Origin of the sequence: Halalkalicoccus paucihalophilus, from assembly GCF_001593955.1 — an archaeon.
GTDB classification, from domain to species: domain Archaea; phylum Halobacteriota; class Halobacteria; order Halobacteriales; family Halalkalicoccaceae; genus Halalkalicoccus; species Halalkalicoccus paucihalophilus.
Genome location: NZ_LTAZ01000002.1, coordinates 53,409 through 102,059, shown reverse-complemented (window position 1 = coordinate 102,059; position 48,651 = coordinate 53,409). Strand labels below are relative to the sequence as shown.

The window sequence follows — 48,651 nt, the reverse complement described above, 5'->3', positions numbered from 1 at the left end:
CCCCCCTTCCTCCTCGTTTTCCCCGTCCTCTTCGGACTGACCGGGGACACCGGTCTCGTCACCGACGTCGGTACAGCCGGCGACGAGCAGGAGGACGGCTACTGACCGCCGTTTCCGGCGACTCCGAGACTGAACGGTTTTTTACCCTTCGGCTACCCACGTCGGCACAATGACCGACAGCGACACCGACGACTACGAGGCGTTGGGGCTGGTCGCCGGCCTCGAGATCCACCAACAGCTCGATACCGAGACCAAACTCTTCTGTGCGTGTCCGACCGAACGGCGCGAGCCCGCCGAATCGACGCAGCGGTTCACGCGCTATCTCCACCCGACCAAGAGCGAACTCGGCGAGATCGACGAGGCCGCCCTCGAGGAGAGCCGGGTCGATCGGGAGTTCGAGTATCTGGCCTACGATACGACCTGCTTGGTCGAGGCCGACGACGAGCCCCCCCACAGACTCGACGACGAGGCCCTCGACGTCACACTTGAAATCGCACAACTGCTCGACGCCGAGCCGGTCGACCAGGCCCATGTCATGCGAAAGCTCGTCGTCGACGGCTCGAACACGTCGGGCTTCCAGCGCTCGTCGCTGATCGCGACCGACGGCGAGATCCAAACGAGCGAGGGGCCCGTGGGGATCGAGGACCTGCTCCTCGAGGAGGAAAGCGCCCAGCGGGTCGAGGAAACGAACGATGGAGTGCGCTGGAGCTTGGACCGATTGGGGATCCCGCTGGTGGAGATCGGCACCAGCCCCGACATCCACTCGCCCGAGCAGGCCCTGGAGGCCGCAGAACGCATCGGCATGTTGCTCCGCTCGACCGGCACGGTGAAACGCGGGTTGGGGACGATCCGCCAGGACGTGAACGTCTCGATCGCCGAGGGCGCCCGCGTCGAGATGAAGGGCGTCCAGAGTCTGGACGACATCGACGATTTGGTTCGGAGAGAGGTCGGCCGGCAGGTCGCGCTCCTCGAAATCGCCGAGGAACTCGACGAACGCGGGGCGAGCGTCGGCGATCCCGTGGACGCCAGCGAGGTCTTCGCCGACACCGACAGTGGCGTCATCGGCGGTGCCCTCTCAGGGGATGGCTCGGTGATGGCCGTCCCCCTCTACGACTTCGACGGGTTAGTCGGCCGGGAGATCCAGCCCGATCGGCGACTCGGCACCGAGTTCTCGGATCACGCGAAACGCCACGGCGCGGGCGGGATCTTTCACACCGACGAGCTACCGGCTTACGCCGTCACCGAGGCGGAAGTCGCGGCGCTCAGGGAGTCAGTGGGTGCAGGCGAAGACGACGCCGTGGCCATCGTAGCCGACGACACCGCGACCGCCGAACGCGCGATCGAGGCGGTCGCGGCGCGGGCTGAGACCGCCATCGAGGGCGTACCCGAGGAGACCCGCGGCGCGAACGAGGACGGGACCTCACGGTACCTCCGTCCGCTCCCGGGCGCGGCGCGGATGTACCCCGAGACGGACGTTCCTCCCGTGGAGCCGGACCCGAGCGAGGTCGAGACGCCCGAACTCCTCACGGAGAAGGTCGAGCGCTATCAGTCCGAGTACGACCTCGACGCCGGACTCGCAGAGCAGGTCGCCTACGGCCGGCGCATGCCGTTGTTCGAGCACGTCGTCAGCGAGGGGGTCGATCCGACCTTGGCGGCCGGCATACTCGAATCCACGCTGACCGAACTCAGGCGGGACGACGTGCCTGCCGAGGACCTGAGTGACGACCAGATCGTCGGGACGCTCGCGCTGGCTCGTGACGGCGACCTCCCGAAGGGGAGCGTGGGGGACCTCCTGAGCGTGCTCGCGGAGTCGCCGGCGCTCACTCCCGAGGAGGCGCTCGAACGGGAGGGTCTGGGCGGGGCCTCCGAGGACGAGGTCCGGGAGGCCGTCCGTGAGGTCGTCGAACGCAATTCGGAGCAGGTCGAGGAGGAGGGGATGGCCGCCTTCTCCGGACTCATGGGCGAGGCGATGGGTACGCTCGGCGGAAAAGCCGACGGCGAGGTCGTCAGCACCGCGCTGCGCGAGGAGATCCAGCAGCGGACCTGAGTCGTGTTATCGCTCCCGCGTTGCGCGCTCGATCGCCCGCAGAACCCCGTGTAAGGTCGTGATCTCCCGGTCGGTCGGGTGGGCGCGCCCGACCAGCCGGCGCACCAGCCGCATCGTTTTCGGGCGTTTACCCTCGGGATAGCCCACTGCTCGAAGGGTCTCCTCGAACCGCTCGTAGAACCGTTCGATCTCGGGCTCTGCGGCGCGTTCGTGTTCGACGTCGGGTAGCTGTGACTCGTCCATCGCCAGCCCCCGGAGTTCGTACAGCGCGACAGTCGCGGCCTGCCCGAGGTTGAGAACGGGATACTCCGCACTCGCGGGGATCGCGCAGATCTGGTCCAGCCGGGCGAGTTCCTCGTTGGTGAGTCCCACCCGCTCGCGCCCGAAGACAAGCGCCACGTCCGTTTCGACGCCGACCAGATCATCGGCGAGTTCGGCGGGCGTGCGAAACGGAAAGCGCACGTGCTTTCGGGCGTCCTCGTTGGTCGTCGCGGTAAAGCCCACGGTGTGGAAGTTCTCAGCGACTTCATCGAACGCCACCTCCTCCGCGCTCGGCAGAACGTCCTCGCGGGCCTGGCCGGCGAAGCCGTAGGCTTCCCCGTCCCTGTCGAGCTCGGGCGGGTCGACGAGTTTCAGATCGGCAAAGCCGAAGTTCTTCATCGCGCGGGCGATGGTGCCGACGTTGCCGGGCGTCTCGGCGTCGACGACGACGACGCTGATCACGAGGAGGGGTACTCCTGTCCGAGGTCCAGATCGCGGAGATCGATCCGCTTGCCGTCCTCGGGCTGTTCGACCGCCAGCTCCTCGGGATCGACTTCGCTCGGGTCGGGAACGTCCGCGGGGTCGGTCTCGACGTGCTCGATCCCCTCGTAGTTGCCCGGCGCGCGCCCGTCGTCGGCGAACCACTCGTGAAAGGCGTCCTTCAACTCGTCCTCGCCCATGTACTCGAGGCCCCCCTCCTCACGAAACCAGTAGAGGAAGTCCGGTTCGTGCTCCTCACAGACGAGCACCTCCGAGCGGGGTTCGCCGTAGACCGCCTCCGCGACGTTACACTCCGCGATGTCCTCGTCGCCGTGGATCAGCCAGCAGGCCTGACACGGCGAGGTGACGAGCAGTTCGAGACGCTGGAGACGAAAACGCGTCTCCTCGGGGATCTCCTCGAGGGGTTTGAACTCCCCTTCCGAATCGAACACCTCCCCTTCCTCGAATCGCCAGCCGCGAAGTCCGATGCTCACCTTGCCCATATCTGGTGTTACCCGCGCGGGCGGTAAAAACCGCGTGGATCCGCCCGCACATCCGTGACGAACCGGGCCGCCTATCCGCTCGTCGTCCCAACCCCTGTTCATGCGAACCGTCGAGGCCGCCGGGCTGGAGATCGGTGACGACCACCCGCCGCGGATCATGGGCGTGTTGAACGTCAGCGAGGAGTCGCCCTACGACCCGAGCGTCTTCGCCGACTCCGGCGAGGCGGCCGCCTACGTCGACCGCGAACTGATAGCGGAGGGCGCGGATATCGTCGACGTCGGCCTCGAATCCGCGAACAAACGCCTCGACGTGCTCTCACCCGAGGAGGAACTCGACCGTCTCGACACCGCCATCGAGACCCTCGAATCGGTCTCGGGCGAGGCGGTCTTCTCGATCGAGACCCGGTACTCCGAGGTCGCCGACGCCGCGCTCTCGCGGGGGTTCGACATGGTCAACGACGTCTGTGGCTTCGCCGACCCCTCGATGCCCGAGGTCTGTAAAGCCCACGACGCCGCGGTCGTCAAGATGGCCTCGCCGCCCGATTTGGAACGTCCCGGCGCCCTGGCATCGGTCGAGGGGATCTACGAGGCCCTCTCGATGAACGGCTTCACCGAGAAGACGATCCTCGATCCCGCCTTCGGGGGCTGGTCCGAGGAGAAAACCCTCGACGACGACCGCGAGACGTTCTCCAGGTTGCGGGAGTTTCGTGCCTACGACCGACCCTTGCTGGTGTCGATCAACCGCAAGAACTTCCTGCGGGAGATCGCCGGGCGCGAAACCGGGGAGGCGCTTCCCGTCTCGTTGGCGGCGACCGCGATGGCCGTCGAACGCGGCGCACACGTCCTGCGAACCCACGACGTACGCGAGACCCGCGACGCCGCACTCGTCGGTCGGGAGTTCGCCCGCGAGCGCGTTCGTGATCCCACCGTCGAGGAACTCGACGTGACGACCCGCAGGGAGGCTGCCCGCTACCTCGAACGGGTCGGTGGCGATCCCGTCCTCGCGGACGCGGGCGTCATCCGCTGGTTCCGCCTCGCCGAACTGGGCGACGCCTACGAACCGCTCGCCGCCGCGGTCGCCGATACCGCGGGTGTCCATCTCGCTGGCACCGACCCCACACTGCTGTTTGGGACGCGAGACGGCTTCTACTCGCTGGATCGAACGGTTCCGGTCGAAACGGGCCGTCTTCCGACAATATTCTCGAAGATACTAGATGATTTCAACTAAGAGAAAGCTTATACCGGAGGCGATAAAACGGACGGGTGGAAGCCGGAAGGGCCCCCGGGTAGGGGTACTCGGGCCACTCCGGCTCACGGAACCGATTATATCGACGCCGACTCGAAAGCGACTGCGATGAACTTCGAGACGTGGGAGCCGGTCTACGAGGCGATCCTCGCGGACTTCGGGTTCGGTCGTCGAGCGGACGAGCACGCCCGGGACGTCCTCGCCCGACTCGTGAAGCCGTTCGAGAAGTGCCGGTTGGCGGAGATCGAGGGTGCGGCCGTCGCGGTAGCGGGGGCGGGTCCCTCGCTTCCCGACGACCTCGAACTCGCCGCCGGGGCCGACTACGTGATCGCCGCCTCGACGGCCGCCGACGTTCTCAGGGAGGCCGGGATCGACGTCGACCTGATGGTCACGGATCTCGATAAGAACCCCGAAACAGTCCGACGACTCACCCGGGACGGAGTGCCAGTCGCCGTCCACGCCCACGGGGACAACCTCGCGCTGGTCGAGCGGTGGGTGCCCCGACTTGCTGACGAAAACGTCCTTCCGACGACTCAAGCCGCCCCGACGGGCCCCGTCGAGAACTTCGGTGGCTTTACCGACGGCGACCGGGGGGCCTTTCTCGTCGACGAGTTCGGCGCTTCGGAACTCCTGTTTCCGGGCTGGGACTTCGAGGATCCCTCGGTCGGGCCGACGAAAGCCCGAAAGCTCCGCTGGGCAGAGCGCCTGCTGTACTGGCTCGAAACACGGCGTGGGGAGCGCTTTGCGGTCCTCGACGGGCGACGCGACGGGATCGATCCGGTGGCGTGAGCCCGCCTAGGGAACGAGTACGACTTTCCCGGTGCTCTCGCGGTTCTCGATGTGGGCGTGGGCCTCGCTCGCGTCCTTTAGGTCGAACGTCTCGCCGACGACGACCTCCAGTTCGCCCGAGGAAAAGCCCTCCGTGAGGTCCTCGACGGCCGAAAACACCCTCTGGGGCGCCTGCTGGCTCGCCTGTCCGAGGTGGTAGCCGATCACCGAGTTGTTCCCGAAGAGGAGTTCGGGGGTCTCCACTCGTCCGGGTTCGCCGCTCGCGACGCCGTAGGCCACGATCCGGCCGAAGGGCGCGAGCGCGTCGAGGCTCTTCTCGAAGCTCTCGCCGCCGACCCCGTCGAGGACGAGGTCCAGTCCCCCGTCAGTGATTGCCCCGACTTCCGTCGCGAAGTCCGTCTCGGTGTAGTTGATGGGGTGATCACAGCCCAATTCGGCGGCCAGATCGAGTTTTTCGGAGGTACTCGCGGTGCCAAACACCTCCGCACCCGCCCTGGAGGCGAGTTGGACGGCGGCGGTCCCGACCCCACCGGCGGCGGCGTGAATCAGTACCCGCTCGCCGTCTTCGAGCCCGCCCCACTCGAACAGGCAGTTGTGTGCGGTGAGGTACTGGACCGGGAAGCCGGCGGCTTCCTCGAAGCTCATGCCATCGGGGATCGGGAACAGCGCCCCGGCGTCGGCGAGGGCGTACTCCGCGTACCCACCCTGTCCGACCAGCCCGACCACGCGGTCACCCTCCGAGAGGTCGGTACCATCGGCCTCGTCCACGACGCCCGCGGCCTCCATCCCCGGCGTGAACGGTGGCTGTGGGCCGCCCGGATACTCGCCACGGCGCTGCATGATGTCCGCGAAGTTGATCCCGGCGGCGCGCACGTCGAGCAGGACCTGTCCCGCGTCGGGATCGGGCCGGTCGATCTCGGTGGGTTCGAGTGCGTCGCTGTCGCCGAAGGACTCGATTCGAATGGCGTTCACGTCCCCGGATTGGACCGCCAGCCCCATAAAACGGGGTCAGAACTATGCGCCACGGCGTCGTCTCGCCGCCATGGCAGATCACCGTCTCGGCTTTCGGTCGTTCGACGAGGAGACCGACTCGGTAGCGCTCGAGGTCGTGGGAGAGGTTCCCGACTGGCTCTCGGGGACGCTCTACCGGAACGGTCCCGGTCGATTCGAGGTCGACGGGCGTGAACTCAGCCACTGGTTCGATGGGTTCGCACTCCTGAGACGCTTCGAGATCCGCGAGGGGGAACTGGAGTACTCGAGTCGGTTTCTCGACAGCGACGCCTACCGGGCGGCCCAACACGGTGAGCTTCGCTACGGGGAGTTCGGAACGAACCCCTCGTGGTCGGTGCTCGACCGCCTGCGAAACGCCCTCGGCGGTACCCAGACCGACAACGCCTCGATCACGGTCCGCCACCGCGACGGCGAACACCGGGCGGTGACCGAGACTGTCCGCGATGTCGCCTTCGATCCCGGGGACCTCTCCGTGCTCGGCCACCGCGAGACTCAGGTTCCCGCGACCGGCACCATCGCCCACGACCACTACGATTTCGTCCAGGAGGAGTGGGTCAGCCTCGGCACTCGACTCGGCCGGAAGCCGGGCTACGTCCTCTATCGCGACCCCGACGACGGCCCCGTAGAGCGGATCGCCCATATCGAACGCGACGAACCCGCGTACGTCCACAGCTTCGCCCTGACCGACCACTACGCCGTCCTCACCGAACACCCCTTCCGGACCTCGTCGCGCCGCCTGCTCGATAGCCGGCCGTTCGCCGAGAGCTTCCGGTGGTATCCCGAGCGCGACACCCGGTTTCTCGTCGTCGACCGGCGCGACGGCGAGGTGGTCGCCGAACCCGTAGTTCCGCCCGTTTTCACCTTCCATCACGTCGACGCCTACGAGCGCGGCGACGAGCTGTTCGTCGACCTCGTCGCCTTCGAGGACTACTCGATCGTCCCCGCGCTCGCGCTCGCGAACCTCCGTTCGCGAACGCCCGACGTCCCCGCTGGCGAACTCCGGCGGTACCGACTCGACCTCGATACCGAACGCGCCGAGGGACGGACGCTCTTTGAGGGACCGATCGAGTTCCCCACCACCAACTACGCCGAGGCGAACCTCCACCCCTACCGGTTCTGTTACGGCGTCGGCACGGACTCGGGGAGCTTCAACGATCGTCTGCACAAGGTCGACGTCGAACACGAGAGCGATCGGGAGTGGGCCGAGAAGGGGATCCACCCGGGCGAACCGCTGTTCGTCCCGCGCCCCGGCGGCGACGCGGAGGACGACGGCGTCCTGCTCTCGGTCGCACTCGACACCGACGAGGAGCGCTCCTGCGTGCTCGTCCTTGATGCGGCCGAGTTCGAGGAGATCGCACGTGCGTACCTACCCCACGCGCTCCCGTTCGACTTCCACGGCACGTTCTACGGGGAGGGCCGGAAACCGACGCCTTCGATGAGCTGAGAGCTACGGCGCGAGCGCGTCGATCGTCGTCTCGATTTCCTCCTCGCTTGCGCCCCGCGGGAAGCTTACCGCGACCGAATCCAGCCCGTCGACCGCCTCGAAGCGCTCGATCGACTCCGTCGCTTCTTCTGGCGTACCGGCCGCACAGAGTTCGTCGAGCAGCTCATCGGAGACGTGATCGAGCGCCGTCTCGCGCTCGCCGCTTCCCCACGCGGACGCGATGGCGTTAGCCTCCTCCTCGTAGCCCTGCCGTGCCAGCGATTTTCGATAATAGGTCCCCATCCCGCCGACGTAGAAGGCGGTGTGCTGACGTGCGAGTTCCCGGGCGCGCTCGCGGTCTGCGAGAGCACAACAGGTCAGCGAGAGCGTGGTCCGAACCTCGCTCGGGTCGCGATCGCCCAACTCCGCCCCGCGTTCGAGGTCCGCGAGCCGATCCCGGATTCCGTCGGGGGTGAAGACGACGGCGTGCCACCCATCGGCAAAGCGGCCCGCGAGTTCGACGGATTTCGGCCCCAGCCCGGCGGCGTCGATTTCGGGAGCGGGCTCGGGCGGCTCGCTCCGGAGTCGGAAGCCCGAGAGCTGGAATATCTCACCATCGTACTCGACCGGCTCGCCCGAGAGCACCCGCTTGACGATCTCGATGTACTCGCGGGTCCGTCGCAGCGGTCGCTCGAAGGGCTCGCCGTGCCAGCCGCCGATCACCGCCGGGCCGCTGGGTCCGATCCCGAGTCGGAATCGTCCTTCTGAGACCTCCTGGAGGGTCGCGGCGGCCTGACCCATCAGCGTCGGCGAGCGCGAGTAGACGGGGAGGATGCTCGCTCCCAGTCCCACGGAGTCGGTTCGTTCTGCGAGCACCGTCAGTACGCTCACGGCGTCACGGCCCCACGTCTCGGGCAGCCAGACGCGCTCGTAACCCGCTCGCTCCGCCCGCTGGGTGTACGAAACGAGCGATTCGATGCCCGACTGGGCGGCAACGGGGAGGTGGACGTCGCGCGCAGTCATGTGAAACTCACCGCGAGTTGTGCGTGCATACTACCGTGTGGGACGCCGATCATTAAAAAAAGGTCACTCGATCGCGACCAGTTCCTCGATGTCGGGGATGGCGACGCTCGAATTCGAGAGCTGCTCCATACGCTGGAGGTGTTTCTCGGCGGCGTAGGCGGTGAGTTTCTCCTCGCCGAGTCCGGCACCGTCCTCGCTCGCCGCCGCGGTCGCGGCCACCTCCTGGGTCAGCGGCAGGAGTTCGTTGACCGTCTCGTGGATCACGTCCATCGGGACGCCCTCCTCGATGAGCTCCTTGAGTTTCGCCATGCCGAACCCGACGTGCCTGCCCTCGTCGCCACGGATCTTCCCGAAGCCCTCGACCAGCCCGGGTACCAGCGGGAGTTCGAGGATCTCGCCGCTGTAGCCGGTCTGGACGGCGTAGTAGCCCGTCTGGGCCATGATCCCCTCGATCGTCAGATGGTAGTGACAGAACGCTCGCACGCGGTTTGCGGGCGTGTCGTCCGTAAGCAGGCGGTCCATCGCCGCCTCGTTTCGCTCGAACAGGTCGTGATATGTGTCGAAGAACCACCTGTCGTCGAGCGGTGAGGTCCGTTCGAGTCCGCGGTCGTCCTCGACGGGGTGAACCACCTCCCGCCAGTACCGGTCGAAGAAGTCCGCGTGTTTCGCCTCCTCGTAGAGTTGGGTCGTGATGAACATCTGGTCCTCGATCCGCTCCAAAACCACCGCGAGCGGCGCGAGATCCTCCGTGACGGCCGCCTCCCCCGCCCCGAACAGCGCTAGCGTCCGTCTGAGGTCGGTAAAGGTCGCCCCGTCGAGTTCGGCCAGTCGCTCGCGGTCCGTGCTCAGGTCGATCGCGTCGGGGTCCCAGTGGCGCTCGACGGCGTTCCTGTAGTATCGGTACGCCCGGCCGGACCGATCCAGGGAGTGTTCCGCAGCGACTTTTTGCTGCATAGAACTATCTAGTTGAATTTGGGTAAAAGCGTATTGCATGCAGAGTTGACTTTTTACTTGTGGCACGCTACTATCCGGTATGTCCGTCACGCTGTACCAGCTCGATGGCTGTCCGTACTGTGAGAAGGTCGCTGATCGGCTCGACGAATTGGGTGTCGAATACGAGACGACCTGGACGGAGGCGCTTCACTCGAAACGCGACGAGGTAAAGCGGGTCTCGGGACAGCGGGGCGTGCCGGTTCTGGTCGACGAGGAGTATGGGATCACGATGCCCGAATCCGAACGCATCCTCGAGTTCGCAGAGCGAAGCTACGCCTGAGTTCGACGACCCGTCTTCGGCTAGCGGAGGGTTCTCTCCGCGTTCGGTCCCGATTCCGGCGTCGGTGCGGCCTTCTGGAGGGCGGTTTCGGCGATGTTCGCGCCGTAGTCGCCGATCCGCGACAGCGAGTCGACGATCAGTCCCAGCAGCTGGGCGTCGGCGGGATCGACCGCTCTGAGCTGCTCGTCGATCGTTCTCGTCCGGGCATCCATCTCCGCGGCCCGGGCGAGCGTCGCCGTCGCGAGTTCCGTCGCCCGGTCACGGTCCTCGACGAGGAAGGCGTCCATCGCGTTCTCGACGATCCCGCGTGACTCGCTTTTGAGCGAGCCGAGCGGTTCGTGGACGTCCGCCGGCAGTTCGGTGAGGTCGGCGCTGTGGCCCGCGATCTTCACGCTGTGGTCGGCGATGCGCTCGATCTGTCTCGCACAGGTCCGGTAATCGAAGCAGGTCTCGCGACCGATATCGACCGCGGCGGCCGCACGCGGGTCGCGCAACACGGCGCGAAACAGCCGCGAAGTGACGTACCAGAGGCGATCAACGTCGTCGTCGCGGGCGGCGATCCCGTCGATTCGGTCCGAGTCCCCCTCGAGCAGCCCCTCGGTGGCGTCGTCGAGCATCGAGAAGGCGAGAAGCCGCATCTGCATGACGGTGTCGTGAAGCGACAGCTCTGAGGAATCGAGGAAGTCCTGAAGAACCATTCTCTCTTCCGTCTCGACGCTGACCTCGAACCCGACGAGCCCCGTCGTCGCCGTGCGGATCGTCCGGCGCTGACCGGTCGTGATCCGATCCGCTTCGAGGACGATCTCGTCGAAGCCGTTGATGTACAGGGTGACGAGCCGGCTTTCGAGTTCCTGTGGACTCACCTCCTCGACGGCGAGCGTGGTGCTGGCCTCGCTCGGGACGTTCGAGGGTGTCGCGACGAGGGTGTCCCCCTCGGGGTAAAAAGCCAGTTCGCTTCCGGCCTCGATTCCCGTCTCGGTCGCCCACTCTTTGGGGAGGGAGACGGTAAAGGTCGACCCGCCCGTGATCTGAACCTTGCGGACCTCCATGCGATACGGTTCGACCACCAGTACATAAGCTCTTCTAAATCTATATAGTAATCGGCAACAACGGAGAATTCGATACGATCCTGTCCGTTAGTGGACCGATAATCGGGAATAACTATCGAAAATCAGACCGCAATTCGCGGCCGGGCCGTATATGGCTACATTCGATAAACGAACACAGAAGTCATATAACTGCGTTTTTGTCAATTCCTAATTGAGGTTGTTTCGAGGAATAGAGCAAATCATATATATCTGTATAGTAAGATATAGAACTATGGTATACTATATATCTATCTTAGAAGAGTATTTGTTCGTTCTCGTGGTGGGTGGCAGTAGTGGCAATCGATCCACCGTCAGCGGGGTCACGCTGCACCCTTCCGACGGCCGTCGCTACGGCGGGGACATCGGTGCAACGAGCGGTCGTCAGCAGGATCGATCCGATAGCCCGATCATCTATGGCAACACAGGAATCCACCCATCGATCGAGTCCGAAGGTTCAGATGGAGATCGAAGCCGGACGAACCGGCCGGGCGGCCCGTCCCGACACGCCGGTCCTCGAAGCGCGGGGCCTCGAAGTTCACTACGGCGACGACCACGCGCTTCAGCCGACGACGGTCGACATCCCGCAGAAACAGGTAACGGCGATCATCGGTCCCTCGGGCTGTGGGAAATCCACGTTCCTCCGGTCGATCAACCGGATGAACGATCTGATCGACGTCGCCCGCGTCGAGGGCGAACTCCGTTTCCGGGGCAAGAACGTCTACGACGAGGACGTCGATCCCGTCGCGTTGCGCCGCCGGATCGGCATGGTCTTCCAGAAACCCAACCCCTTCCCGAAATCCATCCGCGAGAACGTCGCCTACGGCCTGAACGTTCAGGGCAAGGAGGTCACCGACGAGGCGGTCGAGACCGCGCTCAGACGGGCAGCGCTCTGGGAGGAAGTCGAGGGAAAACTCGATTCGTCGGGACTCGATCTCTCGGGGGGCCAACAACAGCGTCTGTGCATCGCCCGCGCGATCGCGCCCGACCCCGAGGTGATCCTCATGGACGAACCCGCAAGCGCCCTTGACCCGATCGCTACCTCGAAGGTCGAGGATCTCATCGACGACCTCGCCGAGGAGTACACGGTCGTGATCGTCACCCACAACATGCAGCAGGCCGCCCGGATCTCCGATAAGACCGCCGTGTTCCTCACCGGCGGCGAACTCGTCGAGTTCGGTGATACTAACGAGGTCTTTGAGAACCCCGAGCACCAGGCGGTCGAGGACTACATCACGGGGAAGTTCGGATAGATGGCTCGAACCGAGTATCAGCGCCGTCTCGAGGCGCTCCGCGAGGAGGTCCTCAGGATGGGAGAGGTGGTCCGAGAACGCCTCGACATCGCGCTCCGGGCGCTCGCGGAGCGAAACGAGGAACTCGGTCGCGAGGTGATCGAGCGCGACGCCGAGGTCAACGAGCTGTACCTCGATCTCGAACGCGAGTGTATGGACCTGATCGCGCTCCAACAGCCCGTCGCGGGCGACCTGCGATTCGTCACCGCTTCGTTCAAGATCATCACCGATCTCGAACGCATCGCGGATCTCGCGACCAACCTCGGGGAGTACGCGGGCCGCGCGAAACACGAGATCTATCCGGATATCGACGTTATCCACATCGGCGAGCGCGCCACTGAGGCCCTCGCGGAGGCGATGACGGCCTACGCCGACGAGGACGTCACAACCTGCTACGAGATCGCCCGACGAGATGACGGGATCGACGACCTCTGTGAGCGCGCGAGCGAACTCGTCATCCGCGACCTGATCGACACCGAGGGGAACAACGCAGAGACGGAACGTCTCTTCTCGGAGGTTTCGCGCCTGCTGCTCGCGGTTCGGGACCTCGAACGCGTCGGCGATCATGCAGTAAATATCGCCGCGCGCACGCTGTACATGATCGAGAGCGACGACGAACTCATCTACTGACGATCCACCGTTCGCGTGCGAGTCACGGGCTCGTTCGAGACATCAATCGGCAGATGACTGTCGATTCGGGACCGATAGTCGTTGCGTTCCACCGTCGAACGGCAAGCTATAACCCGATAAGCCACGACGGTCGACTCGAATGACCTCCCTCCTCGTCACCGGTGCGAGCGGGCTGCTCGGCCGGTATCTCCTCGATGCCGAGTGGAGCGACGATCGCGTCGTCGGGACGTACCACACGACGCCGGTCGAGGCCGACCACGAGACGGTGCATCTGGACGTTCGCGACCGAGAGCAGGTCGAACGCGTCGTCGAGCGGGTCGATCCCGACGTGGTCGTCCACAGCGCCGCCGCCACGAGCGTCGAGGCCTGCGAGGAGAAACCCGAACTGGCCCACGAGACGAACGCGCTGGGGACGAAACACGTCGTCGACGCGGCGGCGGCGGTCGGGGCTCGGGTCGTCTATCCCTCGACGGCGTACGTCTTCGGCGACGACGCACCCGTCCATATCGAGGACGACGAGCCGGCCCCGATGAACCGATACGGCCGCTCGAAACTCGACGGGGAGCGATACGTCGAGTCCGCGTCGCCGGCGGGCACGATCGTGCGTTTCTGCGTCGTGGTGAGCATCGACCGGGCCGACCGCTCGGACTTCGGGAGTTGGGTCCGCGGACAACTCGAGGCCGGCGAGCGGGTACGGCTCATCGACGATCAGCAGATCACGCCGACGGTGCTTACGGACGCGGTCGACGCGCTCGGCTATCTCATCGAACATGAGGAGACCGGCGTCTTTCATGTCACCTCGCCCGAACGAATGACGCGCTACGAACTGGGTCGGGAGATCGCTCACAGACACGGTCTCGACCCCGAGTTGGTCGAACCGATCCCGATGACGGAAATGGGGTGGGAGGCACCTCGACCGCGCCACCTCTGTTTAGGCTCCGAAAAGCTAAGGCGGTACGGATACGAAACGGCAAGAATACGGACAGAGTGATTATGAAAGGGGCGCTGATAACTGGGATCACGGGACAGGACGGATCGTATCTGGCAGAGCTACTGCTCGAGAAGGGGTACGACGTCCACGGTATCGTACGGTGGAACACGACGAACGGCTCGTGGGGTGCACACACGTCCCGCCGGATCGAGGAGATCAAGGCTCGTGCGGACCGACAGGGACAGCCCCTCGAGTTCCACTACGGCGACCTCACCGACGGGAGCAGCATCAGGCGGGTGATCCGCGAGGTCGAACCCGACGAGATCTACAACCTCGGCGCACAGAGCCACGTCGCGGTCTCGTACGACCAGCCCGACTACACCGCGGAGGTAAACGCCCTCGGGACGCTTCGCGTTCTGGAGGCGATCCGCGAGACCGGCGTCGACGCACGGTTCTATCAGGCCTCGACGAGCGAACTGTTCGGCAACGCGACCGAGACGCCACAGGACGAATCGACGCGGTTCGACCCCGAGAGCCCGTATGCCTCGGCGAAACTCTACGCTCACCACATCACGAAGAACTACCGTGATGCCTACGACATCTTCGCCTGTAACGGCATCCTCTTCAACCACGAATCGCCCCGCCGGGTCAAGGCCGCGGTGACCCGGAAGATCTCCCGCACGGTCGCACGGATCGACGCCGGCATGGAGGATCGGCTGTACCTGGGCAATCTGGATGCCCAACGCGACTGGGGGTACGCCCCCGAGTACGTCGAGGCGATGTGGATGATCCTGAACCACGAAACGCCCGAGGACCTCGTGATCGCGACCGGCGAGACCCACACCGTCCGGGAGTTCGCGACCATCGCCTTCGCGACGCTCGGCTACGACATCGAATGGGAGGGGAAGGGCGTCAAGGAGCGCGGCATCGACGCGAGTAGTGGGGAGACGCTGGTCGAGGTCACCGAGGAGTTCTTCCGCCCGACGGACGTCCACCTGCTGAAGGGCGACGCTTCGCGGGCCAAACGGGAAATCGGCTGGGAGCCCCGAACAACGTTCGAGGGACTGGTCGAGATCATGGTTGAAGCCGACAGGGAGGCCCTCGACGTGGAGCGGTCCGAGCGCCCCCCGATCGAACGATAGGATTCACGACCCGACGGTTCTATCTCGGGGTATGGACCTCCACTGGCACCGTCGGGACCTCCGCGTTACGGACAACCGCGCGCTCGCGGCCTGTGACGACGCGCTCCCGGCGTTCGTTTTCGACGAGACTGTTCTGGAACACGCTTCGCCCCCGCGGGTCGCGTTCATGCTCGATGCGCTCGAATCGCTCCGCGAGGAGTACCGCGGACGCGGCGGCGATCTGCTCGTCCAGCGGGGCGATCCTTCGAGTGCGATTCCCGATCTCGCCGCCGAGTTCGACGCCGACCGGGTAGTCTGGAACCACGACTACTCGGGGCTGGCACGCGAGCGCGACGAGGCGGTTCGGGCGGCCCTCGACGACCGGGGTATCGACCACGAGGCGTTTCACGACGCCGTCCTCCACGAACCCGGTTCGATACTAACCAACGACGGCGACCCCTACTCGGTGTTTACGTACTTCGGGAGGAAGTGGCTGGATCGCGAGAAGCCCGATACGGTTTCAGCGCCCGAGTCGGTCTCGAATCCCGGGGAGTCCGGAGAAATCCCCGCGCTCTCGGACCTGGGATTCGAGGAACCCGAAGGGTCGATTCCGGAGGCCGGAACTGCCGCGGCCGAGAACCGACTGGAGGAGTTCTGTGACGGGCCGATTCACCGGTACGAGGACGATAGGGACTTCCCCTCGAAGGGGTGTACCTCGCGGCTCTCGACCGATCTGAAGTTCGGAACCGTCGGAATTCGACGGGTTTACGAGGCGACCGAGAACGCGAAGACCGAGGCCGAAAGCGAGGAGGAAGGCGACTCCGTCGAGGAGTTCCAATCGCAACTCGCGTGGCGCGAGTTCTACACGCAGGTGCTTTACTACCACCCTAACGTCGTCACGGAGAACTACAAGACCTACGACGGAGGGATCGAGTGGCGGACCGACGAGGAGGGACTTCGGGCGTGGAAGGACGGTGAGACGGGGTATCCGATCGTCGACGCCGGAATGCGCCAACTCCGTGAGGAGTCGTACATGCACAACCGCCTCCGGATGATCGTCGCTTCTTTTCTAACGAAGGACCTGTTGACCGACTGGCGGGAGGGATACGACTGGTTTCGCGAGAGGCTCGTGGATCACGACACCGGAAACGACAACGGCGGCTGGCAGTGGGCCGCGAGTACGGGCACCGACGCCCAGCCCTATTTCAGGATTTTCAACCCGATGACTCAGGGCGAGCGCTACGACCCCGACGCCGAGTACATCCGCGAGTACGTCCCCGAACTCCGCGGAGTCGACCCGGAGACGATCCACTCGTGGGACGAACTCGACGAACAGGAGCGTCCCGACGTCGAATATCCGGCCCCGATCGTCGAGCACGCCGCCCGACGCGAGGCAGCGATCTCGACCTTCGAACGGGCACGCGGATCGTGATGTACGATAACGTGGGGCTTCTAAAGCTTTAACAGCGCGGCGGGAGATGATAGGAGTGGAGGAGATATCTATGCCAGAGAAATCAGACGCCGAACTGCCGCCGCTTCCGTACGACTACGACGCGCTCGAACCGTCGATCTCCGAGCAGGTGCTGACGTGGCACCACGACACGCACCATCAGGGCTATGTCAACGGACTGAACTCCGCCGAGGAGACGCTCGCGGAGAACCGCGAGTCCGGCGACTACAGCTCGACGGGCACCGCGCTCGGTAACGTCACCCACAACGGATCGGGCCACTACCTCCACACGCTGTTCTGGGAGAACATGAGCCCCGAGGGTGGCGACGAGCCCTCGGGTGACCTCAGAGAGCGCATCGAGGAGGACTTCGGCTCGTATGAGGGCTGGAAGGGCGAGTTCGAGAAGGCCGCCACCACCGCGAGCGGCTGGGCGCTTCTGGTCTACGACCCGGTTGCAAAGCAGCTTCGCAACCTCGCGGTCGACAAACACGACCAGGGCGCACTCTGGGGCGCACACCCCGTACTGGCGCTCGACGTCTGGGAGCACTCGTACTACTACGATTACGGCCCGGACCGTGGCGACTTCATCGACGCGTTCTTCGACGTGGTCAACTGGGACGAAGCCGAAGAACAGTACCAGAAGTCCGTCGACCACTTCGAGTAACGCCCTAGATTTCCCGTTTTTTCGCCGCCGCACCGTGAGCTTTAGTGACGGCTCCGTTCAATCTCCCCTATGCCCAAACCCAAAGACGAGTTCGACGAACTGTATCCGTGTGATTTCTACACCCCTGAGGAGCTGTTCGAAGAGGGGGAGATGTACACCGTCTACGAGATCGGTCGTCTGCTACAGGGGCTTGACCCCGAATCCGAACTCGAACCCGATACCGAAGCCGTCCTTCTGGACTGGGCCATCCCGTGGGTGGTGAACAACGGCGACGACCTCGTCGTCGGGAACCCCGTCTCGGAGGACCAGCCGGGCTACTACGGACTGAAACGCGAGGAGGACCTAACGGACGAGTAGCTCTTCGGTGTCGTTCCCGGGGCTCGGGTCGTGATTCGTGCGTCGTGCTTACTGCCCGCCGTCGGGACAGCTCGTTTCGTCCGTCGTGATCTCGAGTCGCAGCCCGCCCGACTCGCTTTCGGCGAGCACGAGGTCCCAGCCGTGGCCTTCGGCGATGTTTCGAATAATCACCAGCCCGAAACCCGTTCCCTCGTCGGTGCTGTAGCCGGGTTCGAGCGCCACCTCGTGTTCGCTCTCGGGGATGCCGGGCCCGTCGTCGTCGATCACGAACCCCCCCGAGATGGCCTCGACGGTGACTGTCACGTCCGGACCGGCGTGTTCCGCGCTGTCGTCGGCCCTCGGCCGACTGCTCGTTGAACTGTGTTCAACGCTGTTGCGAAACGCGTTCTCGAACAGCTGTGTGAGCCGGTTCCTGTCGGCGTGGACGCTCCGGTCGTCGCCGACGACGAGGGTCGACCCCCCGGTGTCGACGTTCTCCCAGGCCTCCTCGGCGACGGTCCCCAGTATGACGGGCCGGGTCTCGCCGACGGACTTTCCCTCGCGTGCGAGCACGAGCAGTCCCTCGATGATCTCCCGTATCCGCCGGTGGCTCTCGCTCACTTGCTCGAGATGCGCGTCGTCGCCGGTCTTCCTCGCGAGCGAGACCGAGCCCTCGGCGACGGTCAGCGGGTTTCGAAGGTCGTGTGAGACGACACCGATGAACTCCTCCAGTCGGGCGTTCTTCTCAGACAGCGCGCTCTCACGGGTGGCCCGATCCAGCGCGGCCGTCGTGGTCGCCGCGAGCAGTTTCGCGAAGTAGACGTCCGCGTCGTCGAAGGCATCCATACTGTCCGAGGCGATGAGCAGCACGCCGTGGTCGCCGAGCGAGAATATCATCTCGCTTCGGAGGTGCGTCTCCGGGTTGTGGGCGCTCGATTCCTCGTGGACGCCGTCGATGATCCGGTCCTCACCCGACTCGAAGACCTCCCACGCGAGGCTCTCGTCGCGTTCGAGCGTCGGAACGGTCCCGAGCGAGGCCTCGACGGTGTCGGTGTAGGCGACCGGTTCGAGTCGGTCACCGGTCGCGTCCACGAGGTGAAGCCCGGTGTGGGTCAGCCCGAGGACGCGGTCGGCCGCCGAGACGGCGACCGTCGCGACCTTCGCCTCCCCGTCGGCGGCCATCAGATCGCGGGTCGCCTCGAGTAGGCGTTCGAGCGTCCAGGCCGTACGCCCGTCCTCGGTGACAGCGTCTAGACGTCCGGGCGTCGTCGCGGCCTCGATCTGAGCGTGGAGGATCGCTGGACGATCGGCCGCGGCGGTCGGGAGAACCCGAACGCCGGCCGTCCGGGCGGCGTTCGCGGCGTCCTCGTCGTCGGTGAGGACGATCGTCGGTGGCCCCGTCTCGACGGCGATCCAGTCGGGAAGCGATCCGACACCAAGTACACAATCGACCTCGGAGGAGGGAGTCGGCTCCGCCGGGTCGACGGAAACGAGCGTCATCCGCTCGTCGAGACTCCGCTCGATCGCCTCGCGTACGTTGGCCGGTCCGCCGTATGCGACCCGGAGGGATGGACACATCGTCCTCGTAATAACTTAGAAGTTACATATCTTTTTCGAAACGAACGACGGATCGAATCGGATCGGTGGGTGTTTCCCGGTCGACGGTAATCCACCGACTATGGACGTTACGTTGCTCGAAGCCACCGAGGACCCCGAGCGGGTCATCTGTACGGCCGCACGAAACGACTACATGAGCGGGTTCGTCGGCGAGCAGTCCTTCGAGGAGATCCTGGCGAGCGTCGAGGGCGGGAGTATGGAGGAGAAGAAACGAACCCTGATCGGCCATCTCCTCTCACACGGCCACTTCGGCCCGTTCGAACACCCCCAGATCACGATCGCCGTCAAGGGGATCAGTCGGTCGTGTATGGCCCAGCTCACCCGCCACCGCCACGTCAGCTTCGACGTCCAGTCGATGCGCTACGTCGCCTTCGACGACGTGGACCCCGACGAGGTACGGGGCGGCGAGATGGTCGTCGTCCCGCCCTCCGCGAGCGACCCGAACTGGGTCGGGCGCAACCAGAAGAGCGGCGCCGTTGACGAGGAGACCGTGCGGGAGCGAGAGCGGGTGTTCACCGAGTCGGTGTCGCGATCCGTCGAGGAGTACCAGAAGCTCCTCGATCTCGGAATGGCCCCCGAGGACGCCCGGTTCGTCCTGCCCATCGGCACCGAGGTCAACCTCGTGATGTCGATGAACGCCCGGATGCTGATGCACGTCGCGGACATGCGCGCCGCCGCCGACAGTCAGTGGGAAATCAGGGAACTCACCGAGGAGGTACTGGACATCGCCGCGGAGTGGTGTCCGCTGACCTTTGCGTACTACGACGAGCACATGAAGGGCCGGAAGAACCGCCTCGCGCCATGACCGGCGAGGCCCGCGACGCCACCGGCGAGGGACCGCTCTCGGGGCTCACAGTATTGGACTGCTCGCAGGTGCTCGTCGGGCCGTTCTGTACGATGCAGCTAGGTGATCTCGGCGCGGAGGTAATCAAGGTCGAGCGCCCCGACGTAGGCGATCAAACCAGAGGATGGCACCCCCCGCGCTTCGGCGAGGAAGGCCCGAGCGCCTACTTCGCGAGCGTCAACCGGAACAAACGCTCGGTGACGCTGGATCTCGGAAGCGAAGAGGGGCAAGAGATCCTCCGAACGCTGGCCGTCGACGCGGACGTCCTCGTCGAGAACTTCCGGGTCGGCACGATGGAGCGGTGGGGCTTGGGCTACGCGGACCTCCACGAGATCAACCCCGAACTGATCTACTGTTCGCTGTCGGGCTACGGAGAATGGGGGCCCGACAGCGAGAAGCCCGCCTACGACCTCATGATCCAGGCCGAAGGCGGGATGATGAGCATCACCGGTGAGGAGGGGGGCGATCCCGTCAGAGTAGGGGTCGCCATCGCGGACATCGGCGCGGGGATGTACGCGACCCAGTCGATCCTCGCGGCGCTCTTGGCTCGGGAACTTCGCGACGCGGGCGGCCAGAAGATCGACGTGAGCCTGCTCGACGCGCAGGCGGCCTGGATGTCCTACATGGCGACGAACTACTTCGCGAGCGGCGAGATACCTGGAAAGATGGGCAGCGCCCACCCGACGATCGTCCCCTATCAGGCCTTCGAGACCCGCGACGGTTACGTCGTCGTCGCGGCGGCATCGGAAAAGCTCTGGGGTGCGTTCTGCCGGGCGATCGATCGCGAGGATCTCGTGAAGGACGACCGGTTCGCAAAAAACGCCGACAGGGTCGAGAACCGGGAGGAGCTGGTCCCGATCCTCGAAGCCGAACTCGAGGAACTGACCACCGAGGAGGCGGTCGGACTCCTGACCGATTACGACGTGCCCGCGCGGGCGGTCAACGATATGGCCGACGTCTTCAGCCATCCACAGATCGAGGCCCGCGGGATGATCGACGCGATCACGCATCCCGACGGGGATATCGAGATACCGGCAAGCCCGATGTTCCTCTCGGGGACGCCGACTTCGGTCCGACGCCATCCACCGAAACTCGGTGAACACACCGAGGGGGTCCTCCGGGAGGCGGGCTATTCCGTCGAGGAGATCGAACGGTTTTGGACCGCCGGCGTGGTCTGATCGCTTCCCCTCCACGCATACTGCGCCCGAATTCGAGCGCCTTCCGATCGGTTAGTTCAGAAAAAAGAAACTAAAATACAGAATTTACAAATAATTCATATTAGATAGTATCGTCGTACCGTACTATATTATCGATTGTCGTATCATACGTGCGATGGATAGTGGACGACTCGATCGACCGGTCTCGTAGCCTACAAACCGGATTCTTCGCGCGTATCATTCTAATACTAGTGACAACTTTTTCTAAAATCCATATTAGGATATGAAAATTTAGTTCGGTGGGTTTAATCTTCATCATCGGAGGGGCATGGGACATGGATCAGAGGACTACTACGGACGGATCGGGCGTCAGTCGCCGAGTGTTGTTACAGACGGTCGGGGCCGCGGCCCTCTCGACGGGGCTGTTTGGAACCGCGACAGCGGACGACACGGAGTACGGAACCGTCGTCGACATCGTCGAAGCAGGAGCTGACCCCACCGGAGCCGAACCGATCGACGACGTCTTCGAGGAACACGCCGCCGACGACACACTGCTTCGATTTCCCGAGGGGCGCTACCGGGCGAACGATCTCAGCCTCTACGCGCTAACGGATTTCGCGATGGTCGGGGAGGGCGACGTGACGCTGGTTCCGGGCGAGGAGTACGACGAGGCCCTCTGGCTCGGTGGGGCCGAGACCCGGAACCTCCGGATCGAGAACTTCACGATCGACGCGACCCGCGAGGGAGTCGCCCCCGAGTTCGTTGTCAGTGCCTACGACGGGCTCGTCGTTCGGGACGTCCGCAAAGACGGCTTTCACGGCGGCGACACCGCCTTCGGCTTTCGCACTCTCGACGAGGACGGCCACAGCCTGATCGAAAACCTGCGGTCAACCGACGGCGGCTCCGGAACGGGGGTCTACGTCAACACGACCGGCTCGATCACGTTTCGAGGGTGTGAGATCGAGGGCTTTGCCGACAACGGGCTGTACGCCTCCCATTCCTCGGGACCGGTCACCGTCGAGGGCGGCCGGTACGCAAACAGCAACGTCACGCAGATCCGGCTGGGGAGTGCCGGCAGCTCCGTCGAAGACTGCGAGGTCGTCGTTGATGAACAGCCGGAGGGATTCGGCAACATGCGCGGCATCCGGATCGCGGACGGCCCCGGTCCCGTGAGTATCGAGAACTGCGAGGTCAGCGTCGAGGGTAGCCAGGGAACGGGCGCCGTCGTCGGCGCGTACTCGGGTGGCTCCTTCGAGCTACGGGACACCCGTATCCACGTCGGCGAGGAGTACACCACCCGGCACTCGGACGGCTCGCGCACGAGCTACGCGGTCTACGTTGACGACGCCACCGCAGTCGACGCTGGGACGAGGACCATCGAGAACGTCTCGGTCACCGGGGGTGGAACGTATCGGGGTGCGATGCGCTTCTCGCGGGACCACAACACGATCGAGAACGTCTGTATCAGCCAGTCCGGACGGCGCCGGAACGGGATCGTCTTCGAGGAATCGCAGGACAACGAGGTCACGGACGCCACCATCGACGTGACCGGCGAGGAGCTAGTCCTGAACGACGGGTCTACCGTCGACGAGAGCGGGATCGACACCTCGGGGAGCTGTGCGCTCCCCGAGACCGGCTCCGACGACTCTGAGGACTGAACCGTCGCCCGGTCTCAGAAGCTCTCGAACTTGTCGCGCCGGTAGAGGTCGAGTTCGCTCACCGTCGAGTTGCGCTGGCCCGCCGCGAAGACGACCGCGTCAGCGATCTCCTCGGGTTCGGTGACCTCGCCCTCCCCGAAGCGCTCCTCGAAGGACTCACCGGAAGCGCTTCCGAACTCGGTCCGTACCTCCGAGGGATTGATGACGGTGACAGCGACGCCCTCGTCGCCGACGCTGGCTTGGACGCTGTGGGCGAAGCCGCGGGTCCACCACTTGGTCGCCGCGTAGACGGGGTTCGACGGCCGGGGGAAATGCCCGGCGAAGCTCCCGATGAAGATCAGATTTCCCCGTGATTCCTTCAGGTGGGGCAGGGCCGCCCGCGTCGTGAAGAACATCCCGTCGACGTTGGTGTCCTGCATGAGCCGGTAGTCCTCCGTTGAGAGCGACTCGACATCGCCGCCACGCCCGAGGCCTGCGTTGTTCAATAGGATGTCGAGGCTGTCGAACCGTTCGATCGTCTCCTCGACCATTCCCTCGACGGCCTCCTCCTCGCGGATGTCCGTCGGCACCGTCAACGTCTCGACGTCGTACTCCGATTCGATCCCCTCTGCGATCTCCGTGAGTCGTTCCTCCCGGCGTGCCGCGAGCGCGACGTTCACCCCTTCGCGAGCGAGCCCGCGAGCAGCCGCGCTTCCGATACCCGAACTCGCGCCGGTGATCAGTGCAGTTCGCCCGTCGAGCGAGAGCGTCTCCATGCTCGCCCATCGCCCCCCGACCTGTTGACTGTTCGCTTATGATACCAAACGGTCATAAACATTTTTATATCTAAGAAACAGTATTATATACAATGTATTGGGTAACTGATTCGGTCGGGGGGCTCCCGTCGATCGTCGGGTTTCAGACGCCGACTACCGGCGGATTGGTCGTTGTCATCGGTCTCTGGGCGGTTCTGGTGGGAAGCGGCGTGATCGCATGGCGACGACGACGCGGTTCGGCGCCGGAATCAGTATCCACACAGATAGATCCGATCGAATCGACACCGGTCTCCGAACCGGCGGTTCTGACCGATGAGGAGCAGGTCCACGAGTTGCTCGAATCGCACGAGGGGCGAATGCACCAGACGCATATCGTCGAGGAGACGGGATGGTCGAAATCGAAAGTGAGCATGCTCCTCTCGGAGATGGAGGCCGATGGATCGATCACCAAACTCCGGATCGGGCGGGAAAACATCATCAGCCACCCCGGATCCGAACCCGACGCGACGCGTTCGCCGCTCGAAACGGGCACCTAACCGGACGACAGCAAGGATCATACCCGCGGTAAAACGCAACTGTTAAACGACTCTCGTGGCTACCGAAGAGTGCGGAGGAGACCAGTACGCTCCGTTAGTGTAGTCCGGCCAATCATATTGCCCTCTCACGGCAATGACCAGGGTTCGAATCCCTGACGGAGCATCCCACCCTCGAAATTCTGTCATGACAACCCTGAAGTAGATTCCCTCTGTCTAAAACGAGACGACTCCTGTTTCGAGTGGTAGATGATGGACGGAGACGGCACACGAGGGTGTACCGCTGGGATATTCCCGACGTTTCACTATTTATCAGTGCCTAATAATCGAACAGGATTTCCCCTCGGGAGTCCTGTTCAATCCCGTTCGTTGTTTCCAGCATCGTCTCCGTTGTTATCGCCATCCCCACGGTCGATTGGACGCTCTCCGCTAGTCCGGACGAGTACCACGATGTTCCCTCCGGAATCGTCACTGATGAAGACGGGGCCGGTCTCGTTACCCTCGATCGTATTATCGATTACGAGGGCCCCGTTGGAGCCCTCGATATAGACACCATAGTCCCCGTTCCGGTTGATGGTGTTCCGGTGGATCTTCCAGTCCGTACTCGAGCGCATATGGATCCCATGTCGACCGTTCTCCGAAATATGCGAGTCAGTAACGGTAACGGAGGAGTCCGTTGTTTCGATCCCGTTTCGGTCGTTGTACCGGATATCACAGTCCGTTATGGATCCATCCCCCGAGTGTACTGCGATACCGGTCCCGTTTCGCAAGACGGTGGTGTTCGAGATCTCGGGCCGGGTGACACTCAGTCCAATGCCCGTATTATCGGTGATAGTCGAATCACTGAGTGTCACCGTTGAGTTGGTCGAATCGATCCCCGTTTCGTTCTTCGTAATAGTGAGCGCATCCCCCACCAATCGACTGCTATCGCGGTGTGAGATCGCGCGTTCACAGTTGGTGATCGTCACACCGTCGAGGGTCAATGAACCAGCCAGCTCGAGATACGTACCCTGCTGGAAGTTACAGACTGTGAGGTCCCGAACTGTCACCTCCCCGCCGGAGGTTTCGAGAGCCAGGATACCGGTCCCGGATCCCTGTCCTGCGATCATGTGGCCCCGCCCGTCAATGACGACTTCGCCGTCGATCCCATCGCCGATCTCGATGAAGGGGACGGGACCGGATTGCGCGGGCTTCTCAGTCACGTCTCGTTCGAGGTCGGTTTCGAGAACGTAGGTCCCCGACTCCGTAATCGTGATGGAGTCTCTGATACTTGTCGAGGCCGAAGTATCGGTAGACTCGGATCCTCGAGCAGCCCTCGACCCGAACAACCCTGCCCCGAGGGCGCCAGTCAGACCGACCGCGGTCGTTTGTAGTAGTCCTCGTCGCGTGGATCTCTCGACTGAGTCTTGACTCCTCATGCCACGATAGGTGTCTACACGGAAACCAGGCAAATAAGGATATCGTGAGACCGCTTCGGAGGGTGGACGCGCCTCAGATGCGGAGGGGTCTGTACGGCTGAAACAGGACCTAGTCGCTCGAACCCGTCTATCGAGGCCCCTCACGCTGTCGACGCATCACGACACCGGCAGGCGATAGCATGGGATCGGACGAGCCGTACGTGAGCCGACGGCCGTCGGTCCACTCCTCGTCGGCGTTGGTCACCCAATCGACGAGGCCGACCACCTGTCGGATCGTGACGAAGTTGTAGACGCCGTCCCACGGCCCGGTCAGGTCGTACGTCGCCTCGCCCTCGTCGTGATAAACGGCGGGAAGTCCCTGATGGATACCGCGCACCTCCTCGAAGACCCGGTTTCGGACCTCACGGAGGCCGGCGTGATCGGGATTCCACTTCCCCTGATGAACCCGGTCGAGGATCGTTTCAAGAGCGAGCTGTCGATCCGGAAGACCGTCCGGGAGGAACACGCGTGGTTTGCCGAAATCGCTCGCCGCAAAGAAGATCAGGTGCCCCTCGAAGTCGGGTTCGTACTCCTCGAGGACGGTTCGGATACCCTCCTCGTCGAGGTTCGGGCCGGTGGTAGCACGGAGTTCGAGTTGCTTTGCGAGTAATCCGAGATACAGTTCGTCGGGATCGGTCTCCGTTTCGGAGTCAGTACACAGCGTGTCCTCGATGGAGTCGCTCTCGGTTTCGGCCGCGGTCGTCGGTCGTGTTCCCCCGAAAACGCCGACGAGGCCCGCGGCAGCCCCGGCTCCCCGAAGGACACGGCGGCGTGAGGCGGACAGGCCTTTCGTCCTCGGTGATGCTGTTCGGTCGTCGGGTTCGTGACTGGTACTCGTGGCTGTTTCATCGGGCGTGTCTTGCATGTCTCTCTCCGAACTGGAGCGTATCCAGTGTCCCTTCCGTTCGGTTATCGACTCATTGTAATGGCATCCATAGTCGGTTCGATCGACAGGAGTGTGCTTGTAGCACGCACTTACTCCGGCGGTAGCGAGTGGCTACGTCCGTTCGACTGGTTGTGGGACACGTCGATTCGGTGGACGGTACAGTCGAGAGACAGCGGTCGCTTCAGCTCATCCGTCGCCTTCAGCCCTCGCCGGCCGATCCGGTTCGATCGCCGCCACCGTCGCTGGCGCCCACAGTGTCCGTGTTGCCGAAAATGGGACCGGTGTCGTCCCCATCCCCGTCCGCGTTTTCCGCCGTGCCGTTACCGGTTTCACCCTGAACGCCTTCGCTACCGGTATCGGACTCGTTCGGTTCGGCGGGCCCCGAGAACGTCGGGAAGCCGTGCAGTATCCCGCCGATACCGACGATCACGACCGAGATGACGAGCATCATGGCTACGAACGTGATAAACGTCCACGCGTCGATCGGGTCCGGTCCCGCCTCGTCGCGTGGCTTGGGTGGGCCGCGAAGACGTCTCGACATCGCTCATCCGTCCCTTTCGGGCGTCGGTACTTGTACGTGACGAGAGACGACGCTACCGCCGGGCCGGCGCACCGTTGATGATTGCGGTCATATCGGTGCAGGCCGGACAGCCATAGACTTCGCCGTCGTTTCCGGCGAACACCCGCTGGAACCGTCCAGTCACGTGTTCACCGCATGTGGCACAGGTTGGCATCTGCATCCCCGCCCCTACCTACCATCGACCCCGTTATCAACTTATTCGTTCGTTCTGTTGACATCTACTCTGCCGATACCCGGCGGCTTTTGAGCCTCGCGGGCCTATCGTCGGTGTTGATGAGCAAGGACACACCGTCACTGCTCGGTCGACTCCTGTTCGGCGGGAGCCTCGCCGCGCTGGCGTACAGCAACTTCCAGGAACTCGAAGCGATGATCGGCTACGCCGACTCGAAGGACGTCCCCGAGGCCGACCGGCTCGTGCCCTTCGCGAGCGGAATGCTCGCCTTCGGTAGCCTCGCCGTGATTCTCTGGCGGGTTCCGCGACTCGCGGCGGGTGCGATCGCCGGCTTCCTCGTCGGCGTCACGCCGCTGATGCACGACTTCTGGAACGCGGAAGGACAGGAACGCGACACCGAACAGACGAACTTCCTGCAGAACGTGGCGCTTCTCGGTGCGGCACTCGCCTTCCTCGGGCGAGCCAACGAGAACTGATCGGGAAAACGCTTACTCGACTCGAACCGAGGTCCCTTCCTCCGCGGAGCGATAGATCGCGTCGATGACCTGCTGGACGGTCAGCGCCTGCTCGACCGTGTTGAGCTCGGGCGCTTCACCGCGGGCGACGCTTTCTGCGAACAGTTTGTCCGTCGCCGCCCAGCCCATCTCGGGCAGGCTGCCCTCCAGCTCCGAACGGACGAAGTGGTCCGTTCCCTGATGGCCAGTCTCGAACAGCTCCAACTCCTCCTCGCCGAGGCTGAGTCGTGCGCCCGCGTCGGTTCCTCGTACCGTGAACTCGTTGGTCGGTTCTTGCGAGGCCGCCCACGAGACCTCGAGCGAGACCGTCTGGCCCGTCTCACACCGGATCAACGCCGTAACCGAATCCTCGACGTCGAACTCGCCCTCGCCAGTGCCCCAGTCGTTGGGGTCGGCGTAGTCCTCGTCTCCCGCCGCGTTCGACCGGCTGATCCCCATGACTTCCTCGACGGCCGGGAAATCCAGCAGGTAGAGCGCGAAGTCGATGGCGTGGACGCCGATGTCGACCAGCGCGCCCCCGCCCGCGAGCTCCTTCGAGGTGAACCACGTTCCGAGCCCGGGCACCCCGCGCCACCTGACGTAGTTAGCCTGAACGTGCGTGAGGTCGCCGAACTTCCCCTCCCGGTCGTAGCCCTTTACCATCTCCGCGGCGGCCGAGAGGCGGTTGTGGAAGTTGACCGCACAGAACCCCTCCGAATCGCGCGCGACCGCGGCGATTCGTTTGGCACTGTCGAGGGTGTGGGCGAGCGGCTTCTCACAGAGGACGTCCAGCCCGCGTTCGAGCGCGGCGACGACCGCCGGCTCGTGGAACTTGTTGGGGACCGAGACGGCGACGGCATCGAGCTCCTCCTCGTCGTACATCCGGTCGAACTCCTCGTAGGTCGCCGCATCGAACCGGTCGGCGAAGTTCTCGCGGGCCGCCCCGTCGAGGTCGGTGCCGGCCACCACGTCGTGGCCGAACTGCTCGGTGTTCTCGGCGTGGACCTGTCCCATGAACCCGAGACCGACGACGCCGAGTCGGATTGGCTGCTGACTCATGACTCGGCTCACTCGACTGTGAGTGAATACACTGTCGATCCTGAACCGTTCTGCCGGCTCCGGGAACCGAAACGCCCCTGTCGATCCCAGCCCTGCTACCGACCGTGACCGAGATCACCGTCTACACCCGCGAAGATTGCCACCTGTGTGCGGAGGCGATCGGGACGATCGAGGACGTGGCGAGCGAGGTCGACATCGACGTGGATCTCACCCTCGTGGACGTCGACGAGGCTGACCTCGACGAGGAGTACGGCGAGCGCGTCCCCTACGTGTTCGTGGAGGGCCGCCCCGCCTTCAAATACCGCGTCGATCCCGACGAGCTTCGGGCGAACCTACGTCCATAGCTCGTAGAGGTCGTCCCGAACCGGTTCGGTGATCCGCTCGCCGTCGAGCGAGAGGGCGGGCTCGCCGGCCTCGACCGTCCCGATAGCCGCCGCCTCGATCCCCGCCGAATCGAGCGCGTCGAGCGCCTCCTCGACCAGTTCCTCGGGTATCGTCGCCAGCAGCGCGCCCGAGCCGAATATCTTCAGCGGGTCCACGCCCATCGCCGCACAGAGCTCTCGGGTGCTCTCGCGGATCGGGACGTGGTCGCGCTCGATCTCGACGCGCACATCGGAAGCGACCGCGAGTTCGAGCGCGCCGTCGACCAGTCCGCCCTCCGTGGGATCGTGCATCGCGCTCGCGTCCTCGCGCAGGAGCCGGGCTTCGGGGAGGACGCTCAGTTCCGAGAACAGCGCCTGCCCTCGGTCGAGGAGGCTCTCAGGGAGATCCATGCTCTCTCGGAAGTCGGTCGCGAGGATCGCGGTCCCTTCGATCCCCGCGCCCTTCGTCAGGAGCAGGGTGTCGCCCGGGTCCGCACCGCCGGTCGGGACGTACTCGTCGGCGAGGCCGAGACAAGTGAGTGCGAGCAGGGGGCGGTCGCGCTCGGGGGCGTACTCGGTGTGCCCGCCGACGATCGCCACGCCGGCCTCGCGGGCGGCCGTATCGAGCTGGGAGACGACGGGATCGAGGAGGTCCCCATCGGGCAGGAAGACCACCGCGGTGAGCCAGCGCGGTTCGCCGCCCGAAGCGGCGACGTCGTTGCAGGCGACGTGGATCCCGATCTCGCCGATGCGCTCGGCGGCCAGCGAGACGGGGTCGGTGTTAACGACGAGCAGCTGTTCGCCGACCCTGAGCGCGGCGGTGTCCTCGCCGTAAGCCGGCCCTACTACCACGTCGTCGTCGGGCGTGCCCGTCCGCGAGAACACGGTCTCGAGACGATCCGGGTCGAGTTTCCCGATCATGTCTCATGGGAGACCGTCCAACGGTTGTATACTATCGGGTTGTCGGTCGTCCCGCCGTCCGATGGCGGCCACATCGAACACGTCAGAATCGATTCACATGCTTCCGTACCGGTATTTCAAATCCCGATCTCATTGAATGAAACACGGATGTCTGACGGATAGCTGACTGAGTTTCAAGAGGGTACCCAAACGAATGGTTGTTATGGACTCGCTATCCGACCATACCTCCCGTCGATCCACCCGCGGGCGCGGGTCCGATCGTGGATCCGGCGGGCCAACAGCCGCGATCAACAGGTTCCTCCTGTTGGCCGGGGCGTTGCTGTTCATCAACGGCATCAGCGTCACGCTGATCGCCGCACTCATACCGTTTGCCATCAGCAGCGCCATCGTCGTCACGTTCGTCACCTTTCTCACCGCCGCGAGCGCCCTCGCGTACATCGCGAAGCGAAACCCCGCCCGGACACTGGCGCTCGTCGAGACCGCCCGCCCGCTGGTCGAGATACTGACCGACCGCGATCGGGCCCGCCGTCAGGGCGGTCTGTAACGCGACCGAACTCTTTCTTTGCCTCTCGCGGCCACCGACCGCTCGCGCTTACGAGCGACGCGTCCGCCGCGACAGTACAGGTTTTACATACCCGCTCCCCTCAGAGGGAGGTATGGCAACCGAGGAGGTCCCAGCGAAGTTGGCCGCGCTCGCCGAGAAGATGGCGACGGAGTACCGGGAGTCGGAGTACGAGATCGCACTGGCGCTTTCGAACGCCGACGACCCCCTCTCGACCGAGGAACTCGCCGAGGAGACGGGCTACACCGAACGCACGATCAAAAAGCGTGTCGGCACCCTCGAAGAGGAACTCCACGGCGAGCCGCTGCTCCGCCGGGACGAGGAGGACCGACCGGTGTTGCATCCGGCGCTCGCCACGGCGGTTCGCGAGCAAGCCGACGAGTAAGGACCGACGCTTCTTCGATGTGGTTTCCGGACGAAAAGCGTACGCGACGCCGGCCGGAAGCGGCCCGGTCGGCACCTCGGTGATCAGGGGGGGGGGAGTGGATCACCGGCGTACTGGTGGGGGATGGCGATACGACGCCATCGAGAGTGCGATGGGGAGGGGGGTGGCCTCTGACAGGCACAACGCCGTCTCCTTGACGGCAAATAGTCCAACGAGTGTCACCAATAAATACTTTGTGTATTATGTAATCATATTGAATAATATATGGTATGGCGCGATTCAGGGTCTCGAATCGCCCCGACCGATCGACAGGAGACCGGTGAACGGGACTGACGAACGGGAACGTATTTTCTCATGGTCGATAGATCGGGTTACGATGGCATACAGTTACGAGCCACACCACTTCGAGGACTTTTCGGTCGGCCAGACGTTCGAGAGCGTCGGGCGCACGGTGACGGAATCGGATTTCGTCCTGCATTCGGCGTTCTCGGGCGACTGGACCGAACTACACACGAACCGCCACTACGCCGACGAGGAGTACTTCGGCGAGCGGGTCGCCCACGGCCCGATGACGTTCGTCCTCGCCACCGGGTTCGTCTACCGGTGTGGCTTCCTCGAACGCACCGTGCTGGCCTTTTTGGGTATGAACTACATGGACATCCCCGCGCCCGTACGAACGAACGACACCGTCTCGCTCGATATGGAGGTAGTCGGGAAAAAGGAACTGTCGAGCCGCGAGGACTCGGGGCTGGTCACGATCGATACAGAGATGACCAACCAAGAGAACGAGACGGTCTTTTCGGGAGACATGAAGTTCCTGATCAAACGCCGGGACTGATCGAATCGTCCGCGAAATACCGGGTGGTATTCGCCGGGTTTATCCCCGCGACCGGCGGACGACCGGTGTGTACTCGAACGGATCGCGGTGGCGGTTCGGATGGTGAGTTCGATGGGGGCGATCGCGCTGGTCGTCGTGACGGTGGCGGCGACGACCGCGGTCGGACTGTGGTACACTCGGGGAACGGACTCGATCGAGGAGTTCATCAGCGCGCGCGACTCAGTCGGAACCCGAACGCTGGTCGCGACGCTGCTTGCCTCGAACATGGGCGGGTGGATCCTGTTCAGCCCCGCGGAGGCGGGCGCGGCGTTCGGCGGCGTTACCGCCGTCGCGGGCTACGCACTCGGCAGCGCCGCCGCGAGCCTGGTCTACGTCGTCGTGGGCCCGCGGATCCGTCGGCTGATCCCCGAGGGTCACACCCTCACCGAGTACGCTTTCGTGCGGTACGGCCCCGCGATGTACGCCTACGTCCTGCTGGTCAGCGTCGCGTTCATGTTCGTCTCGCTGGCGGCGAACATGACCGGCATCGTCGGCGTCCTCTCGCTGGTCGCGGGCGTCCCGGCGTGGCAGACCGCCGGACTGGTCGGCGGGTTCGTCCTGCTCTATACGGCCTACGGCGGGCTGCGCGCGAGCATCTTCACCGACACCGTCCAGTTGCTGGTCGTCCTCCCGCTTCTGGGCGTGGTCTTCGCCGTCACGCTGTTCACCCTCGGCGGTCCCGGTCCGATCGGACGGACGGTCGCTACGACCGACCCGACGCTGCTCGATCCCGGCTTCGTCCCCGGCCTGCTGTTTGGAGTGTATATCGTCGTGGCCATCGCTGGGGCCGAACTGCTCAACCAGTCGTGGTGGCAGCGCGTCTACGCCGCCGAGGACGGCGAGACGGTGCGACGGTCGTTCGCGATTTCCGGGCTGACGGTCGTCCCGGTCGTCCTCGTCGCCGGGCTGTTCGGCGTCGTCGCCGCCGGCTTCGGTCTCCTCGAGGGGCCGGGTGACGCGAGCGTCGCGCTGTTCGTCCTCGTCCTCGAGACGCTGCCCGAGTGGGTCGGCCTCGTCGTGGTCCTGCTCGCCGTCCTGCTGGTTATGAGCACCGCCGACACGCTGTTCAACGCGATCGCGAGCGTCGTCACCGCCGACCTGCCGCGACTGCTCGATTCGCCCTCCGAACGCTCGCTGACGCTGGCCGCACGGCTCACGACCGTCGCGGTCGCGCTCGGGGCGATCGTCATCGGCGCGCGGGCCTACAGCGTCCTCGCACTGTTCCTCACGGCGGACCTGTTCGCCGTCGCGGCGGCCGTCCCGCTGATCTACGGACTCTACTCGATGCGCGCGAATGAGTACGGTATGCTCGCCGCGAGCGTCGCCGGCCTGCTCGTCGGGCTGGCGTACCTGCCGACGACGCACGGGGCGCTGTCGGCGCTCGTCCCCCTCCCCGACCCCTCGTTTCTCCGGGCGTTCCTCGGTGCCGCGGCGGTGTCGGCCGGCCTCGCCGTCCTGTCGGCCCGGCTGACCGACACCCGCTTCGATCCGGGCGTACTCTCGCGGGAGATCGGCCTCCTCGGGTCGGATCACGCCGTCGACGACGATTAGTCCCGGTCGAGTCGGGCCGCCAGTTCCGCCTCGAGCGCGTGGCGGTGACACCGTTTAGTGCCCTTCTCGAAACAGACGAGGACGACGCTCTCGCCGCCCACGACCCGTTCGGCGAGGGCCGAGAGCGCCGCGCCCGCTTCGGCCGAGTCGAGGTGCTCGCGGTACCGTTCCCCGAACTTCACCTCCTCCCACGCGGCGTTGTGTGCGCCTTCGTCGCACATCCCCTGCATCTTGAAGTCCTCGTGGCGCCGTTTGAACTCCTCGAGGAGTTCCTCCGGCGGGCCGAGTTCGGGGACGTTCTCGTCGATCTCCCCGGAGAACCACGCTGTCGGCCGGCGAACGACCCCGATTCGAGTCGCGTCTCCTACGTCGGCGAAGCCGTGAGCGAGCGCCGCGTGGTACGTCTCCGAGACCGTTCCGCGGGTCATACCGGAGGGAGGCGAGCGACGCGTAAAACTCCCGTCCCCGCACTACGCTCGAATCGAACCGACCACTCCGAGATAGAGACAGAGCAGACCGAACAGCAACGCCGTGACCGAACCGATCCCGAGACCGACGGCGAGCCTCGCCTGCTCGATCGCCGGTTCCGGTATCCCGTCCGAGACGAGTCCCTCCCCGAGTCGCGCTCCGGCGACCAGTAGGGCGGTCCCGACGACGATCAGGACGAGTCGTGACATCGCCCCCGCGAGTCCGCCGGGCAGCCCCGCCCCGGCGGCCGGCCGATGGGCCGACCCCCATCGCTCCCCGTCGATCGCCGGATCGAGCACCCACATCGCTGCAAACCCCGCGAACAGGGCCAGCAGCGACGCGACCGGCGAGACCGAAACTAGTGCGAACTGGCCGACTACACCGAGGGCGAGTGCGAGCCCTACGACTCGCCGGTCCAGTCGTTCTACGAGCGAGACGAACTGGAGAAGCGGGATGGGGTGTAACCCGTCGTTGGCCGGGCACTGATCCGGGTTTCGGATCAGCACCCACAGGGCGAGCCCCGGGCCCGCCAGCAGCGCGACGCCCAGGAGCGCCGAGACGAGCGAGAACGCCTCGATCGCGAACAGGACGAACCCCACGAGGAGCACCGTCACGAACCCGCCGACGGAGCCGAGCGCGACGTACAACGCCGCTCGAGGGGCACGCGCGTCGAACCGGTGTCCCATACCTCGGTATCCGATCACTGATGGATAGCCCTATCGGGCGACGGTTTTTGGTCCGTCCCGACGACCATCGGGTATGGCCTGCCCATCGAACCGACCCGCCCGAGGTGGCGAGCAGTGATCGGAACCCCCCTCCGTCGTGGCCGGTGGGCCGACCACCCCTACGTCGCCGTCGGCGACGGTCCGCGAACCCTTCTCGTCGTTCCGGGACTCAACGACCCCCTCTGTCGCGTCACCGACCGGTGGTGGTTCAGCCTGCTCGTCGCCACCTACTGCGACCGCTATACGGGCCGACACACGGTCGCGATGGTGAGCCGTCCCCCCGGCCTCCCCGAAAACGCCTCGACGCGCGATCTGGCGGCGGGCTACGCTGAGGTCCTTGAGGCAGTCGGCCCCGCGGACGTGCTGGGCCTCTCGATGGGCGGTTTTCTCGTCGAGCACCTCGCGGCCGATCATCCGGATCTCGTCGAGCGCGCGGTCCTCGGACTGGCCGCCGCCCGACTGAGCGAACACGGGCGCGAGGTGGTCGAACGGTGGCGTGAGCACGCCGAACGGGGGGAGTTCCGGCCGATCTACGAGGAGGCCGCGGGAGCGGTCGCGGGCGGCCTCCGAGGACCAATCGTTCGGGGCGCTGCACGGCTCTACGGCCGTCTCGGTACCCAATCGCCCGTCGACCGTCGAGACTTCCTCGTTTCGGCCGACGCCTGCCTCGCCCACGACGCGACCGACCGCCTCGGCGACATCGAGGTCCCGACGCTCGTGATCGGCGGAACCGAGGACCCGTTTTTCACCCGCGAGCGCTACCGCGAGACTGTCCGGGGGATCCCCGAAGTCGAGTTCGTCGAGATCGAGGCGGCGGGCCACGAGGCGGTCCTCGACCGCCGATCCGAGTTCGACGGCGCGATCCGCGAGTTCCTCTACGAGTAAAACTCGGGACCGCGGTCCTCGAGGAACGCGTCGACGCCCTCGCCGTGTTCCTGGGTCGCGTACGCCTGTGACTGGACGACGTTCTCGTAGTCGAGCGCCTCCCCCCAGCTCCGCCCGAGGTTCGCGTGGATCGCGCGTTTCGCCATCCCGATGGTCCGCGTCGGACGTTCTCGGAGGGTGTCGAGCAACTCGTCGATCCGGCCGTCGAGGTCGTCCTCGGCAACGACCGCGTTGACCAGCCCGAGGTCGGCCGCCTCCGCAGCGTCGAAGAACCGGCCCGTAAAGGCGAGGTCCTTCGCGGCCCGCAGGCCCACGAGTCGGGGCAACAGAAAGGTCCCGCCGGTGTCGGGGATCAGCCCCACGCGGACGAACGCGGCGCTGAAGCGCGCGGATTCGACGGCGTAGGCGAAGTCGGTGAGCGCGACCATCGCCATGCCTGCGCCGACGGCGTCGCCGTTGACCCGGGCGACGATCGGCACGCGGCAGGACATGGCTTCCTCGGCGAGGCGGCCGAAGGTGTCGTCGATCCGCTCGTAGGCCTCCTCGGGGGTCTCCTCGCGGGAGGCCATCGACTCGATATCGCCCCCGGCGCTGAACGCCCGACCCTCGCCGGTGAGCACGATCGCGTCCTGTTCGGTCGGATCGCTTTCGGCGAGAACGTCGGCGAGTTCGGCCGCGGTGTCGGTCGTAAAGGCGTTCAGAACGTCGGGGCGGTCGAACGTGATGGTGCGAACGCCTGCCTCGTCGGTGATCTGCATGACCGATTCGATCCGGGCGGAGTACCTAAAACCTCGCCTCAGACCGAGAGCGGATCGGCGCTCTCGAGAACGAGGTCGCGTGCGACGGGCGAGAGCGTGTACACGCCGTCCGATCCCCGTTCGACACACGAACACCCGCGAAGCTCCATGAGCAGCGTCCACACGTGCTGAAACGGTGCCGAGACCTCGGCACCGATCTCGCTGGCGGTCGCGCCCTCGCGTTCGGCGAGCGCCTCGATGACGGCCCACGTCTGGGCCTCGCTACAGAGCGACCGCCGGCTCGCGGCCTCGATCTCGGCGGCGATCCCTGCTGCCTCTGTATCGTCCGTCATCTCGCTCCCCTCGATAGTGCCGACCCCCTCGTCCCGTGATCGGTCGTCCTCTCCATCGACTTCGCTATCGTCAAATCGATCGCGTAGCTCCTCGATCTCGGCTTCGAGTGCGGTGTTCTCCGAGCGCAGTCGTTCGAGTTCCTCGTCCATCCCCACGTCGGGAAGCGTCGCCTGTGCGGGTTCGAGAGAGGTTTCGCCCGAGAGAGCCTCGGCCATCTGTCGGGCCGCCTCGCTCACGTCGCGGGCCGATTCGAGTTCCCGTTCCAACTGCTCGATCCGGCGGTCCCGCCGGGCCAGTTCGCGTTCGAGCTCCGCGACCCGTTCCTGTTCGCGCCGTTGGTCCTCGGTGATCGACTGGAGGTCCCCGACCAGGCCGTCGCTGACTGACTTGAGTTCGGGCCGCTCGAAGTCGTCGAGGCCCGGCGTCGCGCCCGCATCGAAGGTCCGCTTTCGCTTGAACTGCACTCTCCGGACGTCGCCGTCGGTCCAATCCGTCTGGAGGAAGGCCTCGCCGGCGTCGAGGTCCGCCACCCGGTCGCCGTACTCGGTTCCCACGATCCGCCCGACCACCTTCGTGTCGTTGTCCCACGTCAACCGATGCCAGACGAGCCAGTTCGCCTGCGTGATGAAGTCCTTTTTGACGTCGGCGGGCCGCTGGCTGATCCCGACGATGCCCAGCCCGTGTTTCCGCCCGCGTTTCCCGATCTTGATCAGCATTCTCCCCGTCTCGTCCATCCCGCCCCCCTCGGGGATGTACTCGTGGACCTCCTCGACCACGAGCAGGAACGGCTTCTTGAGTTTCTTCTCCTTGGCGAAGAGGTGGCGGGCGGTCTCGCGCAGGAGGTCGTCGGCCGCGGTCTCGTCGAGGTAGCCCGAGACGTCGAGGATCGTGGGGACGTTCTGTTCGAGGGCGAGTTCGGCTACTTTCTCGGCGTGTTCCGGTCCGACCTGAATGTCACACTCCTCGTCGGCACCGGCATGCAGCAGTTCGTACTCCTCTTTGAGTCCATAGTATTCGCCGTCGGTGTCGACGATGAGGACGGGATAGCCCGCTTCGAGCAGCTCCTCGACGACGACGCTCGCGGTGTTTGACTTCCCGCTCCCGCTCTTTCCGGTGATGAATCCCCGGCCGGTCAGGAGTTGGACGACCGGCATTTCGACCGGCGTTCCACCCTCGCTTTCGGTGCCGACTGCGACTCGTTCCTCGCTCATCCGTTGCCTCGCACGGTCATTACCGGGAACTATCGGCTCCGTTACTTAACTCCTGTTGCCGCCGAAGAGCTGGGAAAAGAGCGCGGTCTGTCCACGCCGAAGGCGTTCGAGAAACGCCGACTTGCCGATCCCGAGTTCGGCGCTCACGTCGCTCGCGGTCGCGTCGCGGGGGATCTCGAAGTAGCCCATCTCGAGGGCCGTCTCGAGGGCGGCCTCCTGAGCCAGGGTGAGGTCCCACCGGCGCGCGACCGGCGCGTCGTCGGTCGTTCCCAGCGGGGAGACCCGTTCTAAGGTGACCCCGACCGTCTCGCCTGCGGCCTCCAGTACCCCTCTGAGGACGTCGTGGCCGACGACAGCCCCCACATAGGTCTCCACTCCGTCGCGGTACTGCACCGATTCGACCATGAATCCTGCGTCCACGAGGCGGTGGATCACGCAGGGCCGTTTCGAGAGACACCGGACGTTCGCGATTCCATCGGTGTTCGAGACGTGCAGGTATCGGATGTCTCCGTCTCCGTCAAGGCGCTCGACGAGCGCCTCGTACTCCCCACGAACGCTGAATCGGAGCAACGCGTTACCGTCGCGGCGGGCTTGTGGCGGCCGACAGTCGAGGGGTGCCTCAACCTCCCGCGTGGCCCGTGCGAGCGGGCAGTCGTCGCCCATCACCCGGAACTCGACGACGAGACACTCCTCGATCATCGCCTTCCGTTACCGATACTAATATTTAAGTCCCGTCTATGTGCGGGTGAACCGGTATGCGTGTGAACGACCATGAGGAACTATGGACCTCGAGGAACTCAAAGAACGCGCGGGCCCGCGGGCGTTCAGCCCGAAGGACGATTTGCCCGAGGAGTATCGGAAGGCGGCGACGCGGATGATCCAGTTCCACGCGAACAGCGAGGTGATGGGCGGGTACCTCGACAAGCAGTTTACCAGGCAGGCGCCGAGCCTCGACCGGAAACTGGCGTGTACGGCGAAGGTACAGGACGAGATCGGCCACGCCCAACTGCTGTATCGGGCCGCCGAGACGCTGGGCGTGAAGACGCGCGAGGAGATGCTCGAGGAGTTAGAGCGCGGCGAGGGGAAGTTCTTGAACTGTTTTCACTACCCGGTCGACTCGTGGTACGAGGCGCCGATGATCGACTTCTTCGTCGACGGCGGGGCGATGCGCCGGCAGGCGACGTTGAAGGCGACGAGTTGGGAGCCCTACGCCCACGCGATGGACAAGGTGTGTTTCGAGGAGGGGTTTCACGTCAAACACGGCGAGGACATTCTCAGGGAACTGATGGGCAGTTCGCGGGCGAACCGGGAACGGGTACAGGAGACGTTCGACGAGTGGTGGCCCCGGATCGTCCAGTTCTTCGGGCCGCCGAACAAGGACAGCAAACACAACGACTTCGCACAGCAGGTGGGCCTGAAGACGACGAGCAACGACGAGCTCCGGCAGGCCTTTTTGAACGCCTACATCCCGAAAGCCGAGAAGTATGGACTGGAGCTTCCGGATACGCCGCGGATCGAGTACGACGAGCACTCCGGGAGATACGAACTCGAGTACGACGACCTGGACTGGGAGGAGTTCTGGACGATCGCGAAAAACGACTACGAGAGGAGCGCCGAGCAGATCGGATCGCGCAGACGGCGCCACGAGGCGGTGGCGTGGGTGCGCGAGTCGATGGACGCGTGGGAGACGAGTCAAGAAACGCCGCAGGCGGCCGATTGACATGATCTGGGAAGTGTTCAGACAGGCGAAACCGGGGAAGTACCACACCCACTGTGGAAACGTGCACGCGCCGGACCGGGAGATGGCGAAGCTGTTCGCCCAGATCCAACACGGGCGGCGGATGCAGACCAACAGCCTGTGGGTCGTCCCGCAGGAGGAAGTGAGCGAAGTCGACTCGGACGAGGCGACCTTCGGCGGGAGCACGGACAAGGCGTATCGCTGGGCGATGACCTATAATAGAGTGGACGCGAGTTTCGCCGCCGAGGTCGAACAGAGCGAGGACGAACAGCGAGAAGCCGCCAAAGCGAGGGAGGAGCTATGACGCCCACAGACGAACTGCTGTTTCGGCTCGCGGACGACGAGTACGTGATCGCCGAACGCTATACCGAGTGGCAGATCTACGCGCCGACTATCGAGTCCGACCTCGCCTTGGCGAACATCGCACAGGACGAGTTCGGCCACGCCCGTCTGTGGTACGACCTCCTCGAAGAACGGGGCTACGAGGAGAAAAACCTCCTGTGGGAGCGTGCTCCCGAGGACTTCCGCCACAGCACGCTGTGCGAACTCGCTTTCGAGGAGGGTGACTGGGCCGATCCCGTCGTCCGAAGCTACCTTTATGACACCGCCGAACGCCTGCGGCTGGAGGCGCTGGTCGATTCGAGCGAGCCGGCGATCGCCTCCCGGGTGGGGAAGGTCCTCTCGGAGGAGGGCTACCACCGCGAGCACGCCCAGAGCTGGCTCGAACGCCTCTCGGAAGGCGAGAGCCGCGAGCGCGTGCAGGCGGCGCTCGATCGGCTCTTTCCGCACGCCCTGTCGCTGTTCGAACCCGGCGAGAACGAGCGCGAGATCGTCTCGGAGGGGCTGCGCACCGAGTCGCTTTTCGACCTCCGCGAGGAGTGGTTCGAGATCACGATCCCGTATCTCGAGTCGCTCGGTCTCTCCGTGCCCGAACCCGAGGAGGTCGAGCGTCCCGAGGTCCGTGGACGGGACGGCTCGCATACCGCCGACTGGTTCGACCTCCACGAGTCCTTCACGAGCACCTATCACGAACTCGGCTTCGACCAGCCGACCCGACTCCGGGGTGAGGGTGCGTGAGCAGCGAGCGACCGAGCCCGACCGCGTGTGCGTATACCGACTACGTATCGGGCGAGGGCCACGAGGAGTTCCCGAAGACGGGTGAGGACGCGACGGGGATCGAGCGACGGGTATGGGACGCGCTCTCCGCGGTGGAGGACCCCGAGATGCCGATCAGCGTCGTGGATCTGGGGCTGATCTACGGGGTTCGAATCGGGGAGATCGACGGAAAGACGAACGCTGTCGTGACGATGACGCTCACTTACACCGGCTGTCCGGCCCGCTCGATGCTCAAAGGAGATATCCGCGAGGCTGCCGCCACAGCGGAAGGAATCGATTCGGCCGAGGTAAGCCTCGTCTGGAGCCCCGAGTGGACCCTCGAGATGGTGAGCGAGGCTGGAAAGGAGGATCTCCGGGAGTTCGGGCTCAGCATATGAGGCGACTCGATCCAAGCGTTACGACCGGCGAGGCGGACGGGGCAGGCCCCGCGGAGTGTCCTTACTGCGGGTCGACCGATACCGAGCGTGAACACCCGAAGGGGCCGTCGCTCTGTCGGTCGATGCACTTCTGTCACGGTTGCGAGGAGCCCTTCGAACGGATGGCGTAGTTAGCGGACGCGGCGCATACAGGTCGCACTCGCGGGACACGTCGTCGTGAACTGGCTCGTCCGCGCGATGGGGTCGGGAACCCGCTCCCGGTCGATCCGCTCGAAACTCCGGTTCTCGAAAAACCCCGCTGCAGTCGTCGTCAGCAGGTAGAGCCCCGAGACGCCCCGATCGGCGGCGATCGCACACAGCCGGTCGGTGATCTCGCTTCCGTAGCCCTCGCCACGGACCACGGAATCGACGGCGATCGATCGCAACAGGGCGTCGGACCCGTGGACTTCGAGACCACCACAGCCGACGCGGTTCCCGCCCCTGCGGGCGACGTAGACCTCGGCTCCGTCGAGGTCGATCGGGAGGCCGCTCGCTTCGAGCAGCGAAACGGCGTATTCGCGGTTGCTCCCGTTCGCGGCGACGAGTTCCATGCTCCGAATTCGCTGCTAGGACCCATAAGTCGGAGGGGTTTACCCGATTCGAGGAGTAGGCGGCCCCATGAGCAAGGGATGGTTCGCCGATATCGATCCCGACGACCGCGAGGGAGCCGCTCGCGCGGTTCGGGAGGGGAGCGCCGACGCTCCCGAGGAGTGGCCGGCGGTGGCCGTCGAGAGCGGGTTCGCTTCCGACGACGAGGAGTATTACGAGCGCCTCCACGAAGCGACGCTCGGGGCCGCCCGGGCGGAGGTCCGCGAACGCGAACGCGCCGACGACGCCCAACTCGTTCACGCCGTGAGGGCGATGGACGACGCGGATCGAGTGGCGAACGAACTCGCAGAGCGGGTGGGGGAGTGGGGCGGCAGCCTCTTCTCGGAGTCGGGTACTGGAATCGAGTACGCCCGCGGGCTGGCCGACCGTGAGGCTGAGACGCCGGTCGAGGAACGTGCGATCGCGCTGGCGTCGCGGGTTTCTGGGTTGGCCAACGAGGCCGACGCGCTGCGGGAGTTCATCGAGCGAGCCACGCCGACCATCGCGCCGAACCTCGCGGCGCTCGCGGGGCCCGTGTTGGCGGCGCGCCTGATCGCCCTGGCCGGCGGGTTGGGCGAGTTGGCGAAGAAACCGAGCGGGACGCTGCAGGTACTCGGTGCGGAAGAGGCGCTGTTCGCGCATCTCCGAGGGCACGCACCCTCGCCGAAACACGGGATCATCTACACCCACGAGTACGTTCACGGGACCCGTCCCGAGGACCGGGGCTCGGCCGCCCGCGCGCTCGCCGGAAAGCTCACCATCGCCGCTCGGGTCGACCACTACGCGGGGGATCGCCGGCCCGAACTCGACGCCGAACTCGACGAGCGTATCGCGACCATCCGGGCGCGGGAGGAGTCATGAGCCTTCCCGCAGGAATCGAGCGCCGCGAGATCGACGGGCGAGAGCGCCTCGCCACACGAGGGACGCCCGTCTACGGCGAGCCGGTTGAGGACGGATGGCGCGCGTGGGACCCCACCCGATCGAAACTGGGTGCAATGCTCGAAACGGGGATGGATCCCGGTGTCCCCGACGAACCTACAGTCCTCTATCTCGGGGCCGCAAGCGGTACGACCGTGAGCCACGTCGCGGACTTCTCGGGGCCGACCTACGCCGTCGAGTTCGCGCCCCGCCCCGTGCGGGATCTGGTGGGCGTCGCCGAAGATCGAAAAAACCTCTTCCCTCTGCTGAAGGACGCCCGGAAGCCAGAGACCTACGCCCACGTCGTCGAACGCGACGTCGACGCCGTGATCCAGGACGTGGCGACGCGCGGGCAAGCCGACGTGGCGCTTCGCAATCGGGAGTTCCTCGCCGACGAGGGGCGACTGCTCGCGGCGATCAAGGCCCGAAGCGAGGACGTGACCCGCGATCCCGAGGACGTGTTTCCGGACGTGTTGGATCGACTCTCGAAAGGGTACGAGATCCTTGAAACCGAGCGAATGGAGCCCTATCACGAGGATCACCTCGCGGTGGTCGCCCGGTCGCGGTAGCTTCGGTCGCGGTCGGTGCTCGCGTGAGGCTATAACAGGGGCTATTTATTCGCGGGGGCCGAACCCGGTTCCGATGGAGACGGGTTCGGCCGAGAACTTCGTGCGGATGGGCACCTTGGGGATCGAAGAGGAATTTTTCGTCGTCGACGAGTCGGGCCGACCCGTTTCGGGCACCGACGAACTGGTCTACGCGAACGAACCCCCCGGAATCCTCGAGGACCGGCTCGATCACGAGCTGTTCAAATGCGTGATCGAGACCCAGACACCCGTCATCGGGTCGCTTTCGGAGGCCGGCGAGGTCCTCGGCGAGGTCCGGGAAACGCTCGTCGGCTATGCGGAAGAACACGGCTATCGGATCGCCGCCGCCGGTCTGCACCCCACCGCGAAGTGGCGCGAACTCGACCACGCCGAGAAACCCCGCTATCGCTCCCAACTCGACCGGATACAGTACCCCCAGCACCGAAACACCACCGCAGGCCTGCACGTCCACGTCGGGGTCGACGACGCCGACAAGGCGACCTGGATCGCAAACGAGGTCCGCTGGTTTTTACCCATTATGCTCGCGCTGTCGGCCAATTCCCCCTACTGGAACGGCTTCGACACGGGGCTGGCCTCGGCACGGGCGAAGATATTCGAGGGGCTACCGAACACCGGGATGCCGACCGGCTTTTCGGACTTCGAGGAGTTCGCCGCCTTCGAGCGCCTGATGGTCGAGCAGGGGTCGATCAACGACCGGGGCGAACTCTGGTACGACGTGCGACCCCACTCCGATCACGGCACCGTCGAGGTCCGCACCCCGGACGGGCAGGCCGACCCCGAGCGCGTGCTGGCGTTCGTCGAGTACGTCCACGCGCTAGTAGTGGACCTCGCGGAACGCTACGAGGACCGCGCGGACCCGCAGGCCGCGGGGTACGACCACCGCCGGGAACTCCTCGACGAGAACAAGTGGCGCGCGATGCGCTCCGGTCACGAGGCCTCCTTCATCGACCGGGACCTGTCGGGAACCGTCTCGCTGGGTGAGGTCGTCGACCGGGAGTGTGACCGCCTCGGAGTCGAGGGTATCGGGCGGATCTACGACGCCGAGAGCGGGTCGGCGCGTCAGCGTCGGATCCGTGAGGAATCGGGTCCCGAGGCGCTCTACGAGTCGCTCGTCCTGTAGACAAGACTTTTTACCGGGGCCGGCTTTCGTCCTTCCAGAGAGGACATGTCCGAAAACGACTCGGAGGACGGCGAGGAGATCCCGGTAACGGTCGACTCGGAGGACGGAACGGACGCGAGAACCCGTATCGGGGAGGGGGCGGATCGCGCGGTCGAGGAGTTCGATAAGGGGATCGTCGACCTGTTGGCGTGGGTGCTCGACACGGAAACCCGGGCGCGGATCTACGTCTATCTGCGCCAGTACCCCGGTTCGACGAGCGAGGAGATCGCCTCGGGGACCGGGCTGTACCCAAGCACCGTCCGCGAGGCGCTCGCGGAACTCAACGAGGAGGGCAACGTCTCCCGGGAGAAGCGCGAAAGCGAGGGTGCGGGCAACAACCCCTACGAGTACACCGCGATCGCACCCAGCGAACTCGTCGGCGGAATCGTCCATCAGGTCCAGGACGAACTCAACACGGTGTTCAACCTCGATCAGTACCTCACGGAGGACGAGCGCGAGGACGAGACGAGCAGGCCGATCACTATCACCGTCGACGACACCGACGAATCCGCGGACGCTAACGCCGGTGACGACGAGCGGACTGGAGTAGCGGAGGATCCCGAAGACGACACCGAGCGGACCGACGAGTAGCCGTTCCGAAGCCACTAAGCCACCGGATCACATCGCCCCGGTATGCAGGTTGCGCTGGGTGGGACGTTCGACCCCGTACACGACGGCCATCGCGCCCTTTTCGAGCGCGCGTTCGAACTCGGTGACGTTACCGTCGGCCTCACGAGCGATGAACTCGCACCCAAGACCCGTCGAGAGGACCGCTACGTCCGACCCTTCGAGGAGCGAAAGGCCGACCTCGAGGCCGAACTCGCGGCGCTCGCCGACGAGCACGGTCGCGAGTACGAGGTACTGAAACTCGAGGAACCGACGGGTATCGCCACCCAGCCCCGCTTCGACGCGCTGGTCGTCTCCCCCGAGACGATCGAGGGCGGCGAACGCATCAACGACCGCCGACGCGAGCGGGGCCATGATCCCCTCGAACTCGTCGTCGTCGATCACCTGCGTGCCGAGGACGACGACATCATCTCGAGTACGCGGATCGTCGACGGCGAGATCGACGAACACGGCGCCCTCACACCCGAGCGCGAGGGGCGCGGTCGGACGCGATAGCCAGCACCCACTCACCACGTCGGCGGATCGAGACCCGCCTCTTCGAGAAGCGGCTTCCATCGGTTCTGGACGGTCAGTCGGGTCACGCCCACCGCCTCCGCGACCGCTCCCTGCGAGCGGCGGTCGCCCGCGATCAATCCCCCGGCGTAGAGGCTCGCGGCGATCGCGGCGGGTTTCGACCGCTCGGCGTCGGGAGCCGTCGAGAGGAAGAGGTCCTCCGCGACCGAGCGGACGTCGCTCCCGAGATCGAGTTCGTCGGCCGCTCGCCCGAGGTCAGCAAGCCAGCACTCGTTCTGTAACCGGTCGCTCGCGCGGTACACGGAGGGGATTGGTCGTCACCGGATTTAAACCGTCTGACCACCCCCTCGTTCGTCCTGCCCTCCCCTCGCTTCGCCCCGTTTCACGGAAGCGACGCGGGAATTATGGGGATGGCCCGCGTCCCCTCCGGTATGTCGTTCGACCCCGAGCGCGTCACGACGGTCACGTTCGACTCCTACAGCACGCTGGTCGACGTCGATGCCGCCGAAGTCGCCCTCAAAGAGCGCGTCGACGATCCCGAGCCGGTCTCGAAGCTCTGGCGGGCCCGTTCGCTCGAATACACGTTCGTCGCGAACCAGATCGACGCCTACCAACCGTTCTACGAGATGAACCGCGATGCGCTCCAGTATGCCCTCGACGCCCACGGGGTCGACCTCTCGACCGAGGAGCGCGACGAGATCCTCGCGGTGTATCACGAACTCGATGTGTTCGACGACGTCCGCGAGGGCATCGAGCGCCTCCGTAATGGGGGATTCGACCCCTACGTCGTCTCGAACGGCAATCCAGAAATGCTCGATTCGATGGTTGAACACGCCGAGATCGGCGATCTCCTCGCGGACACGATCAGTGCCGACGAGATCCGGACGTTCAAACCGGCCGCCGACCTCTATCGCCACGCCGCGGCACGGACGGGAACCCCCATCGACGAGATCGCGCACGTCACCGCGGGATGGTTCGACGTGATGGGGGCGGCCCACGCCGGAATGCAGTCGGTGTGGGTCGACCGGAAGGGGTCGCCGTGGGAACCCTTCGGCGGCGAACCGGATCTGGTGATCGAGCGCTTCGACGACCTGGTCGAGGCGCTGGGTCTCTAGGGGAATCGAAGCGGGAGGATCGAGTGAACAGCGACGGGTTTTTGGTTTGCTCGCCGGAAGTGAGGGATGCGCGCGGGTTGCCGAGCTAGGCCAAAGGCGCAGCGCTTAGGACGCTGTCCCGTAGGGGTCCGCCGGTTCAAATCCGGTCCCGCGCATTGCTGCCGCGAGCAAAATCGTAAGCGGCAGCAATCGCACGAGGGTTTGAATTAGACTGAGGTTCCGCGAGCGAAGCGAGCGGGTTCTCGGGCGTTGTTCAAATCCGATCCCCGCATCCAGCTTTTGCCAGCGAGTGAGCGAAGTGAACGAGCGCAGTAAAAGCTGGACCAAAAGCAGGTCTGCCACGAGGCGTTCGAACCCGATCTCGCTTCGTCAACCCTATCACTCGGGGTCGATCCACCCGAGGATCGAGTCGCGGGTACACTCGGCGTCCTCCGCGAGGACGATCTCGACGAGTTCGCCACCGACTGGTGCCGGCACGTCGACGTCGACCTTCTCGATCTGGATCTCGCAGACGGGTTCGCCCTCGGTGACGATCCGCCCTTCCCGCGCGAACCAGTTGACGACGACACCCTCCTCCTCGTCGACGTCGTCGGGCCAGACGGCGGCGGCGGCCTCGACGGCCACGCGGTCGTCGCTCGCGCTCATTTCGAGTCGACGTTTCGGACGGCGGTCTCGATGTCCTCGACGCCTGGGATGACTTTGCCCTCCATCGGGCGCGCGTAGGGGATCGGCACGTCCGGGACGGCGACGCGCTCGACGGCCTCCAGATCCGAGAGCGACCCCTCGGCCACGCGGGCGACGATTTCTCCGGTGACGCCGAACGAGCGGTAGTCCTCGTCGACGACGACCAGCCGACCCGTCTTCGCGACGGATTCGCGGACCGTCTCCGTATCGAGGGGCACAAGCGTTCGGAGGTCGATCACCTCCGTGTCGATACCGTCCTCAGCGAGTCTCTCGGCGGCCTCGAGCGCCCGGTGGACGTGCAGACCCAGCGTGACGACGGTGACGTCCCCGCCCTCGCGTTTGACGTCGGCGCTTCCGAAGGGAATGGTGTAGTCCTCCTCGGGGACCGGGGTTTTGGGCCCGTCGGGGGCGGGCATCCACCCGATCCCCATCAGGCGCTTGTGGAACATGTACACCACCGGGTCGTCGTCTCGGATCGCGTTGTGCATCAGCCCCTTCGCGTCGTAGGCCGTCGAGGGGACGACGACCTTCATCCCCGGCATATGGGCGAAGGTACCGTAGAGCGTCTGGGAGTGCTGGGCGGCGTCGTTGTAGGTCCCACCCACCGCTGCGGTCAGGACCATCGGGACGTTCACCGCCCCGCCGCTCATGTAGGTATTCTTCGCCATCTGGTTGTAGATCTGGTCCATCGCGACGCCGAAGAAGTCGACGAACATCAGCTCAGCGATCGGGCGCATTCCGTGTTGAGCGGCGCCGACGGCCGCACCGAGGTAGGCCGTCTCGCTGATCGGGATGTCCATGACCCGATCGTGACCGAACTCGGAGAGCAGGCCCTCGGTTGAGTCGAAGATGCCGCCGTAGTCGGCGACGTCCTCGCCCATGTAGAAGACTTCGTCGTGCGCGCGCATCTCGTGGGCGATCGCCTCGACCATCGCGCGGCTCATCGTCAGTTCCCGTTCGATCGCCTGCTGTCGTTCTTCCTGCGCCATCAGTCGTCACCCCGGCGAGCTCGTGGGTCGGTTCCTCGGTCGTCACGCCCGACGGCGGGTTGACGAAGACGTCCTCGTAGGCCGCGTCGGGCTCGGGTTCGGGTTGCTCTTTCGCCCACCCGATGGCCTCGTCGACGCGCTCGCGAGCCTCCTCGCGGATCTCCTCAAGCGCCCCCTCGTCGACGCCCCGATCTCGGAGATCAGCGGCGAGGCGCTCGATCGAGTCCCGGTTCTGTGCGGCCTCGCTGTCCTCGTCGGGCCGGTAGCTCTGGGGATCGCCCATGAAGTGGCCCATCCGTCTGTGGACCTGTACCTCCAGCAGCGTCGGGCCGTTGCCGTCCCTCGCACGTCCGATCGCCTCCCTC

The 48,651-nt window shown here is 65.1% G+C and carries 57 protein-coding genes, 2 tRNA genes and 1 pseudogene (1 of these 60 cut by a window edge); 36 read left to right on the top strand and 24 right to left on the bottom strand.

Annotated features, from left to right (window positions below; all coding sequences use genetic code 11):
• The first annotated feature begins 169 nt into the window (after positions 1-169).
• On the top strand, positions 170-2,047 hold the full coding sequence (gene gatE / locus HAPAU_RS03555) for a Glu-tRNA(Gln) amidotransferase subunit GatE (RefSeq protein WP_066379699.1): 1,878 nt from the start codon (positions 170-172) through the stop codon (positions 2,045-2,047).
• A 6-nt stretch (positions 2,048-2,053) separates the two neighbouring features.
• On the opposite strand, the gene HAPAU_RS03550 is transcribed toward gatE, so the two are convergent.
• Together HAPAU_RS03550 and HAPAU_RS03545 are read right to left on the bottom strand one after the other, a co-directional pair.
• Positions 2,054-2,770: an RNA methyltransferase gene (locus tag HAPAU_RS03550; RefSeq protein ID WP_066379697.1), complete on the bottom strand. Its 717-nt coding sequence runs from the start codon at positions 2,768-2,770 to the stop codon at positions 2,054-2,056.
• The gene (locus tag HAPAU_RS03545) at positions 2,767-3,291 is read right to left on the bottom strand and encodes a hypothetical protein (RefSeq protein WP_066379694.1); all 525 of its coding nucleotides are present in this window, start codon (positions 3,289-3,291) and stop codon (positions 2,767-2,769) included. Before HAPAU_RS03545 ends, HAPAU_RS03550 begins: the two co-directional genes overlap by 4 nt.
• A 100-nt stretch (positions 3,292-3,391) precedes the next feature.
• On the opposite strand from HAPAU_RS03545, the gene folP reads away from it, so the two are divergent.
• Both folP and HAPAU_RS03535 read left to right on the top strand, forming a co-directional pair.
• The gene (folP, locus tag HAPAU_RS03540; RefSeq protein WP_066379691.1) at positions 3,392-4,519 is read left to right on the top strand and encodes a dihydropteroate synthase; all 1,128 of its coding nucleotides are present in this window, start codon (positions 3,392-3,394) and stop codon (positions 4,517-4,519) included.
• Between the two features lie 126 nt (positions 4,520-4,645).
• Positions 4,646-5,326, top strand: coding sequence for a 6-hydroxymethylpterin diphosphokinase MptE-like protein (locus HAPAU_RS03535; protein ID WP_066379688.1), 681 nt, complete (start codon positions 4,646-4,648; stop codon positions 5,324-5,326).
• Between the two features lie 6 nt (positions 5,327-5,332).
• Here the strand turns inward: HAPAU_RS03535 and HAPAU_RS03530 are convergent, their stop codons facing one another.
• The gene (locus HAPAU_RS03530; RefSeq protein WP_066379706.1) at positions 5,333-6,298 is read right to left on the bottom strand and encodes a quinone oxidoreductase family protein; all 966 of its coding nucleotides are present in this window, start codon (positions 6,296-6,298) and stop codon (positions 5,333-5,335) included.
• A gap of 70 nt (positions 6,299-6,368) precedes the next feature.
• On the opposite strand from HAPAU_RS03530, the gene HAPAU_RS03525 reads away from it, so the two are divergent.
• The gene (locus tag HAPAU_RS03525; protein WP_066379685.1) at positions 6,369-7,781 is read left to right on the top strand and encodes a carotenoid oxygenase family protein; all 1,413 of its coding nucleotides are present in this window, start codon (positions 6,369-6,371) and stop codon (positions 7,779-7,781) included.
• 3 nt (positions 7,782-7,784) lie between these two features.
• Here the strand turns inward: HAPAU_RS03525 and HAPAU_RS03520 are convergent, their stop codons facing one another.
• Both HAPAU_RS03520 and HAPAU_RS03515 read right to left on the bottom strand, forming a co-directional pair.
• Complete coding sequence (locus HAPAU_RS03520) at positions 7,785-8,783, bottom strand: TIGR04024 family LLM class F420-dependent oxidoreductase (protein ID WP_066379682.1); 999 nt, start codon at positions 8,781-8,783, stop codon at positions 7,785-7,787.
• Positions 8,784-8,846: 63 nt separating this feature from the next.
• Complete coding sequence (locus tag HAPAU_RS03515) at positions 8,847-9,737, bottom strand: ribonucleotide-diphosphate reductase subunit beta (RefSeq protein ID WP_066379680.1); 891 nt, start codon at positions 9,735-9,737, stop codon at positions 8,847-8,849.
• Between the two features lie 79 nt (positions 9,738-9,816).
• On the opposite strand from HAPAU_RS03515, the gene HAPAU_RS03510 reads away from it, so the two are divergent.
• On the top strand, positions 9,817-10,056 hold the full coding sequence (locus HAPAU_RS03510; RefSeq protein ID WP_066379677.1) for a glutaredoxin family protein: 240 nt from the start codon (positions 9,817-9,819) through the stop codon (positions 10,054-10,056).
• A 20-nt stretch (positions 10,057-10,076) separates the two neighbouring features.
• On the opposite strand, the gene HAPAU_RS03505 is transcribed toward HAPAU_RS03510, so the two are convergent.
• A complete protein-coding gene (locus tag HAPAU_RS03505; protein ID WP_066379703.1) occupies positions 10,077-11,105 on the bottom strand; it encodes a phosphate uptake regulator PhoU in 1,029 nt (342 codons plus the stop codon).
• Positions 11,106-11,602: 497 nt separating this feature from the next.
• Between HAPAU_RS03505 and pstB the strand changes: the two genes are divergently transcribed.
• From pstB to HAPAU_RS03470, 7 genes are all read left to right on the top strand, one after another.
• A complete protein-coding gene (gene pstB, locus HAPAU_RS03500; RefSeq protein ID WP_066379674.1) occupies positions 11,603-12,394 on the top strand; it encodes a phosphate ABC transporter ATP-binding protein PstB in 792 nt (263 codons plus the stop codon).
• Positions 12,395-13,063, top strand: coding sequence for a phosphate signaling complex protein PhoU (phoU, locus tag HAPAU_RS03495; protein ID WP_066379672.1), 669 nt, complete (start codon positions 12,395-12,397; stop codon positions 13,061-13,063).
• A gap of 139 nt (positions 13,064-13,202) precedes the next feature.
• Positions 13,203-14,054, top strand: coding sequence for an SDR family oxidoreductase (locus tag HAPAU_RS03490; RefSeq protein WP_066379670.1), 852 nt, complete (start codon positions 13,203-13,205; stop codon positions 14,052-14,054).
• Positions 14,055-14,056: 2 nt separating this feature from the next.
• Complete coding sequence (gene gmd, locus HAPAU_RS03485; protein ID WP_066379668.1) at positions 14,057-15,136, top strand: GDP-mannose 4,6-dehydratase; 1,080 nt, start codon at positions 14,057-14,059, stop codon at positions 15,134-15,136.
• 31 nt (positions 15,137-15,167) lie between these two features.
• Positions 15,168-16,547 (top strand): cryptochrome/photolyase family protein, encoded by a 1,380-nt coding sequence (locus HAPAU_RS03480; RefSeq protein WP_066379666.1) that lies wholly within the window; start codon positions 15,168-15,170, stop codon positions 16,545-16,547.
• A gap of 70 nt (positions 16,548-16,617) precedes the next feature.
• Entirely contained in the window at positions 16,618-17,229 is a 612-nt protein-coding gene (gene sod, locus HAPAU_RS03475; protein WP_066379663.1) for a superoxide dismutase, read from the top strand.
• A gap of 69 nt (positions 17,230-17,298) precedes the next feature.
• Entirely contained in the window at positions 17,299-17,586 is a 288-nt protein-coding gene (locus HAPAU_RS03470; RefSeq protein WP_066379660.1) for a DUF5827 family protein, read from the top strand.
• A gap of 48 nt (positions 17,587-17,634) precedes the next feature.
• On the opposite strand, the gene HAPAU_RS03465 is transcribed toward HAPAU_RS03470, so the two are convergent.
• Positions 17,635-19,143: a sensor histidine kinase gene (locus HAPAU_RS03465; RefSeq protein ID WP_084383655.1), complete on the bottom strand. Its 1,509-nt coding sequence runs from the start codon at positions 19,141-19,143 to the stop codon at positions 17,635-17,637.
• 100 nt (positions 19,144-19,243) lie between these two features.
• On the opposite strand from HAPAU_RS03465, the gene thyX reads away from it, so the two are divergent.
• The 3 genes from thyX to HAPAU_RS03450 all read left to right on the top strand — a co-directional run bounded on the left by thyX (position 19,244) and on the right by HAPAU_RS03450 (position 22,841).
• Positions 19,244-19,987 carry an FAD-dependent thymidylate synthase gene (gene thyX, locus HAPAU_RS03460; RefSeq protein WP_066379658.1) on the top strand — a complete coding sequence of 248 codons (744 nt, stop codon included), beginning with the start codon at positions 19,244-19,246 and terminating at the stop codon, positions 19,985-19,987.
• Positions 19,984-21,204 carry a CaiB/BaiF CoA transferase family protein gene (locus HAPAU_RS03455; RefSeq protein WP_066379656.1) on the top strand — a complete coding sequence of 407 codons (1,221 nt, stop codon included), beginning with the start codon at positions 19,984-19,986 and terminating at the stop codon, positions 21,202-21,204. Before thyX ends, HAPAU_RS03455 begins: the two co-directional genes overlap by 4 nt.
• Before the next feature lie 314 nt (positions 21,205-21,518).
• On the top strand, positions 21,519-22,841 hold the full coding sequence (locus HAPAU_RS03450; RefSeq protein ID WP_066379654.1) for a right-handed parallel beta-helix repeat-containing protein: 1,323 nt from the start codon (positions 21,519-21,521) through the stop codon (positions 22,839-22,841).
• A gap of 14 nt (positions 22,842-22,855) precedes the next feature.
• Here HAPAU_RS03450 and HAPAU_RS03445 read toward each other — a convergent pair whose 3' ends face one another.
• The gene (locus HAPAU_RS03445) at positions 22,856-23,596 is read right to left on the bottom strand and encodes an SDR family oxidoreductase (protein WP_066379653.1); all 741 of its coding nucleotides are present in this window, start codon (positions 23,594-23,596) and stop codon (positions 22,856-22,858) included.
• A gap of 92 nt (positions 23,597-23,688) precedes the next feature.
• Between HAPAU_RS03445 and HAPAU_RS23215 the strand changes: the two genes are divergently transcribed.
• Positions 23,689-24,132: a helix-turn-helix transcriptional regulator gene (locus HAPAU_RS23215; RefSeq protein ID WP_066379651.1), complete on the top strand. Its 444-nt coding sequence runs from the start codon at positions 23,689-23,691 to the stop codon at positions 24,130-24,132.
• 88 nt (positions 24,133-24,220) lie between these two features.
• A tRNA-Glu gene (locus HAPAU_RS03435) sits at positions 24,221-24,295 on the top strand.
• A 190-nt stretch (positions 24,296-24,485) separates the two neighbouring features.
• On the opposite strand, the gene HAPAU_RS03430 is transcribed toward HAPAU_RS03435, so the two are convergent.
• The 4 genes from HAPAU_RS03430 to HAPAU_RS23255 form a co-directional block, all read right to left on the bottom strand.
• Positions 24,486-25,331 carry a right-handed parallel beta-helix repeat-containing protein gene (locus HAPAU_RS03430; protein WP_169802615.1) on the bottom strand — a complete coding sequence of 282 codons (846 nt, stop codon included), beginning with the start codon at positions 25,329-25,331 and terminating at the stop codon, positions 24,486-24,488.
• 343 nt (positions 25,332-25,674) lie between these two features.
• Positions 25,675-26,451 (bottom strand): hypothetical protein, encoded by a 777-nt coding sequence (locus HAPAU_RS03425; RefSeq protein ID WP_066379649.1) that lies wholly within the window; start codon positions 26,449-26,451, stop codon positions 25,675-25,677.
• Positions 26,452-26,671: 220 nt separating this feature from the next.
• Positions 26,672-27,013 carry a hypothetical protein gene (locus tag HAPAU_RS03420; RefSeq protein ID WP_066379647.1) on the bottom strand — a complete coding sequence of 114 codons (342 nt, stop codon included), beginning with the start codon at positions 27,011-27,013 and terminating at the stop codon, positions 26,672-26,674.
• Between the two features lie 52 nt (positions 27,014-27,065).
• Positions 27,066-27,206 (bottom strand): DUF7563 family protein, encoded by a 141-nt coding sequence (locus tag HAPAU_RS23255; RefSeq protein ID WP_169330532.1) that lies wholly within the window; start codon positions 27,204-27,206, stop codon positions 27,066-27,068.
• 119 nt (positions 27,207-27,325) lie between these two features.
• Here HAPAU_RS23255 and HAPAU_RS03415 point away from each other — a divergent pair, with 119 nt between their 5' ends.
• Positions 27,326-27,700 carry a DoxX family protein gene (locus HAPAU_RS03415; protein ID WP_066379646.1) on the top strand — a complete coding sequence of 125 codons (375 nt, stop codon included), beginning with the start codon at positions 27,326-27,328 and terminating at the stop codon, positions 27,698-27,700.
• 12 nt (positions 27,701-27,712) lie between these two features.
• Here HAPAU_RS03415 and HAPAU_RS03410 read toward each other — a convergent pair whose 3' ends face one another.
• Positions 27,713-28,777 (bottom strand): Gfo/Idh/MocA family protein, encoded by a 1,065-nt coding sequence (locus HAPAU_RS03410; RefSeq protein ID WP_066379645.1) that lies wholly within the window; start codon positions 28,775-28,777, stop codon positions 27,713-27,715.
• Positions 28,778-28,881: 104 nt separating this feature from the next.
• Here HAPAU_RS03410 and HAPAU_RS03405 point away from each other — a divergent pair, with 104 nt between their 5' ends.
• Positions 28,882-29,121, top strand: coding sequence for a glutaredoxin family protein (locus HAPAU_RS03405; RefSeq protein WP_211263528.1), 240 nt, complete (start codon positions 28,882-28,884; stop codon positions 29,119-29,121).
• On the opposite strand, the gene HAPAU_RS03400 is transcribed toward HAPAU_RS03405, so the two are convergent.
• A complete protein-coding gene (locus tag HAPAU_RS03400; RefSeq protein WP_066379637.1) occupies positions 29,110-30,060 on the bottom strand; it encodes an AIR synthase family protein in 951 nt (316 codons plus the stop codon). The genes HAPAU_RS03405 and HAPAU_RS03400 overlap by 12 nt on opposite strands.
• Before the next feature lie 202 nt (positions 30,061-30,262).
• Here HAPAU_RS03400 and HAPAU_RS03395 point away from each other — a divergent pair, with 202 nt between their 5' ends.
• The 4 genes from HAPAU_RS03395 to HAPAU_RS03380 all read left to right on the top strand — a co-directional run bounded on the left by HAPAU_RS03395 (position 30,263) and on the right by HAPAU_RS03380 (position 33,435).
• Positions 30,263-30,604, top strand: coding sequence for a hypothetical protein (locus tag HAPAU_RS03395; protein WP_066379636.1), 342 nt, complete (start codon positions 30,263-30,265; stop codon positions 30,602-30,604).
• Positions 30,605-30,716: 112 nt separating this feature from the next.
• Positions 30,717-31,007 carry an HTH domain-containing protein gene (locus tag HAPAU_RS03390; RefSeq protein WP_066379629.1) on the top strand — a complete coding sequence of 97 codons (291 nt, stop codon included), beginning with the start codon at positions 30,717-30,719 and terminating at the stop codon, positions 31,005-31,007.
• A 376-nt stretch (positions 31,008-31,383) separates the two neighbouring features.
• Positions 31,384-31,845, top strand: coding sequence for a MaoC/PaaZ C-terminal domain-containing protein (locus HAPAU_RS03385; protein WP_066379627.1), 462 nt, complete (start codon positions 31,384-31,386; stop codon positions 31,843-31,845).
• A 99-nt stretch (positions 31,846-31,944) separates the two neighbouring features.
• A complete protein-coding gene (locus tag HAPAU_RS03380; protein ID WP_066379623.1) occupies positions 31,945-33,435 on the top strand; it encodes a sodium:solute symporter family transporter in 1,491 nt (496 codons plus the stop codon).
• Here HAPAU_RS03380 and HAPAU_RS03375 read toward each other — a convergent pair.
• Positions 33,432-33,863, bottom strand: a complete 432-nt coding sequence (locus tag HAPAU_RS03375; RefSeq protein WP_066379621.1) for a DUF488 family protein, N3 subclade — start codon at positions 33,861-33,863, stop codon at positions 33,432-33,434. The two genes, HAPAU_RS03380 and HAPAU_RS03375, sit on opposite strands and share 4 nt — an antisense overlap.
• 42 nt (positions 33,864-33,905) lie before the next feature.
• Positions 33,906-34,589, bottom strand: a complete 684-nt coding sequence (locus HAPAU_RS03370) for a hypothetical protein (protein ID WP_066379618.1) — start codon at positions 34,587-34,589, stop codon at positions 33,906-33,908.
• A gap of 114 nt (positions 34,590-34,703) precedes the next feature.
• Here HAPAU_RS03370 and HAPAU_RS03365 point away from each other — a divergent pair, with 114 nt between their 5' ends.
• Positions 34,704-35,513: an alpha/beta fold hydrolase gene (locus HAPAU_RS03365; RefSeq protein WP_066379616.1), complete on the top strand. Its 810-nt coding sequence runs from the start codon at positions 34,704-34,706 to the stop codon at positions 35,511-35,513.
• Here the strand turns inward: HAPAU_RS03365 and HAPAU_RS03360 are convergent.
• Genes HAPAU_RS03360 through HAPAU_RS03350 form a run of 3 tightly spaced genes read right to left on the bottom strand, consistent with a single transcriptional unit; the run spans position 35,504 to position 38,514 of the window.
• Positions 35,504-36,271, bottom strand: coding sequence for an enoyl-CoA hydratase/isomerase family protein (locus tag HAPAU_RS03360; RefSeq protein ID WP_066379614.1), 768 nt, complete (start codon positions 36,269-36,271; stop codon positions 35,504-35,506). The genes HAPAU_RS03365 and HAPAU_RS03360 overlap by 10 nt on opposite strands.
• A 38-nt stretch (positions 36,272-36,309) precedes the next feature.
• Complete coding sequence (locus tag HAPAU_RS03355; protein WP_066379612.1) at positions 36,310-37,815, bottom strand: ATP-binding protein; 1,506 nt, start codon at positions 37,813-37,815, stop codon at positions 36,310-36,312.
• 45 nt (positions 37,816-37,860) lie between these two features.
• Positions 37,861-38,514 (bottom strand): helix-turn-helix domain-containing protein, encoded by a 654-nt coding sequence (locus HAPAU_RS03350; protein ID WP_066379609.1) that lies wholly within the window; start codon positions 38,512-38,514, stop codon positions 37,861-37,863.
• Between the two features lie 82 nt (positions 38,515-38,596).
• Here HAPAU_RS03350 and paaA point away from each other — a divergent pair, with 82 nt between their 5' ends.
• Genes paaA through paaE form a run of 5 tightly spaced genes read left to right on the top strand, consistent with a single transcriptional unit; the run spans position 38,597 to position 41,216 of the window.
• On the top strand, positions 38,597-39,535 hold the full coding sequence (paaA, locus tag HAPAU_RS03345) for a 1,2-phenylacetyl-CoA epoxidase subunit PaaA (RefSeq protein ID WP_066379600.1): 939 nt from the start codon (positions 38,597-38,599) through the stop codon (positions 39,533-39,535).
• Position 39,536: 1 nt separating this feature from the next.
• On the top strand, positions 39,537-39,857 hold the full coding sequence (gene paaB / locus HAPAU_RS03340) for a 1,2-phenylacetyl-CoA epoxidase subunit PaaB (RefSeq protein ID WP_066379598.1): 321 nt from the start codon (positions 39,537-39,539) through the stop codon (positions 39,855-39,857).
• Positions 39,854-40,630 carry a 1,2-phenylacetyl-CoA epoxidase subunit PaaC gene (gene paaC, locus HAPAU_RS03335; RefSeq protein WP_066379597.1) on the top strand — a complete coding sequence of 259 codons (777 nt, stop codon included), beginning with the start codon at positions 39,854-39,856 and terminating at the stop codon, positions 40,628-40,630. Before paaB ends, paaC begins: the two co-directional genes overlap by 4 nt.
• The gene (gene paaD / locus HAPAU_RS03330; RefSeq protein ID WP_066379588.1) at positions 40,627-41,046 is read left to right on the top strand and encodes a 1,2-phenylacetyl-CoA epoxidase subunit PaaD; all 420 of its coding nucleotides are present in this window, start codon (positions 40,627-40,629) and stop codon (positions 41,044-41,046) included. Before paaC ends, paaD begins: the two co-directional genes overlap by 4 nt.
• Positions 41,043-41,216, top strand: coding sequence for a 1,2-phenylacetyl-CoA epoxidase subunit PaaE (paaE, locus tag HAPAU_RS21535; protein ID WP_169802614.1), 174 nt, complete (start codon positions 41,043-41,045; stop codon positions 41,214-41,216). The genes paaD and paaE overlap by 4 nt, the downstream gene beginning before the upstream one ends.
• On the opposite strand, the gene arsN2 is transcribed toward paaE, so the two are convergent.
• Positions 41,217-41,636: an arsenic resistance N-acetyltransferase ArsN2 gene (arsN2, locus tag HAPAU_RS03325; protein WP_066379587.1), complete on the bottom strand. Its 420-nt coding sequence runs from the start codon at positions 41,634-41,636 to the stop codon at positions 41,217-41,219.
• A 67-nt stretch (positions 41,637-41,703) separates the two neighbouring features.
• Between arsN2 and HAPAU_RS03320 the strand changes: the two genes are divergently transcribed.
• The 5 genes from HAPAU_RS03320 (at position 41,704) to HAPAU_RS03300 (ending at position 45,480) form a co-directional block, all read left to right on the top strand.
• Entirely contained in the window at positions 41,704-42,534 is an 831-nt protein-coding gene (locus HAPAU_RS03320) for an NOP5/NOP56 family protein (RefSeq protein WP_066379585.1), read from the top strand.
• Entirely contained in the window at positions 42,531-43,160 is a 630-nt protein-coding gene (locus tag HAPAU_RS03315) for a fibrillarin-like rRNA/tRNA 2'-O-methyltransferase (RefSeq protein ID WP_066379583.1), read from the top strand. The genes HAPAU_RS03320 and HAPAU_RS03315 overlap by 4 nt, the downstream gene beginning before the upstream one ends.
• 73 nt (positions 43,161-43,233) lie before the next feature.
• Positions 43,234-44,319 carry a glutamate--cysteine ligase gene (locus HAPAU_RS03310; RefSeq protein WP_066379580.1) on the top strand — a complete coding sequence of 362 codons (1,086 nt, stop codon included), beginning with the start codon at positions 43,234-43,236 and terminating at the stop codon, positions 44,317-44,319.
• 45 nt (positions 44,320-44,364) lie between these two features.
• Complete coding sequence (locus HAPAU_RS03305) at positions 44,365-44,949, top strand: winged helix-turn-helix domain-containing protein (RefSeq protein WP_066379578.1); 585 nt, start codon at positions 44,365-44,367, stop codon at positions 44,947-44,949.
• 42 nt (positions 44,950-44,991) lie between these two features.
• Complete coding sequence (locus tag HAPAU_RS03300) at positions 44,992-45,480, top strand: phosphopantetheine adenylyltransferase (RefSeq protein ID WP_066379575.1); 489 nt, start codon at positions 44,992-44,994, stop codon at positions 45,478-45,480.
• Positions 45,481-45,491: 11 nt separating this feature from the next.
• Here HAPAU_RS03300 and HAPAU_RS03295 read toward each other — a convergent pair whose 3' ends face one another.
• Positions 45,492-45,800: a cyclin gene (locus HAPAU_RS03295; protein ID WP_066379573.1), complete on the bottom strand. Its 309-nt coding sequence runs from the start codon at positions 45,798-45,800 to the stop codon at positions 45,492-45,494.
• A gap of 129 nt (positions 45,801-45,929) precedes the next feature.
• On the opposite strand from HAPAU_RS03295, the gene HAPAU_RS03290 reads away from it, so the two are divergent.
• Both HAPAU_RS03290 and HAPAU_RS03285 read left to right on the top strand, forming a co-directional pair.
• A complete protein-coding gene (locus tag HAPAU_RS03290) occupies positions 45,930-46,613 on the top strand; it encodes a haloacid dehalogenase type II (RefSeq protein WP_066379702.1) in 684 nt (227 codons plus the stop codon).
• 70 nt (positions 46,614-46,683) lie between these two features.
• Positions 46,684-46,768, top strand: a tRNA-Leu gene (locus tag HAPAU_RS03285).
• Positions 46,769-46,991: 223 nt separating this feature from the next.
• Here HAPAU_RS03285 and HAPAU_RS03280 read toward each other — a convergent pair.
• The 3 genes and pseudogenes from HAPAU_RS03280 to HAPAU_RS03270 all read right to left on the bottom strand — a co-directional run.
• Complete coding sequence (locus HAPAU_RS03280; protein ID WP_066379571.1) at positions 46,992-47,258, bottom strand: lipoyl domain-containing protein; 267 nt, start codon at positions 47,256-47,258, stop codon at positions 46,992-46,994.
• Positions 47,255-48,286 carry an alpha-ketoacid dehydrogenase subunit beta gene (locus HAPAU_RS03275; protein ID WP_066379568.1) on the bottom strand — a complete coding sequence of 344 codons (1,032 nt, stop codon included), beginning with the start codon at positions 48,284-48,286 and terminating at the stop codon, positions 47,255-47,257. The genes HAPAU_RS03280 and HAPAU_RS03275 overlap by 4 nt, the downstream gene beginning before the upstream one ends.
• A gap of 10 nt (positions 48,287-48,296) precedes the next feature.
• Positions 48,297-48,651 (bottom strand): annotated as a pseudogene (locus tag HAPAU_RS03270) (thiamine pyrophosphate-dependent dehydrogenase E1 component subunit alpha) (its annotated part continues 646 nt past the right edge of the window); the annotation flags it as partial.

What these genes read in the sequence shown, in the direction of transcription:
- gatE (WP_066379699.1), top strand. Translation starts at nt 170, where the DNA reads ATGACCGACAGCGACACCGACGACTACGAGGCGTTGGGGCTGGTCGCC.
- HAPAU_RS03545 (WP_066379694.1), bottom strand. Translation starts at nt 3,291, where the DNA reads ATGGGCAAGGTGAGCATCGGACTTCGCGGCTGGCGATTCGAGGAAGGG.
- folP (WP_066379691.1), top strand. Translation starts at nt 3,392, where the DNA reads ATGCGAACCGTCGAGGCCGCCGGGCTGGAGATCGGTGACGACCACCCG.
- HAPAU_RS03535 (WP_066379688.1), top strand. Translation starts at nt 4,646, where the DNA reads ATGAACTTCGAGACGTGGGAGCCGGTCTACGAGGCGATCCTCGCGGAC.
- HAPAU_RS03525 (WP_066379685.1), top strand. Translation starts at nt 6,369, where the DNA reads ATGGCAGATCACCGTCTCGGCTTTCGGTCGTTCGACGAGGAGACCGAC.
- HAPAU_RS03520 (WP_066379682.1), bottom strand. Translation starts at nt 8,783, where the DNA reads ATGACTGCGCGCGACGTCCACCTCCCCGTTGCCGCCCAGTCGGGCATC.
- HAPAU_RS03515 (WP_066379680.1), bottom strand. Translation starts at nt 9,737, where the DNA reads ATGCAGCAAAAAGTCGCTGCGGAACACTCCCTGGATCGGTCCGGCCGG.
- HAPAU_RS03510 (WP_066379677.1), top strand. Translation starts at nt 9,817, where the DNA reads ATGTCCGTCACGCTGTACCAGCTCGATGGCTGTCCGTACTGTGAGAAG.
- HAPAU_RS03505 (WP_066379703.1), bottom strand. Translation starts at nt 11,105, where the DNA reads ATGGAGGTCCGCAAGGTTCAGATCACGGGCGGGTCGACCTTTACCGTC.
- pstB (WP_066379674.1), top strand. Translation starts at nt 11,603, where the DNA reads ATGGAGATCGAAGCCGGACGAACCGGCCGGGCGGCCCGTCCCGACACG.
- phoU (WP_066379672.1), top strand. Translation starts at nt 12,395, where the DNA reads ATGGCTCGAACCGAGTATCAGCGCCGTCTCGAGGCGCTCCGCGAGGAG.
- HAPAU_RS03490 (WP_066379670.1), top strand. Translation starts at nt 13,203, where the DNA reads ATGACCTCCCTCCTCGTCACCGGTGCGAGCGGGCTGCTCGGCCGGTAT.
- gmd (WP_066379668.1), top strand. Translation starts at nt 14,057, where the DNA reads ATGAAAGGGGCGCTGATAACTGGGATCACGGGACAGGACGGATCGTAT.
- HAPAU_RS03480 (WP_066379666.1), top strand. Translation starts at nt 15,168, where the DNA reads ATGGACCTCCACTGGCACCGTCGGGACCTCCGCGTTACGGACAACCGC.
- sod (WP_066379663.1), top strand. Translation starts at nt 16,618, where the DNA reads ATGCCAGAGAAATCAGACGCCGAACTGCCGCCGCTTCCGTACGACTAC.
- HAPAU_RS03470 (WP_066379660.1), top strand. Translation starts at nt 17,299, where the DNA reads ATGCCCAAACCCAAAGACGAGTTCGACGAACTGTATCCGTGTGATTTC.
- HAPAU_RS03465 (WP_084383655.1), bottom strand. Translation starts at nt 19,143, where the DNA reads ATGTGTCCATCCCTCCGGGTCGCATACGGCGGACCGGCCAACGTACGC.
- thyX (WP_066379658.1), top strand. Translation starts at nt 19,244, where the DNA reads ATGGACGTTACGTTGCTCGAAGCCACCGAGGACCCCGAGCGGGTCATC.
- HAPAU_RS03455 (WP_066379656.1), top strand. Translation starts at nt 19,984, where the DNA reads ATGACCGGCGAGGCCCGCGACGCCACCGGCGAGGGACCGCTCTCGGGG.
- HAPAU_RS03450 (WP_066379654.1), top strand. Translation starts at nt 21,519, where the DNA reads ATGGATCAGAGGACTACTACGGACGGATCGGGCGTCAGTCGCCGAGTG.
- HAPAU_RS03445 (WP_066379653.1), bottom strand. Translation starts at nt 23,596, where the DNA reads ATGGAGACGCTCTCGCTCGACGGGCGAACTGCACTGATCACCGGCGCG.
- HAPAU_RS23215 (WP_066379651.1), top strand. Translation starts at nt 23,689, where the DNA reads ATGTATTGGGTAACTGATTCGGTCGGGGGGCTCCCGTCGATCGTCGGG.
- HAPAU_RS03425 (WP_066379649.1), bottom strand. Translation starts at nt 26,451, where the DNA reads ATGCAAGACACGCCCGATGAAACAGCCACGAGTACCAGTCACGAACCC.
- HAPAU_RS03420 (WP_066379647.1), bottom strand. Translation starts at nt 27,013, where the DNA reads ATGTCGAGACGTCTTCGCGGCCCACCCAAGCCACGCGACGAGGCGGGA.
- HAPAU_RS23255 (WP_169330532.1), bottom strand. Translation starts at nt 27,206, where the DNA reads ATGCCAACCTGTGCCACATGCGGTGAACACGTGACTGGACGGTTCCAG.
- HAPAU_RS03415 (WP_066379646.1), top strand. Translation starts at nt 27,326, where the DNA reads ATGAGCAAGGACACACCGTCACTGCTCGGTCGACTCCTGTTCGGCGGG.
- HAPAU_RS03410 (WP_066379645.1), bottom strand. Translation starts at nt 28,777, where the DNA reads ATGAGTCAGCAGCCAATCCGACTCGGCGTCGTCGGTCTCGGGTTCATG.
- HAPAU_RS03400 (WP_066379637.1), bottom strand. Translation starts at nt 30,060, where the DNA reads ATGATCGGGAAACTCGACCCGGATCGTCTCGAGACCGTGTTCTCGCGG.
- HAPAU_RS03395 (WP_066379636.1), top strand. Translation starts at nt 30,263, where the DNA reads ATGGACTCGCTATCCGACCATACCTCCCGTCGATCCACCCGCGGGCGC.
- HAPAU_RS03390 (WP_066379629.1), top strand. Translation starts at nt 30,717, where the DNA reads ATGGCAACCGAGGAGGTCCCAGCGAAGTTGGCCGCGCTCGCCGAGAAG.
- HAPAU_RS03385 (WP_066379627.1), top strand. Translation starts at nt 31,384, where the DNA reads ATGGCATACAGTTACGAGCCACACCACTTCGAGGACTTTTCGGTCGGC.
- HAPAU_RS03380 (WP_066379623.1), top strand. Translation starts at nt 31,945, where the DNA reads ATGGTGAGTTCGATGGGGGCGATCGCGCTGGTCGTCGTGACGGTGGCG.
- HAPAU_RS03375 (WP_066379621.1), bottom strand. Translation starts at nt 33,863, where the DNA reads ATGACCCGCGGAACGGTCTCGGAGACGTACCACGCGGCGCTCGCTCAC.
- HAPAU_RS03370 (WP_066379618.1), bottom strand. Translation starts at nt 34,589, where the DNA reads ATGGGACACCGGTTCGACGCGCGTGCCCCTCGAGCGGCGTTGTACGTC.
- HAPAU_RS03360 (WP_066379614.1), bottom strand. Translation starts at nt 36,271, where the DNA reads ATGCAGATCACCGACGAGGCAGGCGTTCGCACCATCACGTTCGACCGC.
- HAPAU_RS03355 (WP_066379612.1), bottom strand. Translation starts at nt 37,815, where the DNA reads ATGAGCGAGGAACGAGTCGCAGTCGGCACCGAAAGCGAGGGTGGAACG.
- HAPAU_RS03350 (WP_066379609.1), bottom strand. Translation starts at nt 38,514, where the DNA reads ATGATCGAGGAGTGTCTCGTCGTCGAGTTCCGGGTGATGGGCGACGAC.
- paaA (WP_066379600.1), top strand. Translation starts at nt 38,597, where the DNA reads ATGGACCTCGAGGAACTCAAAGAACGCGCGGGCCCGCGGGCGTTCAGC.
- paaB (WP_066379598.1), top strand. Translation starts at nt 39,537, where the DNA reads ATGATCTGGGAAGTGTTCAGACAGGCGAAACCGGGGAAGTACCACACC.
- paaC (WP_066379597.1), top strand. Translation starts at nt 39,854, where the DNA reads ATGACGCCCACAGACGAACTGCTGTTTCGGCTCGCGGACGACGAGTAC.
- paaE (WP_169802614.1), top strand. Translation starts at nt 41,043, where the DNA reads ATGAGGCGACTCGATCCAAGCGTTACGACCGGCGAGGCGGACGGGGCA.
- arsN2 (WP_066379587.1), bottom strand. Translation starts at nt 41,636, where the DNA reads ATGGAACTCGTCGCCGCGAACGGGAGCAACCGCGAATACGCCGTTTCG.
- HAPAU_RS03320 (WP_066379585.1), top strand. Translation starts at nt 41,704, where the DNA reads ATGAGCAAGGGATGGTTCGCCGATATCGATCCCGACGACCGCGAGGGA.
- HAPAU_RS03315 (WP_066379583.1), top strand. Translation starts at nt 42,531, where the DNA reads ATGAGCCTTCCCGCAGGAATCGAGCGCCGCGAGATCGACGGGCGAGAG.
- HAPAU_RS03310 (WP_066379580.1), top strand. Translation starts at nt 43,234, where the DNA reads ATGGAGACGGGTTCGGCCGAGAACTTCGTGCGGATGGGCACCTTGGGG.
- HAPAU_RS03305 (WP_066379578.1), top strand. Translation starts at nt 44,365, where the DNA reads ATGTCCGAAAACGACTCGGAGGACGGCGAGGAGATCCCGGTAACGGTC.
- HAPAU_RS03300 (WP_066379575.1), top strand. Translation starts at nt 44,992, where the DNA reads ATGCAGGTTGCGCTGGGTGGGACGTTCGACCCCGTACACGACGGCCAT.
- HAPAU_RS03290 (WP_066379702.1), top strand. Translation starts at nt 45,930, where the DNA reads ATGTCGTTCGACCCCGAGCGCGTCACGACGGTCACGTTCGACTCCTAC.
- HAPAU_RS03280 (WP_066379571.1), bottom strand. Translation starts at nt 47,258, where the DNA reads ATGAGCGCGAGCGACGACCGCGTGGCCGTCGAGGCCGCCGCCGCCGTC.
- HAPAU_RS03275 (WP_066379568.1), bottom strand. Translation starts at nt 48,286, where the DNA reads ATGGCGCAGGAAGAACGACAGCAGGCGATCGAACGGGAACTGACGATG.